Below are 54944 nucleotides of genomic sequence, written 5' to 3'. Positions count from 1 at the left end.
TTTCGGTGTGGGGAACGGGGCGTGGGGTTTCTGGGGGGGGGGTGGTGGGTTTTCCTCGCTCCGTCCTACCCCGGGGGCCTGGGGGGGCGACACTTGGGGTGGGCCGCGCGCCCCACTCCCGCCCCCGGTGCCCGTCCGCCCGGTGCCCGGCTCCTCAGTGCTTGGTGGCCGACTGCGCGCGCAGGGCGGCCTGCACGGCGGCCCCGTCCTGCCAGGCGTAGAGCTGGTTGCCGGTCAGGGTGACGTTGTACTGCCCGCACGAGCCGGTGATCTTCGAGGAGACGCCCTGCGGGAACCAGCCGGCCTTCAGCGCGGCCGGCACCGGGTGGACGGCCCTGCCCGGCTGGGCGGTGACGCAGCCGGCCGGCAGCCGCCCGTCGGGCAGGGTGGCGCGCAGCAGGCGGTCGTCGCCGGTGGTCGACATCAGGTACTGGACGGTGGAGGCGTTGTCGGGCAGCCAGGACGGTACCGACTGCCGGTCGGCCTTGGCCGCGCTGCCGGTGCTGTAGCTGGCCTGCTCCTGGTGGCGGCCGTCGTACCAGTCGGAGACCCGCGGGCCGACCGCCACGGTGGCGACGGCGACGGCCATGCCCGTGCCTGCGACTCCGAGCGCGACCTTGCTCACGATGCCGTTCATGCCCGCCCTGCCCTCTCCCTGTTCGGTCCCGTACCCGGGGCCCGGCGCTCCGCGTCGGTGCCCGGTCCACCGGGGTGTCTCCATCCTGACCCGCCGTGGGCTGCCGTGGCGTCACCACCAGGTCGCGACCGTCCCTCCGACCTTGGGGGTACCGTCTCCACCTTCAGGGGTACACGCGGCGCCGCCGTCTCGGGGTTCACCCCCGACAGGGCGGTGCGGGCGGGCCGTTCAGGGGGCCGCCGGGGGGCGGCTCCCCGCCGGCGCGGGCACGGCGACCGGGAACGGCCGGCCGTCCAGAGTCCAGTGCGGGTCGATCGGCCGGCCGAGGGAGGCGTACACCTGGGCGGCGACGTCCGGGTGCCGGATCTCCCCGGTGGGCGGGGCGGCGGGGATGCCGGGGCCGGCGCAGGCGACCCAGGCGGTGCGCTCCTCGGGGGTGCGGCCGCCGTGCCCGCCGGCGTCGACGTGGCCGTGGTCGGTGACGACGATGACCGTCCAGGCCTCCTCGGCGTGGCCGGGCCGGCCGCGCACCGCGTCGAGCAGCCGGCCGAGACGTCCGTCGGCGGTGCGCATCGAGGCCCGGTACTCCGCGCCGCAGCCGAGGAAGTGGGCGGTCTCGTCGACGGCGCCGAGGTAGACGAAGGAGGCCTCCGGGTCGGCGGTCGTCAGGACGTGCACGGCCTCCCGGGTGACCTCCTCGTCGACGGCCTCCCAGGCCTCGGGGGTGTCCTCGGCGGGGGCGACGTAGGAGAGCCGGCCGGGGGCGCGGAACAGCGGGCCGCCGGCCTCGTTGATCATCAGCGGGTCCCAGCCCGCGGCCACGAAGGTGCGGCGGCGGTCGCCGCGGGCGAGGCGGGTGGCGAAGTCGGGGAAGACGTCGAGCCGGTTGCCGCCCAGGTGGTTGCCCCAGACGCCGTGCTTGGCGGGCTCGACCCCGGTGACGATGGTGGCCCAGCAGGGGCCGGACATGGTGGGCGTGGACTCCGCCACCGTGACGGGTACCAGGAAGCCGGCCGAGGCCACCTCCGCCAGCCGGGGCATCGGGACCTCGTCCAGCAGGTCGTACCGGACGCCGTCGATCCCGACGACGAGGACCCGGGGCCGGGGCGGCGGAGCTGTGGGCATGCGGGGGCTTCCTCTCACGGTGCGTCCCGGTGGCGCGCGCGGGCGCCACCGGTCGCGTCATGCTGCACGGCCCGCCGGACCCGCCGGTGTCCCTCGGGGGAACGCCGGGTGTCCGCACCGTGGCGGGCCGCCCCTGCCGGGCGGCGGGGACCGGACCGCGGGACCGGACCGCGGGCCTCAGTCCGGCCCGGCGCTCGCCCGGACGAACCGCCGGTCGGCGGGCCGCAGCGCCGCGACCGGTCCGGCCGCCCGCAGCACCACGTCCAGCATCCGGGCCGGGTCGGCCGCGTAGGAGTGCGCGAACCACGGCATGTTCGCCTCGACGACGGCCCAGCGCTCGGCCGGGTCGTACGGGTCGAGCAGCGGGCCGACGTCCAGCGCCACCGCGCTGGGCAGGCCGTCCCCGGCAACGGCCAGCAGGCGGTGGGCGAAGCCGACGGCCTCCTCGGGCACCGGCCCCGGGTCCAGCCGGCCGAAGCGGGCGTAGCGGCTGCCGGCGACCACCTCGCCGTCCAGGACGAAGAGCCGGTACTCGGACCCGAACGTCACCGGGTCGCTGACCAGGACGGGCGTGTCCGGTCCGATCCGCTCGCCGTGCCGGGGCAGCCGGGAGCCGTCGGCGTAGACGGCCGGCGGGAGGGACTTGTCGGCGGGCGGCTTCACGAAGGCCGGGCCGCGCAGCGTCCAGGCCTCGGCGAGGGTGGTCAGCTCGATCCGCCGGCCGGTGAACTCCTCGGGCAGCCGGGCCAGCCAGTCGTCCGCCGGTTCCAGCAGGGCGAGGCCGAGCCGGTCGGCGATCCGGGCGCCGGCGAGCGGGCCGCCGAACCAGTGGACCGGGCACCCGGCGAGCCGGTCGAGGACGTCGGGACCGGTGAGCCGGACGGACGGCAGGCCGCGCGCGGCGGCGGCCTCGGCGAGCAGGACGGTCGTCCCGGTCTGCCGGGCCGGGGTGAGCAGCACGGGCGCGCCCGGTACGGCCGTCACGGCCGCGGCCGGAACTCGTGGACGACCTCGATGCGGCCGACGATGTGCCGGTTGAACTCCGCCAGCTCGTCGGCGGGCACCCAGAGTTCGAGGATGGTCCGGCCGCCGGCCTGCCGGACGGGGTAGCGGGCCAGGAAGGCGGTGTCGACCTCGAAGCGGGTGACGTAGCCGACGCCGGACGCGGGCACGTTCCAGTCCCGGGCGATCCGGATCGCGTAGTCCTCGTTCAGCACCGGGTAGAAGATCGGCTGGTCCGGCAGCCGGGGCGGCCAGGCCCGCCGGTCCGCCGCCTCGACCAGGGCCAGCTCCTCGGGGCCGGTGGGCCGCCAGAGGGTGGTGGTCGCGGGGGTGCGGGTCGGTCCGTTCATGGGAGCCGACGGTAGCCGGGCCGCCGCCGGCCCGGCCACCGGTTTCCGGGCGGCGGGCCGGGGCGGCGGCCCCTGGGCGGCCGTCAGCGGTACGCCGACTCCCCGGTGATGGCCTCGCCGAGGACCAGGGTGTGGATCTCGCTCGTCCCCTCGTAGGTGAGCACCGACTCCAGGTTGTTGGCGTGCCGCAGCACCGGGTACTCGGTGGTGATGCCGTTGGCGCCGAGGACCGTCCGGGCGCTGCGGGCGATCTCCAGCGCGGCGCGCACGTTGTTGAGCTTGCCGAAGCTGATGTGCGCCGGGCGGGCGGCCCCCTCGTCCTTGAGCCGGCCGATCCGCAGGGCGACCAGGTACGCCTTCTCCACCTCCAGCATCATCTCGACCAGCTTCTGCTGGGTGAGCTGGAAGCCGGCGATCGGGCGCTCGAACTGCACCCGGCTCCCGGCGTAGTCGAGGGCGGTGGTGTAGCAGTCGCGGGCGGCGCCGACGGTGCCCCAGAGGATCCCGTAGCGGGCCTCGCCCAGCGAGGAGAGCGGCCCGCGCAGTCCGGTGACGCCGGGCAGCACGGCGTCGGCGGGCAGCACGACCTCGTCGAAGACCAGCTCGCTGGTGACCGAGGCGCGCAGCGACAGCTTGCCGTGCACGTCGGTGGCGGTGAACCCGGGGGTGCCGGGCTCGACCAGGAAGCCCCGGACGCCGTCCTCGGTCTGCGCCCAGACCACCGCGACGTCCGAGACGCTGCCGTTGGTGATCCACATCTTGGAGCCGGAGAGCACCCAGTCGCCGCCCCTGCGGCGGGCCCGGGTGCGCATGTTGGCCGGGTCGGAGCCGAAGTCCGGTTCGGTGAGGCCGAAGCAGCCGATGAGTTCGCCGGCGGCCATGCCCGGCAGCCAGCGCCGCTTCTGCTCCTCGGAGCCGTAGGCGTGGATCGAGCGCATCGCGAGCGAGCCCTGGACGGAGACGAAGCTGCGCAGGCCGGAGTCGGCGGCCTCCAGCTCCATGCAGGCGACCCCGTAGGCGACGGCCGTGGAGCCGGTGCAGCCGTAGCCGTCGAGGTGCATGCCGAGCACGCCGAGGGCGCCCAGTTCGGGGGCGAGTTCGCGGGCCGGGAAGACCCCGCGCTCGAACCAGTCGCCGATGTGCGGGCGGATCCGCTCGTCGGCGAACTTCCGCACAGTGTCGCGGATCAGCCGCTCCTCGTCGGTCAGCAGGTCACCGACGGCGAGCAGGTCGGCCGGGTCGATCCGGGTCGGCTTCGCCATGGCAGCTCCTTGTAGTCTCGGCGGGCACCGGGCCGGGCCGGAGAAGGGGTGTCGGCCGCGGCGGGTACCGGCGAGTATTCCGTACGGAGCGGGCCTCCGGACGAGGGCGAGGGAGTGAGCATGTACACAATTGAACGGCTGACGGCGGACGCGCTGCTCGACTCGGCGGAGCAGCTGGCCGCACTGCTGGCGGACACCGTCGCGGACGGCTCCTCGCTGGGCTTCCTCGCTCCGCTCGACCCCGCCGAGGCGACCGCCTGGTGGCGGGCGCTGGCTCCCGAGGTCGAGGCCGGGCGACTGCTGCTCTGGGTGGCCCACGCCGACGCGGACGGCCGGATCGCCGGGACGGTCCAGCTGCGGCCGGCGGTCACCGCCAACGGCCGGCACCGCGGCGAGGTCGCCAAGTTGATGGTCCGCCGGGCGGACCGGGGGCAGCGGCTGGCCGGGCGGCTGCTGGCGGCGCTGGAGGCGGCGGGCACCGGGCACGGCCTGCGGCTGCTGGTGCTGGACACCGAGACGGGCAGCCCCGCCGAGCGGATGTACGGGGCGGCGGGCTGGACCAGGGTGGGGACCATTCCCGGCTACGCGACCGACCCGGCGGGTGAACTCCATCCGACCACCGTCTTCTTCAAGGCCCTCCCGGCCGCCGCCACCTGACGGGTCGTCCCCGTCCGGCGGCCTCCTCCGACCGCCACCCCTAGGATGATCGTTTCAGCGGGGCGGACGGGAATCCGAACGAGGGGTGGGGCATGACGCGCTGGGCACTGGTCGTCCAGGAGACCGAAGGGGTCGGCAACGACCGGATCTGGGGCACCAAGGTGCTGGCCGAGATCGAGGGCAGCCGCGAGGAGGCGCTCGCCGAACTCCGGCGGCTCGTCCCGTCGTACACCCCGCAGCACCCGTTCAACAGCCGCCGGCGCACCCTGCTCCGGGACGGTGACACCTATCTGCTGATCTCCCAGGGCAGCATGCGGGACTACCACTGCGTGTTCCGGGTGTGGGAGCTGCTCTGGGACAGCGAGCGGCCCGAGATCCAGCAGGAGCGCCTGGGCAACGCCGCGCAGGGCTGAGCCGGCCGGTCCGGACGCCCGTCTCAGGCGACTCCGCAGAGCCGCAGCAGCGCGGTGGTCGCGGCCCCCGCCACCACGACGAGCGGGAACGGCGCACGGCGCAGCGCGAGCAGCCCGGCCACCAGGACACCGGACGGCCGGGCCCAGCCGGCGAAGCCGTGGCCCTGGGTGAGGGCGCCGGTGGCGACCAGCGCGACCAGCAGGACGGCGGCGGCCACCGCGAGCAGGTGGCGCAGCCGGTCGGAGAGGATGAAGCGGTCGCCGAGAGCCGGGCCGGCGAGGCGGAACGCGTAGGTGCCGGCGGCGAGCAGGAGGACGGCGAGCAGTGACATCAGTGGACTCCCTCGGCGGCGGGTGCGGGGCGCGGCGCGGCGGGGCCCTGGGCAGCCGGCTGCGGAGCGTTCGGCCGGCCGGACCCCGGCCCGGCGAACAGCAGGCCGAGCAGGGCCAGCAGCACGGGCAGGCCGGCCGGCAGGTACGGGGTGGCGGCGACCGCGAGCACGGCTCCGGCCAGCGCGGCGGCCCGGGTCCGCCGGTCGGTGAGCGAGGGCAGCACCAGGGCGAGCAGGACGGCCGGGAAGGCGGCGTCGAGGCCGAGGGCGTCGGTGTCGCCGATGAGGCCGCCGGCCAGCGCGCCGACCACCACGGAGGCGTTCCAGACCACGAACAGCGCCACGCCGCAGACCCAGAACGCGGCGCGGCGCCGGCGCCGGTCGGACTGGAGCAGGGCGAAGGCCGCCGACTCGTCGGTGAGCAGCTGGGCGCCGAGCAGCCGCCGCCACCACGGGCCGTCGAGCACGTCGGAGACGGTGAAGCCGAAGGGCAGCAGTCGGGCGTTGAGCACCAGGCCGGTGGCGACGGCGGCGAGCGCGCCGCCGCCGGAGAGCACGACGCCGACGGCGGCGAACTGGGCACCGCCGGCGAAGACGAACACCGACATGGCGATCGGCAGCCAGAGCGGCAGGCCGCCGGAGACACTGATGGCACCGAAGGAGGCGCCGACCAGGGCGTCGGCGACGCAGACCAGGGCGATGTCCCGCAGCGTGGCACGGTCAAGTGTTCGGAGGAGCGAACGCATGTCCAGTAGAGTGAACCCGAAGGCTGTCGTTCGTCAAGGCGAACGCCCGTACGTGTGGAGCGAACGCGGATGAGTGCGAAGACCGGGTCCCGCGGCGCGGGCGACGGAGCCGGGGGGCCGGGCGCGGCCGGCTCGGAGCTGATCGGGCTGATCGCCGCGTCCATCCGGCGCGAACGCGAGCGGGCCGGTCTCTCCATGGCCGAGCTGGCCCGCCGGGCCGGGATCGCCAAGTCGACGCTCTCCCAGCTGGAGTCGGCTGCGGGCAATCCGAGCGTGGAGACGCTCTGGGCGCTCGGCGTCGCGCTGGACGTGCCGTTCAGCCGGCTGGTCGACCCGCCGCGACCGGTGGTGCGGGTGATCCGGGCCGGCGAGGGGCCGGTCACCCACTCCGAGCGGGCCGACTACGCCGCCACCCTGCTGGCCTCCTGCCCGCCCAACGCCCGCCGGGACGTCTATCGGATCGAGGCGCAGCCGGGCGAGGCCCGGGCCTCCGACCCGCACATGCCCGGCACGGTGGAGCACGTGGTGCTCAGCGCCGGGCGGGCCCTGGTCGGCCCGCCGGCGGAGCCGGTCGAACTCCACCCGGGCGACTACGTCAGCTACCCCGGGGACGCCCCGCACATCTTCCGCGCCCTCGCGCCGGACACCGTCGCGGTCATGGTCATGGAGCACGTGTAGGACCCGGCCGGCGGAGAACCGGGGCCCAGGCGTCAGACCGTCAGCAGGGTGTCCAGGAAAGCGTTCCCGAAGACCCGGTGCGGGTCGTGGCGGTCGAGTACGGCGACCGCCTCGTCCCAGCCGGGGCCGCCGCCGTCGCGCAGGCTGGCGGGGACGACCCGGCCGAGCACGTCCGGGTCGGCCCAGGCGGCGTCCTCGGTGTACGCCCAGCCCTTGGACCACTCGACCCGCAGACCGGCCCGGGTGCCGTCGAAGGTCCGGAGCAGGAACCGTTCGAGGTCGCGGGCGAAGCGGTGCAGGCCGGGGGTGCCGGGGAGGCTGAGGACGTCCAGCCAGACGGCGGTGTCCCAGTCGGGGCGGTCGGGGCGCGGGCGCAGGGCGGAGAGCAGCGGCGGCCGGGCGCCGGGGACGCCGCTGGCGGCCGGGTCGTCCAGGCCGGTGACCCGGATCTCCACCGCGCCGTTGACCGGGAACTCCCCGCGCGCCTGGTACTCGGCGAGCAACTGCCGGTAGTAGGCGGCGAACTCGGACACCACCCACTGGAGGTCGGCCCGCCGGGCGAGCACGGCGTAGCCGTTGGCGGTGACCCGCAGGGTGGTCGGGCGGACGTACTGCAGCAGGGTGCGGGAGGGGCCCCAGAGGTCGGAGCGCAGGCCGCCGGCGAGCAGGTGGGTGAGGAGTTCGCCGGAGAGCAGCTCACGGAGCACGCCGCCGGAGAGCAGCACGTCGGTGAGGTCCCCGGTGAGGGCGACCTTGGCGACCAGGTACTGGAGTTGGCCGAAGAGCGGGGCCGACCCCCAGGCGCCGGCGACGAGTTGGCCGGCGAGGCGGGCGACCGGCTCCGGGATGCTGTCGGAGAACGGGTAGTTGTAGGGCTCGTCGACGGTGCGGGAGCCGAGCGGGCGCTGCGGCGCGACGCTCCAGGTCTTCAGCCAGGGGCGCTCGGTGCAGGCGAACCAGATCACCTCGGCGCGCCCCTCGCGGTCGACGAAGTCGGCGAGGGTGCGCGGGCGGCCGAGGATGCCGCCCGGGGTGCCCGGGCGGGCGAACAGCTCGGTCGCCGGGATGTCCAGCCGGCTGACGCAGCGCAGCGGCACGTCCGGGCCGGCCCGGAGCACCACCTCGGTGACGAAGGCCCGGCCCAGGTGGACCAGGAACGCGGCGCTGTCGGCCTCGGAGCGCTCGAAGGTGCGCAGCGCGTAGCGGTCGGTGGCCGGGTCGTGGACGACGGCGGTGAGCCGGACGACCTGGTTGCTGACCGAGCCGTAGCCGTGGCCGTCCGGGCGGAGCTCGCCGGCGGCCGGGACGGCGGTGCCGTGACCGCCGATGGCGAGCACGCCGCCGACGGTGAGTTCGCCGGGCGCGGGGCAGTTGGCGACGCCGAGGCCGCGGCCGGCCAGGTGGGCGAGCAGGCTCTCCATGGTGGCGCCGGTCTGCGCCCGGACGGTGGTCGGCGAGTCGGCGGTGAGCGCGGTGAGGTGGCGGGTGGTGTCCAGCAGCAGGACGCGGGCGGAGCCGGGGGTGTCGTCGGCGACGGTGAGCGGCGCCCAGGTGTGCCGGTAGCCCTGGGCGCGCAGCCGCCAGCCGTGGGCGCGTGCCCAGTCGGCGAGCGGCGGGACCTCCTCGGGGGTCCGCGGGGCACAGGTCCAGAGCTGGTCGGTGCGGACCTCGCCGGACCAGTTCTGGTAGACCCGCTGGTACAGCTCGGTGCCGGCGGGCAGTTCGGGCGGCACCGGGACGGCGGCCCGCGCGCTGTCCGGCCCGATCGTGCCGCGCAGCAGCCAGCCGACCGTGCCGAGGGCCGCCGAGGCGCCGAGCAGCTCCCGCCTGCTCAGCCCGTCCCGGTCGCGCCGTGTTGCCGCCATGTCCGCCCCCTGCTCGGTGATCGTCTCCCCCGGTGCCTGCACGGGCGTGTGAAGCCGGTGCGTGCACGAGCGTACGAAGCGGACCGGTGCGCTCGGGCCGGCCGGTCGCGATCTTCACTCCTTCGAGTGAAGGCCGGCCGGTTCCCCCACCTGGCGCGGAAATACCGGGGGCCTCTGCGCGGCTGTCGTCTGCGCAGACCGCAGCCGGTCGGGGAGCAGACCCGGCCGGGGCCGACCAGGAGGTGCAGCGCGTCATGGGTGAGCAGCAGGAGTTCCGGACCGAGCACGACTCGATGGGCGAGGTCCGGGTGCCGGCCGCCGCCAAGTGGCAGGCGCAGACCCAGCGGGCGGTGGAGAACTTCCCGGTGTCGGGCCAGCGGCTGGAGCGGGCCCACATCGCCGCGCTGGCCCGGATCAAGGCCGCCGCGGCCCGGGTGAACGCCCGGCTCGGGGTGCTGGACGAGGAGACGGCGCAGGCCGTGGCGGCCGCCGCCGAGGAGGTCGCCCAGGGGCGCTGGGACGACGAGTTCCCGGTGGACGTCTTCCAGACCGGCTCGGGCACCTCCTCCAACATGAACGCCAACGAGGTGATCGCCACCCTGGCCGGCGAGCGGCTCGGCCGCCCCGTCCACCCGAACGACCACGTCAACGCCAGCCAGTCCTCCAACGACGTGTTCCCGTCCTCGATCCACATCGCGGCCACCGCGGCCGTCACCCACGACCTGATCCCGGCCCTGGAGCACCTGGCGGAGGCCCTGGAGCGGCGGGCCGCGGCGTTCTCCGAGGTGGTGAAGTCCGGCCGGACGCACCTGATGGACGCCACCCCGGTGACCCTCGGCCAGGAGTTCGCCGGGTACGCGGCGCAGGTCCGGCACGGGCGGGAGCGGCTGCTGGCGACGCTCCCCCGGGTCGCCGAACTGCCCCTCGGCGGGACGGCGGTGGGCACCGGCATCAACACCCCGCCCGGTTTCGCCGCCGCCGTGATCGAGGAGGTCGCCCGGGCCACCGACCTGCCGCTGACCGAGGCGCGGGACCACTTCGAGGCGCAGGGCGCGCGGGACGGCCTGGTCGAGCTGAGCGGTCAGCTCCGCACCGTCGCGGTCGGCTTCACCAAGATCGCCAATGATCTGCGGTGGATGGGCTCGGGCCCGCGCACCGGCCTCGGGGAGATCAACCTGCCGGACCTCCAGCCCGGTTCGTCGATCATGCCGGGCAAGGTCAACCCGGTACTGCCGGAAGTGGTGCTGATGGTCTCGGCCCAGGTGATCGGCAACGACACCACCGTCACGGTGGCCGGCGCGAGCGGCAACTTCGAGCTCAACGTGATGCTCCCGGTGATCGCCCGCAACGTGCTGGAGTCGGTGCGGCTGCTTGCCAACAGCGCCCGGCTGCTCGCCGACCGCACGGTCGACGGCATCACCGCCAACGTCGAACGGGCCCGCGAGTACGCCGAGTCCTCGCCCTCGGTGGTCACCCCGCTCAACCGCTACCTCGGCTACGAGGAGGCCGCCAAGGTCGCCAAGCAGGCGCTGGCCGAGCGCAAGACGATCCGACAGGTGGTGCTGGAGCGCGGCTACCTGGAGCAGGGCAAGCTCACCCGCGAGCAGCTGGACGAGGCCCTCGACGTGCTGCGGATGACCCGCCCGTGACCACGCGGCGGGGGCGCCCGTCCCTGACCGGCCCCCGGCCGTAGCGGTCGAACGGCGTGCGCCGGGGTGCGGGCGGCGGCCTCACCGCCCGCACCCCGGCTCCGGACTGCCGGGTGGCGTCAGCCCCCGGCCCGGCCGGCCCGGCCACGTCGCATCGACGCGCCGTTCGACGTGATGGTGGCCATCGAGATCGCCGCGAGACCCAGCAGGAACATCACGGCACCCGCGATCATGCAGGTCACGATGTTCTTCCCGCGGTCGACCGCTCCGGACACCACCCAGGGCGAGATGATCGTCCAGGCACCGAGCAGGGTCGCCGCCCAGGCCCGTGCGTGGGTGCGCTCGTACGCTGAGCCGTACCCGGCCATCAGCACGCAGTAGGCGAGACCCACGATCAGGCAGGTGACGGTCAGCGTGCTGAAGGCGGTGAAGCCGACGATCCATGGCGAGGCCGCCAGGAACAGACCGGCGAGGACAGCCAGGGCCTCGACGGCCTGGGCGCGCGGAGTCAGGGTGACCCGCTCGTAGTGTTCACGCAGTTCGACGATGTCCGGATGGTGCTCCATGCCCATCGGAATCTGGGTAGACACCGATACCACCTCCTAGGTCCGGTACACGGAGGGCGCAAGCCCAGTACCATTCTGGCGCCGATCTGCCGTTTTGCACCATTTCGCCCGAGAAGCTAATCTCACCGCCCACACCCGGCGCGCACCGCGGTGAGCTGCGTCTCACCCGGCCGGGACGCCCTTGCCTATGCAACTCGTTGCATAGCAGGATGCCGCCATGGCACTGGAGCACGCGATCCTCGTCTCGCTGCTGGAGCAGCCCGGCTCCGGCTACGAGCTGGCCCGGCGGTTCGACCGCTCCATCGGACGCTTCTGGACCGCCACCCACCAGCAGATCTACCGGGTGCTGCGGCGGATGGAGGCGGACGGCTGGATCTCCGCCGAGGAGGTCGCCCAGGACGGCCGCCCGGACAAGAAGGTCTACTCCGCGGCCGGTCCCGGCCGGGCGGCGCTGGCCGGCTGGCTGCGCGAACCGGTCGAACCGGAGACCGTCCGGCACGAGCTGGCGGTCAAGATCCGCGCGGCCGCCTTCGACGACCCGGCCGCCCTGCTCTCCGAGGTCGAGCGGCACCGCGAGAGCCATGCCGCCCTGCTCGCCCGCTACCTGCACGGCGAGCAGCGGGACTTCCCCGACCCGGCCGCCCTCGACGCCCGGCAGCAGCTGCAGCACGTGGTGCTGCGCGGCGGCATCGAGTACGAGCGGATGACCCTCGCCTGGCTGGACGACGTGCTCGCCACCCTGCACCGCCTCGCCGCCGACCGGACCGGGGCCTGAACCCCCGGCTCCGCCGACGGACGAGAACTCCCCGCCCCATCCGATCACCACCCTCGACCCCCGGGAGCCCGTGATGCTCTTCAACCCGCGTACGTACGACCCCGCGCAGTTCGACGAGCCGACCCGCCGACTGCTGCGCGCGACCGTGGACTGGTTCGAGTCCCGCGGCAAGAAGGCGCTGATCGACACCTACATCGACCGCAGCTGGTACGCCGACTTCCTCGAATTCGCGGCGAAGGAGGGCCTGTTCGCGGAGTTCCTGACGCCCTCCTCGGCCGACCCGGAGAAGCGCTGGGACACCGCCCGGATCGCCGAGCTGAACGAGATCCTCGGCTTCTACGGGTTGGGCTACTGGTACACCTGGCAGGTCACCGTGCTCGGCCTGGGGCCGGTCTGGCAGAGCGGGAACGAGGCCGTCCGGGCCCGCGCCGCCCAGCTCCTGGCGGAGGGTCACGTGATGGCGTTCGGGCTCTCCGAGCGCAGCCACGGCGCCGACATCTACTCCACCGACATGATCCTCACCCCGGACGGCGAGGGCGGCTTCACCGCCACCGGGTCCAAGTACTACATCGGCAACGGCAACGTCGCCGGCCTGGTCTCGGTCTTCGGCCGCCGCTCGGACGTCGACGGCCCGGAGGGCTACGTCTTCTTCGCCGCCGACAGCCGCCACGAGGCGTACCACCTGGTCAAGAACGTCGTGAACGCGCAGATGTACGTCAGCGAGTTCCGGCTGGAGGACTACCCGGTGCGCGCCGAGGACGTGCTGCACACCGGCAAGGCCGCCTTCGACGCCGCGCTGAACACCGTCAACGTCGGCAAGTTCAACCTCTGCACGGCCTCGGTCGGCATCTGCGAGCACGCGATGTACGAGGCCGTCACGCACGCCCAGAACCGGGTGCTGTACGGGAAGAAGGTCACCGACTTCCCGCACGTGCGGCGCGAGCTGACCGACGCGTACGCCCGCCTGGTGGCGATGAAGCTGTTCTCCGACCGTGCGGTGGACTACTTCCGCACCGCCTCGCCCGAGGACCGCCGCTACCTGCTCTTCAACCCGATGACCAAGATGAAGGTCACCACCGAGGGCGAGAAGGTCATCGACCTGATGTGGGACGTCATCGCGGCCAAGGGCTTCGAGGCGGACACCTACTTCGACAAGGCCGCGAAGGACATCCGCGGTCTGCCGAAGCTGGAGGGCACCGTCCACGTCAATCTGGCGCTGATCCTCAAGTTCATGGGCAACTACCTCTTCAACCCGGCCGACTACGCGCCGGTGCCCACCCGGCTGGACGCGGCCGACGACGAGTTCCTGTTCCGCCAGGGCCCGGCCCGCGGCCTCGGCGCGATCCGCTTCCACGACTGGCGCAAGGCCTACGACGCCTTCGCGCACCTGCCGAACGTGGCCCGCTTCCGCGAGCAGGCCGACGGGTTCTGCGACCTGCTGCTGACCGACGCGCCGAGCGAGGCGCAGCAGGCCGACCTGGACTTCCTGCTGGAGATCGGCCAGCTCTTCGCGCTGATCGTCTACGGCCAGCTGGTGCTGGAGCAGGCCGAGCTGACCGGGCTGGACGCCGGCCTGCTGGACCAGGTCTTCGACGCGCTGGTGCGGGACTTCTCGAAGCACGCCACCGAGCTGCACGGGAAGGCCTCGACCACCGAGGCGCAGGCGGCGTGGGCGCTGGCCAACGTCCGCCGCCCGGTCGCGGACGGCGAGCGGGCCGCCAAGGTGTGGTCCATGGTCGAGGCGCTGTCCGGCGCGTACGAGATGCAGCCGTAACCTGCGCCGGACGGGGGTGCCGGCGGCGGCCGGCACCCCCTTCGCGCGCCCACGTCCTCGCGCGTCTTCTTCCTCGCGCGCCTTCGTCAGAAGGTGAGCTTCCAGCTGTCGACGTAGCCGGTGTCCTGGCGCGCGATGTCCTGCACCTTGAGCTTCCAGGTGCCGTTGGCCGGCACCGCGGAGGCGTCGACGGTGTAGGTGGCCTGGACGTTGGCCGCGGAGTCGTTGCCGCTGGAGTTCTTCAACCGGAACGTCGTGCCGTTCGGCGCGACCAGGTCGACCACCAGGTCACCGCGGTAGGTGTGCTTGATGTCCACCGCGACCTGGAGCGCGGCGGGCGCGTTGCCGGTCCGGCCGGTGACGGCGAGGTCGGAGGTCACCGCGGCGCCGTAGTCCGGGATCTGAACGTCGGTGGTGGTCTCGAAGACGGTGCCGGTGGGCGGCGTGGTGGTACCGGCCGAGAGCGTCCAGACGGCGTACGCGATGGCGTCGGTCATCCGGTCCAGCGCGGTGTCGTTGATGTTGGCGCTGGTGTCGCAGGAGGAGTGGTAGCAGCGGTCGAAGGCCTGGCCGGCCGTCCCGCCCCACTTGGCCGCCTGGGCGGCGGTCTTGGTGTAGTCGGCGCCGCTGAACAGGCCGCCGACCCGGATGCCCGCGTCCTGGAACGGGGCGTGGTCGGAGCGGCCGTCGCCCTCGAAGTCCTGCTCGGTGCTGATCCCGATGCCCGCGAAGTAGTCGCGGAACAGCGCGTCCAGCGCGGAGTCGTAGCGGTAGGTGAAGTAGCCCGGGTTCGGCGAGCCGATCATGTCGAAGTTCAGATACGTGTCGATCTTCGAACGCTCGGCGGCCGGAAGGCTGTTGACGTAGTTCTTGGAGCCGACCATGCCGTACTCCTCGGCGCCCCACCAGCCGAACCGCAGGTGCTTGGTGGGCTGGAGGCCGGCCCGGGAGACGGCCAGCGCAGTCTCCAGGATGCCGGCCGAGCCGGAGCCGTTGTCGTTGATGCCCGGACCGCCGGTGACGGAGTCCAGGTGGGCGCCGGCCATCACGACGTGCGAGGTGTCGCCGCCCGGCCAGTCGGCGATGAGGTTGTAGCCGGTCGAGCCGTTGTAGGTGAAGGTCTTCAGCGCGGTGGTGAAGCCCGCCGCGTCCAACTTGCCCTTCACGTAGTCGATCGACGCCTTGTAGCCGGTACGGCCGTGGGCACGGTTGCCGCCGTTGGCGGTGGCTATCGACTGCAGCTGGGCCAGGTGCGCCTTGACGTTGGCGACCGGGATGTCGGGGGCGGCGGCGACGGCCCGGGGGGCCTCGGGTGCCACCGGGGCGGCGGGGGCCGCGACGGCGGCGGGGGCGAACAGGGCGGCGGCGAGTGTGACGACCGCCCCGGTCGACAGGGCGGATCGGCGCAGGCGGGATCGCCGCGAGGCGCGCTCGGTCAATGGAGGCTCCAGATTCTGATGGGGCAGAACGGAAGCGCACAGCCTCGCGGAGGGCCATCGGGTCGTAGGGGCGGCCGGGTTGGGGTCCGGCCGGGAACAGGGCTACCGGCCGGGACAGCCCGGTCGGGGAGCGGTGACAGCGGGGGCACAGCCGCGAAGTTGACGCGACCATGATGATTGGGCCAACCCCGGCTTCCGTCAAGGGGCCCGCTGCGGGCGGTCGGCTCCGTCCGTGGTCGGGGCCGTCGCTTCGGACACGACCGGCATCCGGGGCAGCACCGCCCGGACGAGGGCGCCACCGGGGTGGTTCACGGCCGTGAAGGCGCCGCCCAACTCCTCGGCGCGCTCGGCCATCGAGCGCAGCCCGAGCCCGGAGCCGGCCCGGTGGGCACCGCGGCGGCCGGCGCCGTCCTGCTCGGCGGCGCCGGGTTCGCCGCCGTCCGCGGGGGCCGCCGGGAAGCCCCGGCCGTCGTCCCGGGCCTCGACCACCACCTCGTGCGGGCGGACCCGCAGCGTCAACCGGGCCTCGGTGGCGCCCGCGTGGCGCAGCACGTTGTTCAGCGCCTCGCCGCCGATCCGCAGCACCGCCACCTCGACGGCGGCCGGCAGCACCGGCGGCGGGTCCGGGTCGAGCTCCAGGCTGAGCCGGACCCGCTCCCCGTCCAGTCCGGCGACCAGCCGCCGCAGCGCCTCCGCCAGGCCCTGGCCGGCCAGCGCGGCGGGCGCCAACCCCTCGGTGATCCGGCGCAGTTCGACGATCGCCTGGCCGATCCCGGCCGACACCGCGCGCAGCGAGCGGGCGGCCGGGGAGTCCTCGGGGACGGCGGCCCGCGCGGTGTCGATGCCGAGCCGCAGCCCGGACAGGGTCGGCCCGAGCCCGTCGTGCAGGTCGTGCCGCAGCCGGCGCCGCTCCTCCTCCCGGGCCAGCACGATCTGCCGCCGGCCGGACTGGACCTCCTCGTACATCCGCAGCGAGGCGATGGCGGGCGCGGCCTGGTCGGCGAGGAACCGCAGCACCTCGCGGTCCTGGGCGTCCAGCACGGGCTGCCCGGCGCGCGGCGGCGCGCAGAGGTCGCCGATCACCATGCCCTCGTAACTGAGCGGGAACACCTGGCTGTCGGGACCGACGGTGCCCACCGAGGCGAGTTCGTGCGGACCGCTGCTGGTGTGCAGGACCACCCGGGCCCCGGGCAGGCCGAGGGCACCGACCACGGTCTCGCAGAGCAGCGGCGGCGCGTCGGCGGGGCTGACGGCCCGGCTGAGCCGCTCGGCGAGCGCGCGCACCACCTGGTACGGGCGGGCCCGCTCGCCGTAGTAGAACCGGTCGACGGCGCGGACCACCCAGCGGGTGGTCGGGCCGATCAACCCCCCGATGGCGAGCGCCCCGGCCGCGAGGAGCTGGGCGCCGGCGGTACTGGCCTGCGGCAGCGCGCGGCGCAGCAGCAGCGCGATGCCGAGGTAGCCGGAGATCAGCACGGCGGTCAGGGCGAGGACGCTGAGCATCCGCCGGGTCGCCCGGTCCAGGTAGCGCGAGCGGTCCCGGGTGAAGCCGTACCCGACCGCGCCGAGCATCCACAGCGCCGAGCCGGTGAAGTAGGCGACCGCCGCGATGCTCTCGGAGTTCCCCAGCCTGAGCGCGATGTTGGTGGTGACCAGCCAGATCAGGTAGGGGACGAGCACCGCCGCGACCGCCCGGTGCGGCCGGTCCGAGCGGCGCCAGCGCACCGCGGCCACCGTCAGGCTGACCGCGACGAGCGCCCAGGAGACCGGCGTGACCCGCCATTCGTCCAGCGGCAGCCCCTCGCCCGGCGGCACCAGGACGTCGCCGAAGTAGGGCAGCGGCGCCCCGAGCCGGACCACGCAGGCGTGGCAGGCGCTCCAGAGCGCCACCACGACCACGAAGGCCCGGCCCGCGGGGCCGCCGGGCAGCCGCCCCTCCGGGAGCCAGAGCGGCAGGGCGATGGCCAGGAAGACGAACAGGGTGACGGAGGCGAGCAGCAGGGCCGCCCCGACGGCCTCCGCCACCGGGCCGGCCCCGGCCGCCCTGGCCGCGAACAGCACGAAGCGGGAGAGGCAGCCGCCGAAACCGGCGGCCAGCAGGACCACTCCGAGGCCGAGTCCGGGGGCAGCGGCGGCGGCCGGGGCGGTCCGGCCGGGGTCGGTGGGGCCGGGGTCGGTGGGGCCGGGACCGCCGACGGCGCCCGGCGGGGAGGCGTCCGGTCCGGCCCGGTGGGCCAGGACGAGCACCCCGGAGAGCGCGAAGCCGAAGCCGAGCAGCACCGTCTGGCCGTCGTGGAGCAGGAACGCGTCGGTCCACGGGGCGTCCTGGTGGACGAGGGCCAGCAGCACCCAGCCGAGGCCGGAGAGCAGCGTCGCGGCGCAGACCCAGTACGCCCGGGTCGGACCGGCCTGCCGGGCGCCGGTGGCCGGAACCGGTTCGCTCATGTGGGCCTCCTCCCCCGCATCCTCGGCTTCCTGGCGTCCCGGGCGCGCGGGGCGGCGGTCCGCTCCGTGCCCCGCCCCCGCGCCCGCCCCGGTGCCGGCCGCCTCAGCCGTCGCCGAGGCCCATGTCGCGTGCCCGGGCCACCGCCTCGGCCCGGGTGGCGACGTGCAGCTTCTCGAAGATGTGCGTCACGTGGTTGCGGACCGTCTTCTCCGCCACCACCAGCTCCCGGGCGATCCGCCGGTTGTCCAGCCCGCGCGCCACCAGGTCGAGCACCTCCGCCTCGCGCGCGGTGAGCGCGGGGAACAGCTGCCCCGCCTCGCGCAGCCGGGCGCCCGCCAGCAGCGCCGTGATCCGCCCGGCCACGTCCGCGCCGAACACCGCCCCGCCCGCCGCGACCGTCCGCACCGCGTGCAGCACCTCCTCCCGGCCGGCGCCCTTGACCAGGTAGCCGCGCGCGCCGGCCTGGAGCGCGGCGAGCAGGCTGCCGTCGTCGTCCGACATGGTCAGCATCAGCACCGGCGGGGACGGCTGCCGCTCGGCGAGCCGGCGCGCGGCCTCCAGCCCGGAGCCGTCCGGCAGCGAGAGGTCCATCACGACCACGTCCGGGCGGCTGCGGGCGACGGCGGCCGCGACCTCGCCGACCCGCTCCGCCTCGGCCACCACGGCGATCCCCTCGGCGCTCTCCAGCGCCGCCCTCAGGCCCTCCCGGAACAGCGGGTGGTCGTCGACGATCAGGACCCGGACGGAGGAGTCCTCCCGCTCCTCGCCCGAAGGCCCGGGGGTCTCCGGGACCTGCCCGCCGCCCGGGCCGGACGGCGCTCCCGGTGCGCCGGAGCCGTCGCCCGCGCCCGGCGGCGCGGCCCGGGGCCGATCGTCCGGCTGCGGGGCGGGCGGTTCGACGGGGTGCTGTTGGTCCACCTGGCCGACACTACCAGCGATGCGGGAGTGACTTTCTGTGACATGCGCGGATCGCCGTGCGGCGACGGACCACCGTGCCGAGGACGAGACCGCTGCCCCATGCGCCCGGGACGGCGGGCGGTCGAGACTGAGATGGTGCCCGGTGCGCGGCTGCCGCCGGACCTCTCCCGAGCCCGTTGCGAGGCGGTGCCATGATCACGGTGATCCCGACCCGGCCGCGGACTGCCACCGGGCCCTCCGCCCGCCGGACGCCCGCCCAACGGCAGCTCGCCGCCGCAGCGGCCTGCACGGCCCTCTGCCTGGCCGTCGCCACCCTCTGGACCTGCTACGTGCTCGTCCACCTCGGTACGCCCGGGGTCGACCGCCCCCGGGACCAACTCGCCATCCTGATCTACGCACTGCCCACCGCCGGTGCCGGGATGCTGCTGCACGCCCACCGCCCGGGCAGCCCGCTCGGCTGGGTGATGCTGGTCTACGCCCTGACCTCGATGCTGCCCAGCGCCGCCGGGGCACCCGTCTGGGTGGAACTCTCCGATCCGCGACTCGCGGGGGCGATGGCGGTGCTGCGGTCGGTCTGCAACACGATCAGCCAGACCCTGTTCTACGTCCTGCCGCTCTGGCTCCCGTACGGACGGCTCACCGACCGCCGCTGGTGGCTCTACATCGGTGCCGTCACGCTCTGGGAGATCCCGGACGGTCTGTCGTTCCTGAGCCACGCGACCTCGTACGGCCGGCCGAACCCGCTCGCCGACGGCGCGCCCGCCCGGTTCTTCGGCTCGATCGCCGACCACCTGGACAGCCTCTACGAACCGGCGAACTTCCTGTTCGTCGGCTTCGCCGCCGCCGTCCTGCTGGTCCGGCTGCTCCGCCCCTCCCCCCGTCCGGAGCGCGGCCGCGACGGCGCGCCCCGGCCGCAGCACCCGGCCCACCGGGCGCACGTGGCGGGCATGCTGGGCGCCTACCTGCTCTGGGCCGGGCTGGAGGACTACTACAACCGCAGCTTCCAGAACGACTACTGGCTCAGCTACGGGCTGTTCACCGCCGCCGGCGCGGTCTGGGCGGTCGCCGTCGCCCACCTGGTGATCCGGGACGGCGGCTGGCGGCTCGACCGGGCGGCCCGGTCGGTACTGACCGGACTGCTCCTGGCCACCGGGGTGACCACGCTGTTCGTGGTGGTGGCCGCCGTGCTCTCCGGCTGGCTGGTCCCGGGCCGGGGTGCGGCCGGGCTGACGCTGATCGCCCTGGTGTTCGGGCTCGGCGCCGCCCTGCCCCGGGCCGCCCGGTGGGCGGTCGGGGTGATCGACCGGCTCTACTACGGCGACCGCGCCCAGCCCTACCAGGTCCTGCGCACCCTGGCCGGACGGGTCCGGCAGGTGGTGGACCCCGAGCGGCTGCCGGCCGTCCTGTGCGGCACCGTCGCGGAGGAACTGCGGCTGCCCGGGGTCGCACTGAGCGTCACCACCCGGGCCGGCCGCCGCCCGCTGGCCGCCGTGGGCCGGACGGACGGACCGGACCAGGCCTTCGCCCTGGTCCACCACGGCACGACGATCGGGGAGTTGACGGTCGGGCTGCGGGAGGGCGAGGAGCGGCTGGAGGCCGGCGACATCGACATCCTGCGCTCGCTCGCCGACCAGGTCTCGCCCGCCGTCGCCTCGCTGCGGTTGCAGGAGGACCTCCAGGCGAGCCGGGCGCAGATCGTCGCGGCGCGGGAGGAGGAGCGGCGCTGGCTGCGCCGGGACATCCACGACGGGCTCGGCCCGGTGCTGGCCGGGCTCCGGCTGCGAGTGGACAACGTCGCCTCGGCGGCGGCCGCCGGGGCCTCCGGGGTCTCCGGGGTCGCCGCGGCCTCCGGGGAGGAGGCTCGGGCCGGGGACACCGGCGGGGAGATGGCGCGGACGCTGACCGGGATCTCGGGCGACCTCGCGCTGGCGATCAAGGAGGTCCGGCGGATCACCGACCGCCTCGGGCCCGCCCCACTGGGCGAGTTCGGGCTGGCCCGGGCCGTCCAGCACCTCGCACTCACCTTCAGCGGCGCCGGACTCGCCGTCGACGCCACCGTGACCCCCGATCCCCTGCCGCCCCTGCCGGCCGCCGTCGAGGTGGCCGTCTACCGGATCACCGCCGAGGCGCTGAACAACGTCCTGCGGCACGCCCGCGCCGAACGCGCCGAGGTGGTGGTCCGGGTGGACGACGAGACGCTGACGCTGACCGTGCAGGACGACGGGGTCGGCTACCGACGGGAGGCGGACGGCGACGCCGTGCCCGAGCCCGCGGGCGGCGAGGGGAGCGGGGTCGGGGTCCGGTCGATGGCCGACCGGGCCGCCGAGATCGGCGGCAGCTGCACGGTCGCACCGCTGCCTCGGGAACACGGGACCCGGGTGCGGGCCGTGCTCCCCCGCTTCCCGTCCAAGGGCGGCGCGGGCACGGCATGAGGGACGGCCGCCGCCCCCGGTGCGGGCTGCACCGGGGGCGGCGACGGGTTCAGGGGGACGGGGACGGACGGCGCCTCAGCCCTTGCAGTCCTTCTCCCCGGGCTTGCACCTGTTGGTGGTCCCACCGCGCTTGGGCGCCGGGCCGGGGGTGGTTGCCGCGCCGTCGACGACGTTCCGACACACGACGGCTGCCGCGGCCAGGCCGACGAGTACGGACGCGACGCAGAACGTCTTCGTTGCCGTGTTCGTTGCCATGGGGGATGCTCCAGATCCTTCGACTTCCGACCGGTTCGGGCCGGTCGGCCGTTCTTCCTCCACCCTGCGCGGGCCGCCGCCCCGGGCGCATGGGCCCGCCGTCCCGTTCCGGTCCCACTCCGGGGCTTCGGACGGGACTTCGGACGGGACGGCGGACAGGGCGGCGGCCCGCGCAGGGCCGGACGCGGCACGGCCCCGCGCACGTGGGGCGGCCCCGGCGCGGGTCGGGGAGGGGTGCACCTGCGGGTGTGGGGCCGGGGCAGCCGTCCGGCCCGGGCGCTCCGGAGCGGAGCACCCGGGCCGGGAGGGCCGGCGGGCTCGGGGCGGGTCAGGGGCGGGTACGCCACTCGGTGCGCCGCCGCGCCGGGGCCGGGCGGGCGGTGGCGCGGGGGGCCGCGGCCAGGGTGAGGCAGAGCAGTTCGGCACCCAGCGGTCCGGCCTCCAGCTGGAGCGGGGTGCCCGGGCGGGCCAGCAGGAGGTCGCCGTCGACCGCCAGGTGGTTCGGTTCGCCGGGCGTCTGCCCCACGAGGAGGGAGCCGCGCAGCACATGGAGGGCGACCTCGGTCCCGGCCTGCCCCGGCAGCGTGTGGCGGGCGCCGGGGCTCAGCCGCAGATGGTCGAAGGACTCGCAGGCACTGGCGAGCATGGAGCGACGGGCCAGGCAGCGGAGGCGGATCCGTTCGCCGTTCGGACCCAGGATGACGGCGGCGGAGCCTGCGGCGGTGGTGACGATCACCGTGACTCGCCTCCCTTCGGACGTTCGGGGTGCTCGGGATGTTCGGGGTGCTGTGCCTGTTCGGGGTGCTGTGGCTGCTCGGGGTGCTGTGGCTGCTCGGGGTGCTCCGGATCGGCGGACCGCCGGGGGCGCGGGGGCCGGTCCGGACGGGCTGTTCCCGGGCCGTCAGCTGCGTGGCGGTCCCCGGCATGGCCGTCGGCGCGCCGCCGTCCGCCGGACGGTCCGGGGGCCTCGGACCCGGCCGGGCGGCCGGCGACGGCCAGGACGGCCTGGAAGAACTCCAGCCCCGCCGTGCCGGCGGTGAGCACCGTCCGCCCGCCCAGCGGCAGGGTCAGCGCGGTGCCCTCGACCAGCGGGAACCCGGCGTCGGGCGCCTCCTCCGCGGCGTCGTCCGGGCCGGTGGCCGTCCCCGAACCGGCGGTGACGTAGAGGGCGTGCTCGACGCCCTCCGCGATGACCTCGGTCGTGCGGCCCGGGTCGAGCCACCGCAGTCCGACCGCGCGCAGCGGCCCGGTCAGCACGCGGCTGGGGTCGACGGCGCCGCGTCGGCGGAGGTCGGTGATGACGGTGCCCGTCATGGCGGTGACTCCTTCTGGTCGGCGGCGGCCCGGTCCGGTCCGCCCTGCCGTTCCACGGTGTGCCGCCCGTCGTCCCGGTCGCACGGTGACCGTGTCCCGTCCTGCTCCCGCCCGCTGCCCGGGCCCCGCCCGGTCCGGAGGTGCCGCGCACCGGGACCCCGCGCTCACCCGGTCACCGGCAGGAGCTCCGCGACCCGACCGGACGGCACCCCGACCGGACCCAGCCCCTCCACCGCCGCCCGCACCGGCGCGGCTCCCACCGGTGTGAGCAGCCGGCCGTCCACGCAGGACGGCCGCCCGAGACCGGCGAGCAGCAGCAGACCGGGCCCGGGAGCGAGGGCCGCGCCGAGCGCGTCGGCGAGGGCCGCCACGTCCGTACCACCGGGCAGGCCGGTCACCGAGCCGTTGCGGGCGACCAGTTCGCGGTGGGCCCAGGCTCCGGCCGCGTCCAGCAGGCCGAGCCGGACCGCGAGGCGGGCGGCGAGCAGGAGTCCCAGGGCCTCGGCGTCGCCGGGCGCGAAGGGGTGGCCGGCCAGGCGGCGAACCAGTGCGCCGAGGCGCCGCCCGTAGCCCAGGGCGAGGGCCGGGCCGGTCTCGAACGGGTCGAAGCAGACCAGGGCGGCCCGGGCGTCCGCGCAGACGGCGAGGAAGCCGGCGACGGTGCGCTCGGAGTAGCGCGCCTCGGGGTCGAGGGCCTCGGCGAGCGCCTCGTACTGCGCCGGGCAGACGGCGAGCACGTGCCGGATCACGCCCATCATGCCCGCCCTGGTCTCGGCGGCGGGCCGGTCGGCCAGCACATCGCCGCGGACCCAGACCAGCGCGGGCGCCGTCCGGTCGGGCAGCTCGCGGGCCTCCGGGGGCGGGCACCGCAGCGCGAGCGCGGGCCCGACGGCCGCCGCCAGGGTGGTCGGCAGCCGCAGGTCGGCCGCGACGGCGCAGGCCCGCTCACCGCCGAGGGCGATCACGACGGTGCGGCCACCGGTGCCCCCGTCCGGGGCAGGCCGGTCCGGCAGCGGCGCGGACCGCAGGTCGATGACGGTGCACGGCGCCTGCGCGGCGGCCATGGCGCGGACCCTGGCGAGGTCGTCGACGGGTGCCGCGCCGTCGGTCACGAGCAGGAACCGCTCGGCCCCGAACGCGGCCGTCCGCTCGGCGAGTTCGGCCCAGGAACCGTCGCCCCGGCGCACCGCCAGCGGGATGCCGGCCGGGCCGGCCTGGATCCGACGGTCGAATACGGTTGTGCCGCCCATCGCGATCCACCTCCCGCTCCTGCTGCGACTGCTCCGGCTTCCCGGGTTCTCCGATCTCGACGATGGCCCGCCCGACGCCCCGGGCGCCTGAGCCGCCCTGCCCGTCCCGGCCCGGTCGGCACACGGGACGGGCCGGGGCGGCACCGGGACAGGCCGGGGCGGCACCGGGACAGGCCGGGCGCGGGCAGGACCGGGAAGGGCCGGGACCGGGAGCGGGCCGGGCGCGGAACGGGCAGGTCAGGGCGCGCGGGCGCTGTGACCGCTCCCGGCTCCGGGCCGCAGGTAGGGGAGCAGGTAGTGCACCGGATCCCTGCCGAACGTCCCGTCCTTCGTGCCGGTCCCCCCGGGGATCCCGGCCGCCGGGGCGACGGCGTGCGGCGCGGGGCGCCCACCGGCCGCCGGAGGCGGGAACGGCCCGCCCCCGGCGCCACCCGCCGACGTACGGTGGAACCGGAGGCCGCGTCATGCACCGCACCCGGACCCACTTCACCGACCGCACCGACGCGGGCCGCCGGCTGGCCGCGCTGCTCGGCCACCTGCGCGGCCCCGGCACCGTCGTCGTCGCCCTCCCGCGCGGCGGGGTCCCGGTGGCCGCCGAGGTCGCGGCCGCGCTCGGCGCCCCGCTGGACATCTGCGTGATCCGCAAGCTCGGGGTGCCCCGCCAGCCCGAGCTGGGCATGGGCGCGATCGGCGAGGACGGCGTCCGGGTGCTCAACGACGAGGTGATCCGGCTGGTCGGCGTCACGCCCGGGCAGCTCGCCGACGTCGAGCTGCGCGAGCGCGCGGAGCTGGAGCGGCGGGCCCGCCGCTACCGGGGCGGACGCCCGCCCGAGGAACTGCGCGGCCGCACCGTGGTCGTGGTGGACGACGGCATCGCCACCGGCTCCACGGCCCGGGCCGCCTGCGTGATCGTCCGGGCCCGGGGGGCGGCCCGGGTGGTGCTGGCCGTTCCGGTGGCGCCCGACGACTGGACGGACCGGCTGGCCGGGATCGCGGACGAGCTGGTCTGCGTCGGCACGCCGTCGCCGTTCTTCGCGATCGGCGAGTTCTACGGCGACTTCTCGCAGACCGGTGACGAGGAGGTGCTGCGCCACCTCGCCGAGGCGCGGGCCGCGCCCGCCCAGGACGGCGCCGGGGCGGTCGGCAGCGGGGTGGACCGTGAGCTGGTCCTGCCGATCGCGGGTGTCCGGCTGGCCGGCCGGCTGACCGTCCCGGCGGACGCGGCCGGCGTGGTGGTGTTCGCCCACGGCAGCGGGAGCGGCCGGCACAGCCCGCGCAACCGCCGGGTGGCCGCCGCCCTGAACCGGGCCGGCCTGGCCACCCTGCTGTTCGACCTGCTCACCGAGGACGAGGAGCCGGACCGGCGGAAGGTGTTCGACGTCGAGCTGCTCGGGGCCCGGCTGACCGCCGTGGCCGGGCTCCTGCCCGAGCTGCCGGAGGGCCGGGAGCGGGCTCTCCCGCTCGGGCTGTTCGGAGCCAGCACCGGCGCGGCCGCCGCGCTCACGACGGCCGCCGCGCTGGGCGAGGGGGTGCGCGCCGTGGTGTCCCGGGGCGGGCGTCCCGACCTCACCGGTCCCGGCCGGCTGGCCGAGGTCACCGCGCCGACCCTGCTGGTGGTGGGCGGTCTGGACGGCCGGGTGATCGACCTGAACCGGCAGGCGCGGGCGCGGCTGCGCTGCGAGAGTGAACTGGCGGTGGTGCCGCAAGCGGGCCACCTCTTCGAGGAGCCGGGCACGCTCGACCGGGTCGCCGAGCTGGCCCGCGACTGGTTCCTGCGGTACCTGCCGGCCGGCCCGCCGGCCACCCCGTGAGCGACCCCACCGACCCGAACCGAACCCCCCGGAACAGCCCCGACCGGCCCGACCGGCCCCGATCGACCGCCGTACAGACCTCTCGCGAACCACCTCGGACGACCAGGCATTTTGTGCAGCCGGACCGGCCATTTCCTGACCAGCTTGTACACATTGAACAGTGAAATCCCGACCTGTTGCCCAACCACCCCGACAGGAGCAAGCTCTCCGCTCAGCCGCACCACCCACCCAGCGGTGCGGCCGCCTCAAGCGGATGCCTCAATGCCGAGGCCTCAATGTGGAGGAACGACCGATGACCCCGCAGTCCCACGCCCTTGAGCTGACCCCCGAGGAACGCGAGGCCGGTCTCGACGCCGAGCAGCTCCGCCGCCTCGTCGGCCTCGTCGAGCACGACCCCGCCACGGACCCGTTCCCTGTCACCGCGCAGGACGCCATCGTGTTCGTGGTGGGCAACGCCACCCAGACGGCCCACTTCTACCAGTCCGTCTTCGGCATGGAGCTGGTCGCCTACTCCGGCCCGGAGACCGGCCGCCGCGACCGCAAGGCCTTCGTGCTGCGCTCCGGCTCCTGCCGCTTCGTGATCAAGGGCGGTGTCGCCCCGGACAGCCCGCTGCTGGACCACCACCGCCGGCACGGCGACGGCGTCGTCGACCTGGCCCTGGAGGTGCCGGACGTCGACAAGTGCATCGCGCACGCCCGCGCCCAGGGCGCCACCGTGCTGGAGGAGCCGAACGACGTCTCCGACGAGAACGGCACCGTGCGCCGCGCCGCCATCGCCACCTACGGCGAGACCCGGCACACCCTGATCGACCGCTCCCGCTACCACGGCCCCTACCTGCCGGGCTTCGTGGCCGCCGAGACCAGGGTGGCCCGCACCGCCGGCCACCCGAAGCGGCTCTTCCAGGCCCTGGACCACGCGGTGGGCAACGTCGAGCTCGGCCGGATGGACGAGTGGGTCGGCTTCTACAACCGCGTCATGGGCTTCGTGAACATGGCCGAGTTCGTCGGCGACGACATCGCCACCGAGTACTCCGCGCTGATGTCCAAGGTCGTCGCCAGCGGCAACCACCGGGTGAAGTTCCCGCTCAACGAGCCGGCCATCGCCAAGAAGAAGTCGCAGATCGACGAGTACCTGGAGTTCTACGGCGGCCCCGGCTGCCAGCACCTGGCGCTCGCCACCAACGACATCCTCTCCACCGTCGACATCCTGCGCGCCAACGGCGTGGAGTTCCTCTCCACCCCCGACTCGTACTACGACGACCCGGAGCTGCGCGCCCGGATCGGCAAGGTCCGGGTCGAGGTCGAGGAGCTGAAGAAGCGCGGCATCCTGGTCGACCGCGACGAGGACGGCTACCTGCTGCAGATCTTCACCAAGCCGCAGGGCGACCGCCCGACCGTGTTCTTCGAGTTCATCGAGCGGCATGGCTCGCTCGGCTTCGGGAAGGGCAACTTCAAGGCGCTCTTCGAATCCCTGGAGCGCGAGCAGGACCGCCGCGGCAACCTCTGATCAGCACCCCCGATCGGAGCGGGAACGGCGAACGGGCCAGTCGGCGAACGGGCCAGGAGGAGCAGGACGATGGCGTACTACCGGCAGCTGGGCAGCATCCCGCCCAAGCGGCACACCCAGCACCGCACCCCCGAAGGCGGGCTGTACTACGAGGAGTTGATGGGCGAGGAGGGGTTCTCCTCGGACTCCTCGCTGCTCTACCACCGGGGCATCCCCTCGGCCGTCGTGGACGCCGTGCCGTGGGAGCTGCCGGACCAGTCGACGGTGCCCAACCACCCCCTGCTCCCCCGGCACCTCAAGCTGCACGAGCTGTTCGCGGGCCAGGAGTGGAAGTCCGCCGACGTGGTGGGCGGCCGCCGGCTCGTCCTCGGCAACGGCGACGTGCGGATCTCGTACGTCGCCGCCGGGGCCCCGAGCGAGCTGTACCGCAACGCGCTCGGCGACGAGTGCGTGTACGTGGAGTCCGGCAGCGGCACGGTCGAGACGGTCTTCGGCACGCTGGAGGTCGGCCAGGGCGACTACGTGGTCATCCCCCGGGCGACCACGCACCGCTGGGTGCCGGCCGGCGACGAGCCGCTGCGCGCCTACTGCATCGAGGCGAACAGCCACATCTCCCCCGTGAAGCGCTACCTCTCCAAGTACGGCCAGCTGCTGGAGCACGCGCCGTACTGCGAGCGGGACCTGCGCGGTCCGGCCGGCCCGCTGCTCGTCGAGGGCACGGACGTCGACGTGCTGGTCAAGCACCGCGGCCCGAACGGCGTCGCGGGCACCCGGTACACCGTGCCGCACCACCCGTTCGACGTGGTCGGCTGGGACGGCTGCCTGTACCCGTACGTCCTCAACGTCCGGGACTACGAGCCGATCACCGGCCGGATCCACCAGCCGCCGCCCGCGCACCAGGTGTTCGAGGGCAACGGCTTCGTGATCTGCAACTTCGTGCCCCGCAAGGTGGACTACCACCCGCTCTCGATCCCCGTCCCCTACTACCACTCCAACGTGGACAGCGACGAGGTGATGTTCTACTGCGGCGGCGACTACGCGGCCCGCAAGGGCTCGGGCATCGCCCAGGGCTCGATCTCGCTGCACCCCGGCGGCCACACCCACGGCCCGCAGCCGGGGGCGTACGAGCGCAGCATCGGCGCGGAGTTCTTCGACGAGCTCGCGGTGATGGTGGACACCTTCCGGCCACTGGAGCTGGGCGAGGGCGGCCGGGCCTCCGAGGACGGCAACTACGCGTGGACCTGGGCCGGTCGGGGGCCCGCGCGATGAGCGCGATCCCCGAGCTGTTCCGGGACCTCTTCGACGACGCGGCCGTGTTCCCGCCCGGGAACCTGCCGCTCGCCGACGCGGTGCCGGCCCACCGGGCGCACCGCAGCGCCTGGTACGCCGCCGCGGTCGGCCCGCTGCTCTGCGGGGCGGGCCGGCTCGGCGAGCTGGCGGCCGCCGCGGACCCGGCCCGGCACACCGGGCCGCTGCGGGTCGGGCTCGTACTGCCGGGGGGCAGTGCGGAGCTCGGCCCGGCCCTGGAGGCCGCCGCGCCGTTCGAGGTGGCCGGCGTCGAGCTGGCCACCCGGGACGCCGGCGAGGCGGTCGCCGCGCTGGACCTGCTGCTGCCGCCGGACGTCCCGGCCGCCGTGGAGCTGCCGCGCGAACTGCTGCGCGGCGACGCGCTGGGCGACGCCCTGGACGTCCTGGTCGACAGCCCGTACCGGGCGAAGTTCCGCACCGGCGGGGTGGTGGCCGGCGCCTTCCCCGACGAGGAGGAGCTGGCCCGCTTCCTCACCGGCTGCGCGCAGCGCGGCCTGCCGTACAAGTGCACCGCCGGGCTGCACCACGCCGTCCGGCACACCGATCCGGTCACCGGCTTCGAGCACCACGGCTTCCTGAACGTCCTGCTGGCCGCACAGGAGACCGACCGGTCGGCCGCCGCCGAGGTGCTGGCCGAGCGCTCCGGCGCCGTGCTGGCCAAGGCGGTCGGCGAACTGACCGACCGTCAGGTTACGGTGATCAGGAACTCGTTCACCGCGTTCGGCACCTGCAGCGTCGCCGAACCCCTGGACGACCTGGCCGGGCTCGGCCTGCTGTCGCCCAGTCCCATGCCCCAGGAGGACCGTTGAGCACCCCCCGCAGCTGGCTCGCCAGCGCCCAGGACTCGCCGTTCGGCGTGCACAACCTGCCGTACGGCGTCTTCACCGCCGCCGACCGGCCAGGCCGGCGGCGGATCGGCGTACGCGTCGGGGAGTTCGTCCTCGACGCCGGGGCCGCCGCCCGCGCGGCCGGGGAGCCGTCCGTCCTGCTGGACGCCGAGAGCCTCAATCCGCTGCTGGGCGCGGGGCGTCCGGTCTGGACCGAGGTGCGCGCGGCGCTGACCCGCTGGCTCACCGACGAGTCCCACCGGGCGGCGCTCTCGCCGCTGCTGCTGCCCCTGGCCGAGGTGGAGCTGCACCTGCCGTTCGAGGTCGCCGACTACGTCGACTTCTACGCCTCCGAACACCACGCCACCAATCTGGGCCGGATCTTCCGCCCCGGCTCGGAGCCGCTCACCCCCAACTGGAAGCACCTGCCGATCGGTTACCACGGCCGGGCCGGCACGGTGGTGGTCTCGGGGACGGAGGTGGTCCGCCCGCACGGGCAGCGCAAGGCCCCGGCCGACCCGGCGCCGTCCTTCGGACCGACCCGCCGGCTGGACATCGAGGCGGAGGTCGGCTTCGTGGTCGGCACGCCGTCCGCGCTCGGCACGCCCGTCCCGCTGGACGCCTTCCGCGAGCACGTGTTCGGCGTCTGCCTGGTCAACGACTGGTCCGCGCGCGACATCCAGGCCTGGGAGTACGTGCCGCTCGGCCCGTTCCTCGGCAAGTCCTTCGGCACCTCGGTCTCGCCGTGGATCGTGCCGCTGGACGCCCTGGAGCACGCCCGGGTCGCCCCGCCCGCCCGGGACGTCGAGCCGCTGCCCTACCTGGACGACCGCGGCGGCGAGCCGTGGGGCCTGGACCTCGCGATGGAGGTCCGGCTGAACGGGCACCCGGTCTCCCACCCGCCGTTCGCCTCGATGTACTGGACCGCCGCGCAGCAGCTCGCCCATCTGACGGCCAACGGCGCCTCGCTGCGCACCGGGGACTTCTTCGCCTCGGGCACCGTCAGCGGCCCCGAGCCGCGGACCCGGGGCGCCCTGATCGAGCTGACCTGGAACGGCGAGGAGCCGCTGAAGCTCCCGGACGGCACCGTCCGGACCTTCCTGGAGGACGGCGACGAGGTCGTCATCACCGCCACCGCCCCGGGCCGCGACGGCGCCGTGGTCGGCTTCGGCGAGGTGACCGGCCGGGTCGTGCCGTAGCCCCACCGCGGCCGGCACCACGGCCGCCGGAGCGCCCAGGAGGCGGCGCCGGACACCCGGCGCCGCCTCCGGCACGCAGCGTCGCGTCCCCGGCCGCCGGGGCGGCCACCCGCCGGGGGTACGGTGACGGCGGAGTTCTCCACGACGGACAGCGACGACGAACGGGAGCGGGCCCGATGAGCGCAGAGGTACAGGCCTACCGGGACGGCGGCGTCGGGCGGATCGTGCTCGACCGGCCGAGGGCGATCAACTCCCTGACCCACGACATGATCCGGGCCGTCCGGGCCGCCCTGGACGGCTGGGCGGCGGACGACGCGGTGCGCGCCGTGGTGCTGACCGGCGCCGGTGAGCGCGGCCTCTGCGCGGGGGCGGACATCCGGGCCCTGCACGACGACGCCAAGGCGGGCGGCGCCGGCGCCCGGGCGTTCTTCCGCGACGAGTACCGGCTGAACGCGCTGATCGCCCGCTACCCGAAGCCGTACCTGGCGGTGATGGACGGCATCACCATGGGCGGCGGGGTCGGCCTCTCCGCCCACGGCGCCGTGCGGATCGTCACCGAGCGGTCCGTCGTGGCGATGCCGGAGACCAGGATCGGCCTCGTCCCGGACGTCGGCGGCAGCCTGCTGCTGGCCCGCGCCCCGGGCGAGTCGGGCCTCCACCTCGGGCTCACCTCGGGCTCGATGGGCCCCGGCGACGCCCTGTACTGCGGCTTCGCCGACCACTTCGTGCCCACCGCGCGGATCCCCGCGCTGCTCGCCGCCCTGGCGGGCACCGCCGAGTTGACCGGCGCCGGCCTCACCGCCGCCGTGGCCGCCCACGCCGCCCCGGCACCGCCCGCCGCCCTGGCCGACCGGCGGCAGTGGATCGACGCCTGCTACGCGGCCGACACCGTCGAGGAGATCGTCGAGCGGCTGCTCGGCTGCGGCGTCCCGGAGGCCAAGGAGGCCGCCGAACAGCTGCTCGGCAACGCCCCCACCGCCGTCAAGGTCACCCTCGCCGCGCTGCGCCGGGCCCGCACGCTGCCCTCCCTGGAGGCGGTGCTCGACCAGGAGTACCGGATCTCCTGCCACGCGCTGACCACGCCGGACCTCGTCGAGGGCATCCGCGCCCAGGTGGTCGACAAGGACCGTGCCCCGCGCTGGTCCCCGGCCGAGCCGGCCGGGGTCACCGCGGCCGAGGTCGACCGCTTCTTCGCCCCGCGCGGGGGCGACGAACTCGGCCTGGCCTGACCGCCGTCGGACCGGCCGGGGCGGCGGACCGGCCCCGGCCGGAGCCGACCCGCCGGACGCCGGAGCCCGTGACCACCGTCTCGCATGGCAAGACTGGCGCGAGGCGGGGCCCGTCGTAGATCGTTGGGTGGTCAGGACGCACCCGGTGTGGTGCCGAGCAGCGGAATGGGAGTCAACGGCGATGACCGAGACCTACGAGACGATCCTGGTCGAGCGCAAGGGGCGGGTCGGGCTGATCACGCTCAACCGGCCGAAGGCGCTGAACGCGCTCAACACCCAGCTGATGAACGAGGTGGTCGCGGCCGCCACCGCGTTCGACCGGGACCCGGCGATCGGCGCCATGGTGATCACCGGCTCGGAGAAGGCCTTCGCGGCCGGCGCCGACATCAAGGAGATGCAGGGCAACGCGTTCCCCGACGTCTACCTGGACGACTGGCTGGGCCCGTGGGACCGGCTCGGCGAGCTGCGCAAGCCGGTCGTCGCGGCGGTGGCCGGCTTCGCCCTCGGCGGCGGCTGCGAGCTGGCGATGCTCTGTGACATCCTGCTGGCCGCCGACACCGCGAAGTTCGGCCAGCCGGAGATCAAGCTCGGGGTCATCCCGGGGATCGGCGGCTCGCAGCGGCTGACCCGCGCGGTCGGCAAGGCCAAGGCGATGGAACTCTGCCTGACCGGCCGGATGATGGGTGCCGAGGAGGCCGAGCGGGCCGGCCTGGTCTCCCGGATCGTCCCGGCCGGCGAGCTGCTCGCCGAGGCGCTGGCCACCGCGGAGACGGTCGCGCAGATGTCCACCCCCGCCGCGATCATGATGAAGGAGAGCGTCAACCGGGCGTTCGAGACCACCCTGGCCGAGGGCGTCCGCTTCGAGCGCCGGCTGTTCCACGCGACCTTCGCCACCGCGGACCAGAAGGAGGGCATGGCGGCCTTCGCCGAGAAGCGCCCGCCGGAGTTCACCCACCGCTGATCCGGCACGGGCGGGGGCGGCGGCCGTTCGGCGCCCGCCGCCCCCGCCCGTCCGTCAGCCCTCGGCCACCACCGGGGTGTTGAGCCGGGCGAGGCCGCTGCGGCTGGCGGCGACCACGATCCGGTCCCCCGCTTCGAGGCGGCGGGTGCGGTCGGCGTAGTTCCAGGTGTAGAGGTGCGGCCTGGCGGCGAGCCGGACGGCGACCACCCGGACGCCGCCCGGGTCCTCCAGGTCGTGCCGGTTCATGCCGATCAGCCCGCTGCCCTCCTCCGCCCGCAGCTCCGCGATCAGCAGGACGTGCCGGAACACCGAGAGGGTGCCCAGCACCTCACGCCCCATCAGGGCGGCCGCGAAGGCCGGGGCGGACAGGTAGGAGACCGAGCGGGACGCCGCGTTGTCCAGCGTCGCGTACACGTGCCGGGCGAAGTTGTCGTCGAAGAGCCGGACCACCACGCGGACGTCCGGCTTGCCGGCCCGCGCTTCCAGGGCCGCCTCCAGATTGGTGGCGTCGTCCCCGCTGACCGCGACCACGGCGCGGCTGTGCTTCAGCCGGGCCCGGCGCAGCTGCTCCTCCAGCGGGCCGTCGTCGACCACCACCGGTACGCCGAGGGCCCGGAGCGCGGAGATGCCGCGGGCCTGCGGGTCACGCTCCAGACCGACCACCGGTACGCCCAGGCCGTGCAGTTGGGCGACGACCCGGGTGCCCAGGTTGCCCAGCCCGGCCACGATGACGTGGTCCCGGGTGCCGGCGCCGGGGTTGCGGGGCTGCCCCCGGCGGCCGGAACCGAGCACCTCGACCATGATCGCGGTGGCGACCGGGGCGAAGGTGATCCCGCAGAAGGTGATCACCACCTGGGCCACCCGCTGCCAGGTGCCGCCGGTGCCCGTCCCCGCGGCCGCGTCGGCGTGCTGGTCGGGCTGGGCGGCCCCGGCCAGGTCGAGCAGCGAGACGTAGAGCGACCAGCCGAAGTCCCGGTTGAGGTACCAGAGCAGCCCGAAGGCCATCAGCACCGCCGCCAGCGCGGTGATCAGGACCAGCCGGAGCCGGGCGCTGGTGAAGAAGCGCAGCGTGTCGAGCAGCCGCCAGCGCAGCCGGCGCGACCAGCCGATCCGGATCGGCGGCTCGGTCGGCAGCGCCTGGAGGGCGGCCACCCCGCCGGGCTCCCCGGCCGGCGGTCCGACCGCGGGCTCCGCGCGCCCCGCCGGCTCCGCGCTCCCCGCCTCGGCCGGCCCGGTGCCGGGAGCGCCCTCGCGGCCGCGGCGCACCGGCCCGTCGTCGCCGAACGCGCTGGCCAGCCGGACGAACGGAGCCGAGTCCCCCTCCTGCTCGGGCAGCAGCCGGATCCGGCTGAGGTCCTGCCGGTCGATCCGGTCGGCGACGACGCAGATCCGGCCGGAGTCGATGTCGTCGTCGTAGGCGATGTGCAGGAAGCGGTCACCGACCTGGACGGAGTTGGGCCGGGACAGCGCGGCGGCGGCGAAGGCGGGCGCGGCGGTGGCCGAGCCGGAGAGCGCGGTGCCGTTCCGCAGCAGGCGTTCGATGTTGTCGCCGAGCCGCTGGTTGAACATCCGCAGCACGATGCGGATGCCGGGATTGCGGTCCTGGGCACTGAGCGCGGTGTGGATGTTCTCCTGGTCGCTCCCGTCGACCAGGGCGATCCCCCGCGCGGTCTCGACCCGGACGGCACGCAGCGCCTCCTCCGTGACGCTGCTGTACTCGACCACCGCGGCCACCCCCGGCAGCTGCTCGATCTGCGGCGCGTGGTCACGGGTGCGGTCCGGGACCAGCACCACCACCGGTACCTCGTAGTGTTCGACGAGCTCGACGGCCAGCCGGTGGGCGAGTGCGTTACCGCCGCACACGATGTAGTGCTGGCTGATCGGCTCGCCCGTAGGGGTCCCCCACCCTTCAGACGTCATACCGCCGGACCATATCGACGGCGAGTGATCGGGAGATGTCCGTCCGGTGTCCGGGAGGACCTCAGTTCCGTCCCCCGGACGGGCGAACCCGACGGGCGGTGCGCCGCCCCCGCGACGATCGTCAGGAGTGTCCTCCGCCCCTCCCAAGCCGCCAGGAGTACACCACCGTGGTCTCCCCGATCATCACCCCCGACGGTTCGCCGGTCCGGGGCCCGCTCGGAATGCTCGCCAAGGCCGCCTGGCAGGTGCTGCTGCTCGCCGGGCTCGTCTCGCTCGCCCTCGGGATCATCGTCTTCGCCTGGCCGAAGCAGACGCTGATGGTCGTGGGCGTGCTGTTCGGCCTCTACCTGCTGGTCATCGGCATCGTGCAGCTGGTCGCCGCCTTCGGCACCCATGTCACCACCGCGATGCGGGTGCTGGCCTTCATCAGCGGCGCGCTCTGCGTCCTGCTCGGCCTGCTGTGCTTCCGCAGCGCGGTGCAGTCGCTCCTGCTGCTGGCGCTCTGGATCGGCATCGGCTGGCTGTTCCGGGGCATCACCCAGCTCGTCGCCGCGATCTCGGACGCCGACATGCCGGCCCGCGGCTGGCAGGCCTTCGCCGGGGCGGCCAACACCGTGGCCGGCGTGCTGCTGATGGTCTGGCCGGTCGGCTCGATCACCGCCCTGACCGTGCTCGCCGGGTGCTGGCTGCTGTTCCTCGGCCTGATCGAGATCATCACCGCCTTCCAGGTCCGCAGCCGGGCCAAGGAGATCCCGTCCGGCGTCTGACGGCCGCGGCCCCGCGCCCCGGCGGGCGCCCGGCAGCGGGCGCTACGGCACGGGGGCGTAGCCGATCACGAACTCCGCCGCCCGCAGCCGCTCCGGGGTCAGCCGCAGCCCGGTGAGCTCCTCGCCGAGGGCGAAGGCCGCGGGCGTGGTCCGGTCGATGCCGCGCCCCTCGGCCGTGCTGAGGTCGAAGCCCACCGCCGTCAGCAGCTCCGCCACCGCGTCCGCGTCGGCGCCGTCGCGGTCCGCCGGGAAGAGCGGCTCGAAGTGCAGTCGGTGCCGCTCGCCCTCCTGCCAGTGGAAGTGGTCCACCGCGTTGACGTTCCGGAAGTGCGAGACCAGCCTGGTGCCCTCGGCGAGGCGGGGCAGCAGGCCCCAGCTGGTCCCGAGGTAGCCGTTGACCTCCAGGGCCACCGCCCAGCCGTCGAGTTCGGCGACGGCGACGAGCAGCAGCTCCTCGTCGCCGTCGAGCGCCTCGTCGCCGTGGCCGTCGCCGTCCTCGTCGCCGTCCTCGCCGGTGTCGCCGCCGTCCTCGTACCGGTCCCAGGCCGCCAGGACCTCCGGGGTACCGGTGACCCGCCGGCCGGGGGCGGCGCCGAAGCGGCGGAGCAGCTCGCCGGCGGACACCCCCTCGACCATGGTCAGGCAGTACGCCTCCGTGAGGGTGGCGAACTCCCCGGAGTCGAGCCAGGCGTAGTCGCTCGCGTGCGCGGTCATACCGGGATCCTGCCACCCACCGCCGACAGCTCCCCGGCGGCGGCCGCCCGTCAGCTCCAGGCCGGCGCGTCCGTGCCCCAGCGGCCCGGCGGGCGGGACCAGTCGGCGGGGCCGCCCTGGTAGCCGATCGGCGGGAGCGCGTACCGCAGCCGCCCGTACGGGGAGTCCGCCTCGGTCAGCCACCGCTGCGGGTCGTAGGGCTCCGCGGCCGCCGGGCCGGGGGCGGCGGGCCCGATGCCGTGCTGCAGCCAGGAGGCGGTACCGGCCAGCGAGAAGCGCAAGTGGCGGCCGCCGGGGCGGCCGGTGCGCTGCTCGGTGAGGGCGCGCAGGACGCCGGCGGCGATCAGGTAGCCCGTCCCGTGGTCGAGCGCCTGGGCGGGCAGCGCGCCGGGGCGGCCGTCGGCGCCGGCCTCCGTGACGGCGATGCCGACACCGGCCTGGACCAGGCTGTCGAAGCCGCGGCGCCCGGCCCAGGGGCCGGTCCGGCCCCAGGCGTGGAGCTGGGCGACGACCAGGCCGGGGCGCCGTTCGAGCAGGGCGTCGGGCGCCAGGCCGAAGGCGTCCAGGGCGCCGGGGCGGTAGCCGGTGACGACGACGTCGGCGGTGGCCAGCAGCTCCTCGAAGACCGCGCGGTCGCCGGGGGCGGCGAGGTCCAGCCGGGTGGAGCGCTTGCCGGAGCCGGTGTCGGCGTGGGCGTCCTCGGCCTCGGGCAGCCGGGGCGAGTCGACCCGCAGGACGTCGGCGCCCAGCAGGGCGAGCGTGCGGGTGGCGACGGGGCCGGCGATCACCCGGGTGAGGTCAAGCACGCGGACGCCCTCGGCGGGCAGACCGGCGGGGCCGAGCGGGCGGGCGGCGGCCCCGTCCGTCACCCGGGTCTCGACCAGCGGGAGCGCGGGGCCGCCGGCCGGCGCGACGGCCACCGCGAGCGCTCCCGCCCGGTAGGCGCGCTCCTGGATCCACTCGGCCGGGTGCTCGCGCAGCGTCGCGGCCAGCGGTTCGGGGCCGGTGTCGGCGGGCAGTCCGAGCGCGGTGAGCAGCCGGGCCCGGTGGTGCGGGTAGTTGGCGTGGGTGCGGACCCAGCCGTCGGCGGTCTGCCAGAAGCCGGAGAGCGGGGCGAAGCTGACGGGGGCGCGGCCGTCGATCCGCAGGTGGCGTTCGCTGACGAAGGCGGTGGCCACCGCACCCTGGTCGATCCGGACCGCCGGCACCGGGCCGCCCGACCGCAGCGCGGACAGCTCCCCGGCGGCCAGCGAGCAGGCGGCGACGGTGGCCCGGGCCAGCTGCCGGACCGGCAGCCGGGCGGGCAGCACGCCCTCGGGCCCGTGGAAGGAGACCCGCTCCAGCAGGTCGGCGGGCCCGCCCAGGGCGGCCCAGGCGTGCGCGGTGGGGCCGTCGGGGGCGGCGGCGGGCGGGGTGGCGGGTAGCGGACGCTCTGTCATGCCCGCATTCTGCTCCGGTTCTCAGGCGCTCGCCGTGACGCCCGCCACCAGCATCAGCAGCACCGCGGAGACCATCGTCATCCGCCGGGCGGCCTGCGGGGTGGCGCCGAACCGGCCGCCCAGCCGGCCACTGGCGTGCGCGACCAGGGCGTAGACGACCGCGCAGGCCAGCACGTTGAGCGAGCCGAGCGCGAGCACCTGGCCGCCGACCGGCAGCGCGGCGGCCGGGTCGACGAACTGCGGCACCAGGGAGAGGTAGAGCAGCAGGCCCTTGGGGTTGAGCAGGGCGGTGAGCATGCTCTGGCGCAGCACGGTGGCGGTGGGCTGCGGCGGTGCCTGCGCGAAGGCGGTGGCCCCGCCCCGACGCAACGCGAGGAGCATGCCGGCCGCCAGCACCAGCAGGTACCCGGCGCCGACCAGCCGGAGCACGGGCAGGGCGGCGGGCACCGCCCGCAGCGCGGCGGCGAGGCCGGCGCTGGAGAGCAGGGTGTGCACGGCGTATCCGGCGCAGACGCCGGCGACGGCGACCAGTGCGGCGCGGCGGCCCTGGCCGAGGCCGCGGGCGGCGATGTAGAGCCAGTCGGGGCCGGGGGTGCAGACCAGGAGCAGGTCGACCCCCAGGAAGAGGAGGAGGGCGTGCGTGTCCATGGTCGTGACCTGTCGTGTTCGTTCCGGCGCTACGGTCACTGAAGGTAGCCGGAACGGCTCGGCACACGATGGCCACTTCCTGCCCGTTCGGTCCGCGATTTGGCAGAATATTGCGCTATGGACCGTATCGACCGCAGAATCCTCCGAGAGCTCCAGCAGGAGGGCCGCCTCACCAACGCCGAACTGGCCGCCCGGGTGGACCTCACCCCCTCGCCGTGCCTGCGCCGGGTCCGGCAGCTGGAGCAGGACGGCGTGATCCGCGGCTACCGGGCGCTGCTGGACGGCGCGGCGGTGGGTCGCGGCTTCCAGCCCTTCGTGACGATCACCATGCGGCACGAGGACCGGGCGACGGTGGCCGAGTTCGAACACCGGGTGGCGGAGCTGCCCGAGGTGGTGGAGGCGCACCGGCTCTTCGGCGAACCGGACTACCTGCTGCGGATCGCGGTGGCGGACATCGCGGCCTACGAGCGGTTCATCACCGACGTGCTCTCCGGGCTGCCCGGGATCGCCCAGGTGAACTCGCACCTGACCATGAAGCAGGTGAAGGCCGACCGCGGCATCCCGACCGGCGGGTAGCCGCCCACGGGGGGCGGGGCCGCGTCAGAACGTGAAGCGCAGCGCCCGCACCCGGTGGTCGAAGTTGGACGGGACCAGTTCCGGCTCGCCCACCGAGCGGGCCTGCGGCAGGCGGGTGAAGAGCTCCCGGTAGAGCACCTTCATCTCCTGCCGGGCGAGGTGCGCGCCCAGGCAGTAGTGCGGCCCGCCACCGCCGAAGCCGAGGTGGGGGTTGGGGGTGCGGGTGATGTCGAAGGCGTCCGGGTCGGTGAAGACGCTCTCGTCGCGGTTGGCGGAGCCGAAGAAGAGCACCGCCTTCTCCCCCGCCCGCAGCAGGGGGCCCTCGGGGCCGCCCAGCCGGTGGTCGACGGCCAGCGTGCGGCGGAACTGGATGATCGGCGTCGCGTGGCGGACGATCTCGTCCACCGCGCCGCCGAGGTGGCGGTCCGGGTCGGCGAGCAGCAGGGCCCGCTGCTCGGGGTGGACGGTGAGCAGGTGCAGGCCGTGGGCCAGTGCGTTGCGGGTGGTCTCGACACCGGCGACCAGCAGCAGGGAGAAGAACGCGCCGAGCTCCCGGCCGGTCAGCCGGCGGCCGTCGACGTCGGCGGTGACCAGGGCGGAGATCAGGTCGTCGGTGGGCCGGCGGCGCCGCTCCCGGCCGAGTTCGGCGACCATGCCCTGCATCCGGGCGAGCGCCCGCAGGCCCCGCCCGGGCACCCGGATCCGGCTGCGCAGCGGCCGGGCCACCCCGGTGTTCTCGGAGGCGTGGTTGACCTGGTCGAGGATCGCGCGGCGGGGCTCCTCCGGGATGCCCATCATGTTGCAGATGACCTGGAAGGGGAGCTCGGCGGCGACCGAGGTGACGAAGTCCTCGGGCCGGTCCCGTGCCACCCGGTCGATCAGGCGGGCGGCGACCAGGCGGATGTCGTCCTCGACCCGGGCGATCAGCCGCGGCGTGAACGCCCGGGAGACGATCCGGCGCAGCTGGGCGTGGCGGGGGTCGTCCAGGTTGACCATCGAGTCGCCGAACAGCGCCCGGACCCAGCGGGCGGGTTCGGGGGTGGTGACCCCGGGACCGCTGAGGAACACGGCGGGGGTGCGGCTGGCCTCGACCACGTCGGCGTGCCGGACCAGCGCGTGGTAGCCCTTGGCGCCCTTGGCACTCCTGCCGGTCCTGCCGCCCTTGGCGCCGCCGGCCCGCTCCCCGGCCCGTTCGCCGACGAAGACCGGGCCGGGGAGTCGGCGCAGCTCGGCGAAGGCGGCGGCCCGGGCCGGCGCGGGCAGCTGCCAGAAGCCGGGGTCGGCGAGGTCGACGGCGGCGGTGTCCGTCGCGGCCACTGTGCCCATGCCGGGCCTCCTGTCCTGTCGGTGCCCACATTTAGTCAGCACCGACCGGCAGGGTGTCAAACCGCAACTACCATGCGATGAAACGACATTCAGACGCGCGCATGCGAGGTGATGTCCGCGCCGAACTCCTCGATCATCGCCGGGGTGACGGTCGGCCGGGCCCGGGCGATGGCCGCCAGGTAGTCCTCGGTGCTCGCCCCGTCGGCGGCGTCCGGCCCCGTCGCGTCGGGGTCCGGCCCCGTCACGGCGGCTCCGAGGGGGTCCGCTCCGGCGAGGTCCGCTCCGGCGAGGTCCCGTTCGAAGGCCGCCTGGGCGGCGACCCGGGCGGCGTGCTCGATGTCCGCCGGGGTGAACAGCTCGCTCGCCCCCACCAGCGCGTCGAGGTCCACGTCCGCCCGGCCGGCCGCGTACCGGGACCAGATGGCGGAGCGCGCGGCCGGGTCCGGAGTGCCGATCGGGATCAGGTAGTCGAAGCGGCCCGGACGCAGGAACGCCGGGTCCAGCGAGCGGATCGAGTTGGTCGCGCAGACCAGCAGCCGTTCCTCGCCCTCCCGGAACCCCGGGATGAGCTTGAGCAGCTCGTTGGTGACGCCGTGCATGCCGCCCTGGACGCCCTCGGTGCGCAGCGGCGCGATCTCCTCCACCTCGTCGATGAAGACCAGCGCGCGCTCCAGCCGGCCGATCCGGGCGAAGGCGTCGCGCAGCGCGGCCGCCAGGTTGCCCTCGTCGGCCAGCCGGGACGGCAGCAGTTCGACGAACGGCCAGCCGAGCCGGGAGGCGATCGCCCGGGCGAAGGTGGTCTTGCCGGTACCGGGCGGTCCGAACAGGGCGATCGCGCGCGGCGGGCGCACACCGTGCCGGGCGGCCCGCTCGGGCTCGGCGAGCGGTGCCACCACCCGGCGCTCGATCAGGTTCTTCTCGGTCTCCATGCCGGCCACCTTGGCCCAGAGGTCGCCCGGCAGCAGCCGGCCGCCGAGTTCCTCCAGGAGTCCGCTCGCCGCGCCCGCCTGCGGCTCGTCCTTCTCGAAGTAGGCGGCCGCGGGGCGGCGGGTGTAGCCGGCGTTGTGCAGGCCCTCGCCGAGCAGTTCCTCCTCGGGCAGCACGTAGGCGATGCGGCGCACCCGGCAGGCCACCAGCCGGCGCTCCAGCTCGCGCAGCAGCGAACTCGCCAGGCCCCGGCCGCGCCAGGCCGGCGCGATCGCGATCCGCATCACCCAGGCGCGCTCGCCCGCCACGCAGGCGAGCGCGGCACCGATCGGCGCCCCCTGGTGCACGGCGACCACGGCCGGCTGGCGCGAGGTCAGCGCGCTGATGCACTCCGCCAGGGAGAACACCGACTCCTGGCCGAGCTCCGCCGTGGTGTCGATCAAGTGGACCACCGCCGCGAGGTCGTCCTCGCGATAGTCGTGAACCAGCCAGTACATCGGCCCGCCCGCCTCTCCGTGCTCACCGGCCCGTGCCGTCGTCGAACCGGCGGCGCGGCGCCGCGCGGTGCCCAGACGGTACGGGCGGGCGCGGGCGGCGGTCCCGTGCCGGAACGGACAAGCCGGGGCCGGGCAACCGTACGAACCGCCTCTGGCGCGTCGCCCTCGGGGGCCGGCGACGGCCGGGCGGTGGCGGTCCGCCGACCACGGTCGACTGCCCCTCCGATCGCCCGTCCGATCGCTTGGCCGATTGCCCGTCCGGGCAGCCGGGACCGGGCGGCCGGGCATGCTCTCACGGGGCCGAACCGGCCAATACCCGAGGGCGCGGTCCTGGCCCGCCGGGGCGAATGCGACGATGAGTGTCATCGTGATGACCGACCGAATCCGCGCACTGCGCGCCGTGGTCTTCGCCGCGCTCTGCGTGGCGCTGGCCGCCGCGGCGCACGTCACCATGGCCGGCGCCGGGGTCTCCCCGCCGGTCCTGGCGGGCGCCTTCGGTCTCACCCTCGGCTTCGGCTGGCTGCTGGCCGGCAAGCGGCGGGGGCTCGGTCCGATCAGTGTCTGGATGGTGGCCGCGCAGAGCGCGCTGCACCTGATGTTCGAACAGGCCGGGGCCCTGGCCGCCGACCGCGGCGGGTTCGGCCGCATCGCCACGACGGACTGGGCCGGCCTGCTGCTCTGCAATCCGGACCAGACGCCCACCGGGCTCTCCCCCGCCGACCTGGCCCGGATGGCCGGGATCGACCCCGACGTGCCGCCCGCCACGGGCGTCCGCGTCCTGGCCGGGGCGCACCACCACGGCACCGCGGCCGCGGTGGGCCCGCCTCCGGCCACGGCCGCCGCGGACCACGGGCTGGCGGGCCTGACCGGCGGGTCCGGCCTGTCCGGCGACCCGGCCGGGCTGTCCGGAGCCTCGGGGATGCCGGGGATGTCCGGCCACGACATGGCGGCCCACTCCATGTCGGCCGGGATGCTCACCGCCCACCTGCTCGCCGCACTCGCCTGCGCGCTGCTGCTCCGGCGCGGCGAGACCGCGCTGACCCGGCTGTTCGAACTGCTCGGAGCACTCGGCACCGTGCTGGCCGGGGTCCTGCTGCTCCCGGTGCTCGCCCTGCTCACCCGACCGCGCGGCTTCGAGCCGCCGGTCCCGCCCCGGCCCGCCGCCCGTCGGGCCCGCCCGCCCCGACCGGTCCTGCTCTCGCACGCCCTCGTCCGGCGCGGGCCGCCGTCCTTCGCTGCCGCCTGCTGACGCGCCCGCCGCCCGACGCCGTTCCGGTGTCCGCGCCGCGGTGGGCAGGTCGCCCCGCGCCGTGGCCGTAGGCCGCGCCGCCGGGGCCCGGGCCCGCACGCCCCGCCGCCCCCTGCCGGGACACGGCGATCCGTGCGCGTCCACCGACGCCGAGCGCGCCGCCCGCAGCGGCCGCCGCTCCCGAGCACTCTCCTCAGGACCTCTTCATGCCTGACTACGACGGCGCACCGGCCTCGCCCGGCGCCACCGTCCTACCGCTCCGGCCCCGACCCGCCGTCCCCCTGCCCGGGGCCGCCCGTCACGCCGGGACCGCCCGCACCCGACCCGCGCCCGCCCAGGCTCGCGAGCAGGTTCGCCGACCATGCCGCCGAGGGGCCGTCCGGGTCGATCCCCGTCGTGCGACCGCGCAGCCGTTCCGCCTGCTCCTGCCAGCCGCGGCAGGCCTCGCAGCGCGCGAGGTGCTTGTCCAGCCGCCGGTCCGGCAGACCGGTCGGCTCACCGTCGAGACGGGCGGACAGAGCAGTACGGAACTGGGCGCATCTCATGTGACCATCGTCCCGCACCGGGCCCCGGGCCGGACCGACCGGGTGGGGGTGCGGCATGGATGACGAGCAGCTGACCGCGCTGGCCCTCGCCGCCCGCGCGGGCCGGCCGGCCGACGTCGAGGCCTTCGTCATGGCCACCCAGCGGGACGTGTGGCGGTTCGTCGCCCATCTGACCGACGTGCAGTCCGCCGACGACCTCGCCCAGGAGACCTTCCTGCGCGCGCTGCGGAGCCTGCCCGGTTTCGCCGGCCGCTCCTCCGCCCGCACCTGGCTGCTGTCGATCGCCCGGCGGACCGTCATCGACCGCTACCGCACCGCCGCCGCCCGCCCGCGCTGCGCCGCCCTGCCGGACTGGGAGGAGGCCGCCGAACGGCAGAGCGCCCCGCCCGCCGCCGGCTTCGAGGACGGCGTCGCGCTCGGCGACCTGCTCGACCGGGTGCCCGCGCAGCGCCGGGAGGCCTTCGTGCTCACCCAGGTGGTCGGCCTGAGCTACGCCGAGGCCGCCGCGGTGGCCGGCTGCCCGGTCGGCACCGTCCGCTCCCGGGTCGCCCGGGCCCGCGAGGAACTGATCGCCCGCCTGCGGGCGGCCGAGACCGGCGACCCGGCGTCCCCGGGACCGGCCACCCCGCTGGCCGCCGCCTGCTGACGCCGCGCCACCGGCCCGGTCGGCGCGTCCCGGCCCGGTTCCTCCCTCATCGGGGAAAGGAACCGGGCGGGCGCGCCGACCGGGCCCGGGCCCGGCGCGTCGGGCCTGGTGCGTCAGGCCTGGCGCGTCAGGCCTGGGCGCGGAAGGCGGCGGGGCGCTCGGGCGAGGCCTCGGCCAGCGCCTTGACGACCGCGTCCACGCCGGCCCGCAGACCGTAGACGGGGGTGTCGGGCTGCTGGCGCCAGGAGTCGTCCAGACCGCCCGCGTCCACGCTGTCGAAGCCCAGCTCGTCGATCAGGGCCCGGACGACGCGCTTGGCGGCCTCGTCGTCACCGGCCACCGGGAGCGCCAGCCGGTCCGGGTCGCCCTGCGGGCGCGGCCGCTCCAGCAGGTCCTCGGCGTAGGTGCCGTTGAAGGCCTTCACCACCGGGTGCCCGAGGTGGCCCTCCGTCCACCGGCTCTCGGTCTGCCCCTCCTCGATGGCCGCGATCCGGCCGTCCCGCTGCTGCGGGTAGTAGTTGCCGGTGTCGATCACGACGAAGCCCTCGGCTGCGCCGTCGAACAGGCCGGACGGCAGGTCCGGCACGTTCTTCAGCGGCACCGTCACCACCACGATCTCGGCGCCGCGCGCCGCCTCCGTCGCGGCGACCGGCGTGGCGCCGGTCTCCTCGGCCAGCGCGGCCAGGGTCTGCGGGCCGCGCGAGTTGGCCACGGACACCTCGTGCCCGAGGGCGGTGAGCCGCCGGGTGAGGTTGCCGCCGATGTTGCCCGCGCCGATGATGCCGATCTTCATGATGATCCTTCCGGTCCTGCCGCGATCATGCGTCGTGCCTGGCTGCAACCCCGGAACGGACCGGGCTATTTCCCCGTGCCGCCATCGGAGCGACCCCCGTGCCGCCGTCCGACCGACTCGCCTCCCTGCCGGACCGGCACCGGGCCGACGGGGTCGATCGTGCCGGGAGAACCGGGGCCGAACCAGGGCCGAACCGGCGCTGAACCGAGGGCTTCCTAGATCACTAGTGGTCTAGACCAGCCATCCGGTCGCCCCATTCCGGCCAACCGGGAAATTCCCTCAGGTGTTCGGAACCGGAGCTCCCCCGCCCCCGACTGCTGTACCGGACGCCGCCGACGAGGCGGTGTCGCACGGCACGGCAAGCGGAGGAGGACCCATGGCAGCGCGACAGGCGCCGGCCACCGGCGGACCGGGTGACGGTCCGGCAGAGCCGCCGGACCGGTGGATCCTGGTCGTGGCGGCCGGGCTGCTCTCGTTCGTGGCGATGCTCGACATGAACGTCGTCAACCTGGCGCTCACCGACATAGCCGCCGGACTGCACGTCTCGCCGACCACCGCCCAGTGGGCCGTCCTCGGCTACCAGCTCCCGCTGGTGGCGCTGCTGCTGCCGGCCGGGCGCTGGCTCGGCCAGGTCGGCGCCCGGTCCGCCCTGCTCCTGGCCGTCAGCTGCTTCGCGCTCTGCAGCGTGCTCGCCGCCGTCGCCCCGTGGGCGGGCTGGCTGATCGCGGCGCGGCTCGCCCAGGGCGCCTTCGGCGCGGTGCTGTTCGTGCTGATGCCGGTGCTGGCCGCCACCGCCGTCCGGCCCCAGCTGCGCGGCCGGGCGATGAGCGTCCCCGCCACCCTCGGCCCGCTCGGCGCCGTCACCGGGCCGGTGCTCGGCGGCCTGCTGCTCGACCACGTCGGCTGGCGGGCCATCTTCCTGGTCAAGCTGCCGGTCTGTCTGGTCGCCCTGGCGATCGCCTACCGGCACGCCCCGCGGGGCGGCCGGCTGCGCCTGCCCGACCGGGGCTCCCTCGGCGACGCCGCGCTGATCGGCTCGGCCGTGGCCGCCGTCATGCTCGGGCTCACCCTCGCCCCCGACCGGCCCGGCCTGCTGCTGCTCGCCCTGCCCGCCGCCCCGCTGGTGGCGCTCTGGCTGCGCCGGCCCGGCGGGCGGCCGGTCACCGCCGTGCTGCGCGCCTCCGGCACCGCCGGCGTGAACGGCTCGGTGCTGGCCCTGGCCGCCGGCTTCGCCGCCACCCACTACCTGCTCGCCCAGCACCTGCGCCGGGACGACGGGATCAGCGCCACCACCACCGCCCTGACCATGCTGGCGTTCCCGCTGGGCATGGTGCTCGCCGGCCGCTTCGGCGGGCGGCTGGCCGACCGCTGGGGCGCCCGGCCCACCGCGCTGACCGGCGCCGTCGTCACCGCCACCGGTCTGCTGCTGCTCGTCCCGCTGGACTCCGGTTGGACGCCGGCCGACATCTCCTGGCGGCTCGCGCTCGCCGGGGCCGGCATGGGCCTCAACGGCGGCCCGGTGCAGGCCCTGGTGATGAGCGCCGCCCGCGCCGGGCAACTGGCCACCGCCGGCTCCGTCGTCCAGCTCTCCCGCAGCCTCGGGTTCGCCCTCGGCCCGGCCCTCGGCACCTCCGCCGCCCTGGTCGGCGGCAGCGGCCCCACGGCCGGCCGCGCCGGACTCGTCCTCGCCACGCTGGCCGCCACCACGGCCGTGGCCCTCCTCGCCCTGCACCACCGCGCCCACCGCGCCGCCCGCGCCGCCCGCGCCGCCCGCGCCGCCCGCGCCGCCCGCGCCGCGCTCCCCCCGCTCCCCGAGCAGGCCGGGAGCACCGACGGGGCGAGCGGGGCCGACAGCACGACGCGCTCCAGATCCTGACGAAGCGCCCTCGCGCGCACCACCGATCCCGACCGGAGGACCCCGCATGACCGACACCGTCCACGACCCGACCGCCGCCGACGCCGGCCCGGCGGACGCCCCGCGCTGCCCGTTCGGTTACGACGAACTCCCGGACCCGGTACCGCTGTACGGGCCCGCGTACAAGAGCGACCCCTATCCGCTCTACCGGCGGATGCGGGAGGCCGGGCCGGTCCACCGCGTCCGGTTCCCCAGCGGGATCGCCGCCTGGCTGGTGACCGGCTACCGGGCCGCCCACGAGACCCTCAACGACCCGCGACTCGGCAAGAACCACGCCCTGGGCAACGAGGGCTGGCGCCGGCTCGCCTCGATCATGCCCGAGCCGCAGCACTCCCAGCTCCAGGTCCACCTGCTGCACCAGGACCCGCCGAAGCACACGCAGATGCGCCGGCTCGTCCTGGACGCCTTCGCGCCGCGCCGGGTGGAGTCCCTGCGGCCGCGCGTCCAGGAGCTCGCCGACGCCCTGGTCGACGAGCTGCCCGGGACCGGCGGCGCCGACCTGGTGGCCGGCTTCGCGGCCCACTACCCCTTCCGGGTGCTCGCCGAAGTCATCGGACTCCCGCCGGAGTTGGCCGCCCGCTTCGACCGGGACTGGGGCAAGGTCGTCCAGCCGGTCGGCCCGCAGGACCCGGGCCGGCCGGCCTACGAGGGCCGGCTGCGCGGCCTCCAGGGGTACATCGCCGACGTGGTGGCCCACAAGCGCGCCCACCACGACCCCGCCGGGCCCGACACGGACCTGCTCGGCCGGCTCGTCGCCGCCTGTGACGCGGGCGAGTTGACCCCCGAGGAGCGCGACTCGATCGTGTTCCAGCTGCTGGTGGCCGGCCAGGAGCCCGTCACCAACCAGATCACCACCATGCTGATCACCCTGCTGCGCCACCCCGAGCAGCTCGCCCGGCTGCGCGACGGCATCGCCGCCGACCCGGGCCTGCTCACCCGCGCGGTGGAGGAACTGCTGCGCCACGACGCCGCGTTCGAGCTCACCACCTGGCGCTTCTTCGCCGAGGACAGCGACCTGTACGGCACGACCGTCCCCGCCGGCGACTCCGTGATCGTCTCGCTCTGCGCCGCCAACCGCGACGACGAGCAGTTCCCCGAGGCCGACGTCCTCGACTTCGACCGCACCCCCAACGCCCACCTGGCCTTCGGCCACGGCATCCACTACTGCCCCGGCGCGGCCCTGGCCCGGCTCGAACTCCAGATCGCCCTCGCCACCCTGCTCACCCGGCTGCCCGGACTGCGGCCGTCCACCGAGGACGGCGCGGGCATCGACGCGCTCACCTGGGTGCCCGCCGTGCTCGCCCGGGGCGTGAACCGCCTCCCGGTCGCCTACGACCGGCGGGTCTGACCGCCCCGAAGCCCCCGCGCTCCCTCCCGTCGTCCCGGCGGCCACCGCCGGGCGTGGCTCCCGCCTGCCCCGAAGCCCGCACACCGCTCGTCCCGTGGAGGACCACCATGCCACCTACCGGCGTCGCGACCGACTCCCCGACCGACACCCGTTCCCCGGCCGCCACCGCGGCCGGTACCACCGCCCGACCCGCCGAACACGGGCCCACCGACCACCGAACCGCCGAGCCCCGGCCGGGCGCCGCCCCGCCCGGCGCCGCCCGCCGCCCCGGCGCCCCGGCGCCGGAGTCCGTGCCGCGGATCTGCGCCGCGATCCTGGAGCTGCTGCTCCCGCACCGCCGGGCCTCCGACCCCGAGGTCGACGCCACGACCGCCGACTTCCCGCTCCAGCTGGAGCAGTTGGCCGACTTCGTCGCCGCCGGCGACCCGATCGTGTTCACCCTGCCCGGCTTCCCCTGCAAGTCGCCCAACTCCGCCAAGGTCCTCGGCCACCTGCCCGACGAGGGCGAACGCCTCTCGCTCACCTTCCTCGACCGGCTCTGCGAGGAGATCGGCACGCTCTACGAGCCCGGCGCGCAGATCCTCATCTGCTCCGACGGCCACATCTTCGGCGACCTCATCCACGTCCCCGACGACCACATCGACGAGTACTCCGACGCGCTCTCCGCGATGATCGCGCGGGAGGGCCTGAGCCACCTCGCCACCTTCGACCTGCGGGCCGTCCTCGGCGACCTGCCGTTCGACGAGAAGCGGGCCCGGGTGCACGCCCAGTACGCGCCCAGCAAGGAGGAGTTGCGCGAGCAGGTGCTCACCGACGAGGAGACCCTGCGCCTCTACCGCGGCATCACCCGGTTCCTCACCGAGGACACCGCCGGCTTCACCGGTACCAGGTCCGCCCTGCAGCGCGACTGCCGGCAGCGCGCGTACGGCGTCATCCAGCGCAGCCGCGCCTGGGGCGACCTGATCGCCGAGCAGCACCCCCGGTCCTTCCGGCTCTCCATCCACCCCCAGCGGGTCGGCGTGGCGAAGTTCGGCATCCGACTGCTGGAGGCCGCCGACGTCTGGATGACGCCGTGGCACTCCGCGGTGCTCCACCGCCCCGACGGGCGCTGGGAGTTGCTACGCAGCGAGGAGGCCGGGCGGATCGGCCGGCTGGTGGAGCGCGACGGCCGCCCGAGCCACTACGAGACCTCCTGACGCTTCGGCGATCCCGCCATCGAGGCGGGCGTGCGGTGGTCGAACGCGATCAACGGATCACCCGTGAGCGGGTGTTCGACCACCGCCGCCCGCACCCCGAAGACCTTGGCCAACAGCTCGGGGGTCAGCACCTCGCGCGGCGGCCCGGACGCCACCAGGGCGCCTTCGTGCAGAACGTGCAGGCGGTCGCAGACCGAGGCCGCCGCGTTGAGGTCGTGCAGCGCGATCAGCGTGGTGCGGCGCTGTTCGCGCAGCAGCCCGAGCAGCTCGACCTGGTGCCGGACGTCCAGGTGGTTGGTCGGCTCGTCCAGCACCAGGACGTCCGGCTGCTGGGCCAGCGCCCTGGCCAGCAGCACGCGCTGGCGTTCACCGCCGGACAGCTGGGCGAACCGGCGGTCCGCCGCGCCGGCCATCTCGACCCGCTCCAGGGCGTCCGCGACCAGCCGGTGGTCCTCCGCGTCGTCCGCCGCGAAGGCCCGCTTGTACGGGGTGCGGCCCATCGCCACCACCTCGCGGACGGTCAACTCGAAGTCCCCGCCGCGCTCCTGGGGCAGCGCGGCGATGTGCCGCGCGGACTGCGCGGCGGTCAGCCCGGCCAGCTCCCGGCCGGCCAGCAGAACCCGCCCGGCACTCGGCCGCAGATGCCGGTAGACGGTGCGCAGCAGGCTGGACTTGCCGCTGCCGTTCGGACCGACCAGCCCGGCGATCTCCCCCTCCTCGGCGACCAGGTGGACGCCGGCCACCACCGTCCGTCCGGACAGGGTGACACTCAGATCCTCGACCGCGATCCTCAATTCCGCTCCAGTCGTCGGTCCAGCAGGAAGAGCAGGGTGGGCGCGCCGAGCAGCGCGGTGACCACCCCGATGGGCAGCTCCTGGGTGTCCAGGGCGGTCCGGGCGAGGGTGTCGACCACCACCAGCAGCACCGCCCCGGTGAGCGCGGACAGCGGCAGCAGCCGGCGGTGGTCGCCGCCGACCAGCAGCCGGCAGACGTGCGGCACCATCAGCCCGACGAAGCCGATCGCGCCCGAGACGGCGACCAGCACCCCGGTCAGGACGCTGGTGACGACGAAGATCTCGCGGCGCAGCCGGGTGACGTCCACCCCGAGCCCGGCCGCCGTCTCGTCGCCCATCAGCAGCGCGTTCAGGCTCCGCGCGCGGGCCTGGAGCAGCGCCAGCCCGAGGGCCACCGCGACAGCGGGGATGGCCAGTTGACCCCAGACCGCGCCGCTGAGGCTGCCCATCAGCCAGAACAGCACGCCCCTGGTCTGCTGTTCGTCGCTGGTCTGCAGGACGAGGTAGCTGGTGAAGCCGGCGAGGAACTGGCCGATGCCGATGCCGGCCAGCACGAGCCGCAGCGGCGAGAACCCGCCGCCGCGCCGGGCCAGCAGCCAGACCAGGGAGAACGCCGCCAGCGCGCCGAGGAAGGCGGCCAGCGAGATGGTCAGTCCGATCGCGCTGCCGAAGGCCAGCTCCAGGCCGAGGCCGCCGCCGAGGACGATCACCGCGACCGCGCCGAGCGAGGCTCCGGAGGAGATCCCGAGCAGGTAGGGGTCGGCGAGCGGGTTGCGGACCAGTGCCTGGACGGCGGTGCCGACCAGGCCGAGCCCGGCCCCGACCATCGCCGCCAGCAGGGCGCGCGGGACGCGCAGTTGCCAGACGATGAGGTCCCGGGTGCCGGGCTCGGGAGCGCGGCCGGTGAGCCGGTGGGCGACCACCGACCAGACCTCGCCCGGGGCGATGTCCACCGAGCCGAGCGAGACGGCGGCGGTCAGCGCGGCGACCAGGGCGAGGGCGAGCACGACGGCCAGCGGCCCGGCGCGCAGCGTCCCCGTCCGGCTCCGCCTGGCGGTGACGGCGGCCGATGCCACCGGCCTACCGGCCCTTCTCGACGAGCGCCGGGTACACGGTGGCGGCGATCTGCCCCACCGTGTCGGCGTTGCGCACCCCGGCGATGGTGGTGACCTCGGAGCCGATCCGCAGGAAGTGGCCCTCCTGGACGGCCTTCAGGCCCTGGGTCGCGGGGAAGCCGCGCAGGAAGGCCTCGGCGTCCTCGAACGCCTTGCGGTTCTCCTCCTCGGTGCCCCGGTTGCGCACGGCGAGCTGGATCCAGTCCGGGTTCTTGGCGACCACGTCCTCCCAGGACGCCGGCTTGAAGTCGGCGTCGCAGTCGGCGAACACGTTGCGGGCGCCCGCCAGGGTGATGACCGCGTTGGCGACCTGCCGGCCGCAGACCGATATCGGCTGCTTGGTCCCGGCGTCGAAGTCGAACAGGAAGTAGCTCGGCCGCTGGTCGGCGGGCACCGCGGCGGTCGCCGTGCGGACCTCGGCGATCTGCCGCTCCATCCCGGTGACCAGTTCCTCGGCCCTGGCCGCCGTACCGGTCACCGCGCCGAGCCGGCGGATGTCCTCCTCCACCTGGGAGAGGTCGGTGCGCGGCGCGGGGGCGGCCTTCGGCGTACCGGCGCAGGCGGTGGAGAGCAGCATGACGTGCTGGATCCCCGCGGCCGCGAACTCCTGCTCGCTCGGCACCGCGCCCGCCCCGCCCATCATCGGCATCGAGCCGAAGGTGTCCACGTAGAGGTCGGCGCCCGAGCCGAGCAGCTTCTCCTTGGCGATCACCTTGGCGCCCAGGACGGGCACCTTCGCGCCCTGCTCGGCCAGCGCCGCCGGCAGGCTGCCCTTGCCCGGCGGGAACCCGGTGCCGACGACCCGGTCGCCCGCGCCGAGCTGGAGCAGCATCTCCAGAGCGGCGGCGTTGCTGGTGACGATCCGCTTCGGGGCCTGCTGGACGGTGGTCTCCTTGCCCTGGCAGTCCGCCACCCTCACCGGGAACCCGGAAGCGGGGGACTGCCCCGCCCCACCCGTCCCGTCACCGCCGGCGCTGCTCCCCCCACCGCCGCTCCCGCAGGCCGTGGCGAACAGGGCGATGGCGGCCGCGATGCCGCAGAACACGCGAGGGCGCATGGAACTCTCCTGGTCAATGATCGTGCTCGGGCCCTTCCTGGGAGCCCGGACCAGGTAGTCGGCCGCCGCACCCGCCCGGTTCCCACGACTTTCCCCCGCCGGACGGGCCCGTTCGGCCTAGGGTTTGCCGCATGGCCTCCCACCTCGCCCAGCCGCCCGAGCCGCCCGGGCCGCCGTCCGACCCGCCGTCAGGGTCCGGTCCGCGAGCGGGGTCCCGGCCGGGCGGGCCCGGCGGGGTGACCGTCGGCGGGCCGCAGCTCCGGGTGGACGACCTCGGGCTGCGGGTGCCGGTCGGGCCCGGCCCGGTCCGGCGGATCGTGTCGCTGGTCCCCTCGCTGACCGAGGCCGTCGCCGCCACCGCTCCCGGCCTGCTGGTCGGCGCCACCGACTGGTGCAGCCACCCCGCCGACCTCGCCGTGGCCAGGATCGGCGGCACCAAGAACCCCGACGTCCGCCGGATCGCGGCCCTCGCGCCGGACCTCGTGCTCGCCAACGACGAGGAGAACCGCCGCCCCGACCTCGACGCGCTGCGCGCCGCCGGCCTGGCCGTCTGGGTCACCGACATCCGCACCCTGGAGCAGGCCTTCGACTCCCTCCACCGCCTGCTCACCCTCGGCTGCGGACTCCCCCGCCCCGCCTGGCTGGACGCCGCCGAGGCCGCCTGGGCGGACGTCGCCCCGCCCGGGCCGGTGCTCCGGCGGGCCGTCGTCCCGGTCTGGCGCCGGCCATGGATGGTGCTCGGCCGCGACACCTTCGCCGGCGACCTGCTCCGGCGCCTCGGCGTCCGGGTGACGCTGCACGCCGGCCACCCGGACCGCTACCCCGCCGTCCCCCTGCCCGACCTCCTCGCGAGCGGGCCCGAGGTGGTCGTCCTCCCGGACGAGCCGTACCGCTTCACCGCCGAGGACGGCCCCGAGGCGTTCCCCGGCATCCCGGCGGCCCTGCTCAGCGGACGCCATCTGACCTGGTACGGACCGTCGTTGGCGCAGGCGCCCCGGGTACTCGCCGCGCAGCTGGCCCGCGCCCGGCCGGGAGCGGCGCCGGACTGACCGGGCCGCCCCGAGCCGGACCGCCACGCGGCCGCCGGGACGCCGGAGCCGCGTACCGAACGTCACCCCGGGGCCCGCGTCGGTAGGACGATCACACCGTCGTAGGATGACCGCCTCTCGCCGGGACGGCCGGCGAAAACGGGGGGCGGAAATCCATGAAGGTGCGTGCTTCACGGCAGGCGCTGGTTCTCGTGTCGGCGGCGGCCGTGTCGACGGCGCTGCTGACGGGCTGCGGCAGCAAGAAGGCGGACGGCAGCACCGACGCCGCGGCGGGCCCGGCGGTGGCCGCCACCGCCGGGGTGTCGCCCTCCGGGACCCCGACGGCCGACGCCCCGGCGACGGCGAGCCCTTCGCCCGGCACGAGCACCTCGCCCGGCCCCAGCGCCTCGCCGAGCGCGACGGCGGGCAAGTCGGCCAAGCCGAGCCCGACCGCGTCGGCGAGCACGGCCAGGCCCGGCACCACCAAGCCCGCGGACCCGGCCGCCAAGGCCACCAGCGCGCCCCCGGCGGCCCAGGCGGCCCCGGCCCCGGCCCCGGCAGCCGTCGCCGCGGCGCCCGCACCGACCGCGAAGCCCGGCCCGGTCGCGCCCCCGCCGCCGCCCGCGCCCGCCACCCCGCACGTCCCGCCGCTGCAGAGCGGCTGCACCCCGACCAAGCTCCAGCCCGACGAGCCGAAGGAGGCCGTCGCGGCGGCGCTCGGCTCGGCCGCCGGGCAGTCCCGGACGCTGTTCCTCAGCAACGGCGGCACGGACCGGCTCCCGGCGCTGCCGGTCAACCTGGTCAAGGCGATCGCCTGGCAGGAGAGCGGCTGGCAGTCCGGCATCCTCGCCTGCGACGGCGGCATCGGCACCATGCAGATCATGCCCGCCACCGTCAGCTGGATGAACAGCAAGTTCGGCACCACCTCCGACCCGAAGACGCTGGCCGGCAACGTCCAGCTCGGCACCCAGCTGCTCGACTGGCTGGTCGCCTACTTCGGCGACTCCTCCTTCGGCGGGAAGTACGACCTCTCCCCCGACCCGGCCACCGGCCGGACACCGCTGCTCGACCTGGTGATCGCCGCCTACAACGCGGGCGCGGGCAACGTGCACTACAACACCGTCACCGACCCCGTCACGGGCGCGACCGGCGGGAGCGTGGCCATCCCGAACCCGGGCTACGTCGCCAACGTCAAGGCGCTGATGGCCGGCGCCCCCTGGAACAAGGCCGGCTGACCACGGCGAAGGGCCCGGTGCGGGAGGCGTACCTCCCGCACCGGGCCCTTCGGCGTCGCTTCGGGTCAGCCGCGCGCGGCCGTCACGGCGGCGCCCAGCGCCTCCTTGATGCGCGGGCCGAGGCGACCGAAGCCCAGCTCCTTCATCGCCGCCCGCAGCAGCTCCTCGTCGCTGCGGTCGACACCGTCACCGTCCACCCAGCGCACGACGGCGAGCAGCTCGTCGGCCGAGTAGGCGGTCACCGGACGCCCCGGCGTGAAGTCCGGCTTCCCGGGCCCGGCGGCAGGGGCGGCCTCGGGGGCCTTGGCAGCCTTGGGGGTTTTGAGGGCGGGCTCGGGCTTGACGGCCGGCTCCGCCTCGGCGAACCCGGCCTCGGCGACCTCGGCGACCTCGGCAACCGGCACGGCTTCGGTCTCGGGCTCCACGACCACGACGACCTCGGCAGTCGCCTCGGTGACCTCCGGCTCGACCTCAGCAGTCGG

Annotated in this window: 50 protein-coding genes and 1 pseudogene; 23 read left to right on the top strand and 28 right to left on the bottom strand. The window is 75.3% G+C overall.

What is annotated here, in order from left to right:
• Positions 1–154: 154 nt before the first annotated feature.
• The 5 genes from ACZ4UX_RS16115 to ACZ4UX_RS16095 all read right to left on the bottom strand — a co-directional run bounded on the left by ACZ4UX_RS16115 (position 155) and on the right by ACZ4UX_RS16095 (position 4376).
• A complete protein-coding gene (locus ACZ4UX_RS16115) occupies positions 155–637 on the bottom strand; it encodes a hypothetical protein (protein WP_465707099.1) in 483 nt (160 codons plus the stop codon).
• 228 nt (positions 638–865) lie between these two features.
• On the bottom strand, positions 866–1762 hold the full coding sequence (locus ACZ4UX_RS16110) for an alkaline phosphatase family protein (RefSeq protein ID WP_465707098.1): 897 nt from the start codon (positions 1760–1762) through the stop codon (positions 866–868).
• Positions 1763–1939: 177 nt separating this feature from the next.
• Positions 1940–2746: an ATP-grasp domain-containing protein gene (locus ACZ4UX_RS16105; protein ID WP_465707097.1), complete on the bottom strand. Its 807-nt coding sequence runs from the start codon at positions 2744–2746 to the stop codon at positions 1940–1942.
• A complete protein-coding gene (locus tag ACZ4UX_RS16100) occupies positions 2743–3114 on the bottom strand; it encodes an ADP-ribosylation/crystallin J1 (RefSeq protein WP_329490464.1) in 372 nt (123 codons plus the stop codon). Before ACZ4UX_RS16100 ends, ACZ4UX_RS16105 begins: the two co-directional genes overlap by 4 nt.
• Before the next feature lie 83 nt (positions 3115–3197).
• Positions 3198–4376, bottom strand: a complete 1179-nt coding sequence (locus tag ACZ4UX_RS16095) for an acyl-CoA dehydrogenase family protein (RefSeq protein WP_352287304.1) — start codon at positions 4374–4376, stop codon at positions 3198–3200.
• 120 nt (positions 4377–4496) lie between these two features.
• Here ACZ4UX_RS16095 and ACZ4UX_RS16090 point away from each other — a divergent pair, with 120 nt between their 5' ends.
• Both ACZ4UX_RS16090 and ACZ4UX_RS16085 read left to right on the top strand, forming a co-directional pair.
• A complete protein-coding gene (locus ACZ4UX_RS16090; RefSeq protein ID WP_465707096.1) occupies positions 4497–5033 on the top strand; it encodes a GNAT family N-acetyltransferase in 537 nt (178 codons plus the stop codon).
• A gap of 92 nt (positions 5034–5125) precedes the next feature.
• Complete coding sequence (locus ACZ4UX_RS16085) at positions 5126–5446, top strand: hypothetical protein (RefSeq protein WP_359804215.1); 321 nt, start codon at positions 5126–5128, stop codon at positions 5444–5446.
• Positions 5447–5469: 23 nt separating this feature from the next.
• On the opposite strand, the gene ACZ4UX_RS16080 is transcribed toward ACZ4UX_RS16085, so the two are convergent.
• Both ACZ4UX_RS16080 and ACZ4UX_RS16075 read right to left on the bottom strand, forming a co-directional pair.
• Positions 5470–5778 carry an AzlD domain-containing protein gene (locus ACZ4UX_RS16080; protein ID WP_465707095.1) on the bottom strand — a complete coding sequence of 103 codons (309 nt, stop codon included), beginning with the start codon at positions 5776–5778 and terminating at the stop codon, positions 5470–5472.
• Complete coding sequence (locus tag ACZ4UX_RS16075; RefSeq protein ID WP_465707094.1) at positions 5778–6524, bottom strand: AzlC family ABC transporter permease; 747 nt, start codon at positions 6522–6524, stop codon at positions 5778–5780. The genes ACZ4UX_RS16080 and ACZ4UX_RS16075 overlap by 1 nt, the downstream gene beginning before the upstream one ends.
• A gap of 69 nt (positions 6525–6593) precedes the next feature.
• Between ACZ4UX_RS16075 and ACZ4UX_RS16070 the strand changes: the two genes are divergently transcribed.
• Entirely contained in the window at positions 6594–7202 is a 609-nt protein-coding gene (locus ACZ4UX_RS16070) for a helix-turn-helix domain-containing protein (RefSeq protein WP_465707093.1), read from the top strand.
• A gap of 32 nt (positions 7203–7234) precedes the next feature.
• On the opposite strand, the gene ACZ4UX_RS16065 is transcribed toward ACZ4UX_RS16070, so the two are convergent.
• Positions 7235–9067: a cholesterol oxidase substrate-binding domain-containing protein gene (locus tag ACZ4UX_RS16065; protein WP_465707092.1), complete on the bottom strand. Its 1833-nt coding sequence runs from the start codon at positions 9065–9067 to the stop codon at positions 7235–7237.
• A 254-nt stretch (positions 9068–9321) separates the two neighbouring features.
• On the opposite strand from ACZ4UX_RS16065, the gene ACZ4UX_RS16060 reads away from it, so the two are divergent.
• Positions 9322–10716: a class II fumarate hydratase gene (locus ACZ4UX_RS16060; RefSeq protein WP_329490456.1), complete on the top strand. Its 1395-nt coding sequence runs from the start codon at positions 9322–9324 to the stop codon at positions 10714–10716.
• 119 nt (positions 10717–10835) lie between these two features.
• Here the strand turns inward: ACZ4UX_RS16060 and ACZ4UX_RS16055 are convergent, their stop codons facing one another.
• Positions 10836–11306, bottom strand: a complete 471-nt coding sequence (locus ACZ4UX_RS16055) for an SPW repeat protein (protein ID WP_329490455.1) — start codon at positions 11304–11306, stop codon at positions 10836–10838.
• Between the two features lie 193 nt (positions 11307–11499).
• Here ACZ4UX_RS16055 and ACZ4UX_RS16050 point away from each other — a divergent pair, with 193 nt between their 5' ends.
• Both ACZ4UX_RS16050 and ACZ4UX_RS16045 read left to right on the top strand, forming a co-directional pair.
• Positions 11500–12057 carry a PadR family transcriptional regulator gene (locus tag ACZ4UX_RS16050; RefSeq protein ID WP_329490454.1) on the top strand — a complete coding sequence of 186 codons (558 nt, stop codon included), beginning with the start codon at positions 11500–11502 and terminating at the stop codon, positions 12055–12057.
• A gap of 73 nt (positions 12058–12130) precedes the next feature.
• Entirely contained in the window at positions 12131–13831 is a 1701-nt protein-coding gene (locus ACZ4UX_RS16045; protein ID WP_352287320.1) for an acyl-CoA dehydrogenase family protein, read from the top strand.
• A gap of 86 nt (positions 13832–13917) precedes the next feature.
• Here ACZ4UX_RS16045 and ACZ4UX_RS16040 read toward each other — a convergent pair whose 3' ends face one another.
• The 3 genes from ACZ4UX_RS16040 to ACZ4UX_RS16030 form a co-directional block, all read right to left on the bottom strand.
• Entirely contained in the window at positions 13918–15225 is a 1308-nt protein-coding gene (locus ACZ4UX_RS16040; RefSeq protein ID WP_396488188.1) for a M28 family metallopeptidase, read from the bottom strand.
• Positions 15226–15468: 243 nt separating this feature from the next.
• The gene (locus tag ACZ4UX_RS16035) at positions 15469–17715 is read right to left on the bottom strand and encodes a GAF domain-containing sensor histidine kinase (RefSeq protein ID WP_465707091.1); all 2247 of its coding nucleotides are present in this window, start codon (positions 17713–17715) and stop codon (positions 15469–15471) included.
• Positions 17716–17818: 103 nt separating this feature from the next.
• Positions 17819–18451 carry a response regulator transcription factor gene (locus ACZ4UX_RS16030; protein WP_329492323.1) on the bottom strand — a complete coding sequence of 211 codons (633 nt, stop codon included), beginning with the start codon at positions 18449–18451 and terminating at the stop codon, positions 17819–17821.
• A 374-nt stretch (positions 18452–18825) separates the two neighbouring features.
• On the opposite strand from ACZ4UX_RS16030, the gene ACZ4UX_RS16025 reads away from it, so the two are divergent.
• On the top strand, positions 18826–21066 hold the full coding sequence (locus ACZ4UX_RS16025) for a sensor histidine kinase (RefSeq protein ID WP_465707090.1): 2241 nt from the start codon (positions 18826–18828) through the stop codon (positions 21064–21066).
• Positions 21067–21141: 75 nt separating this feature from the next.
• Here the strand turns inward: ACZ4UX_RS16025 and ACZ4UX_RS16020 are convergent, their stop codons facing one another.
• The 4 genes from ACZ4UX_RS16020 to ACZ4UX_RS16005 all read right to left on the bottom strand — a co-directional run bounded on the left by ACZ4UX_RS16020 (position 21142) and on the right by ACZ4UX_RS16005 (position 23885).
• Entirely contained in the window at positions 21142–21321 is a 180-nt protein-coding gene (locus ACZ4UX_RS16020; protein WP_465707089.1) for a hypothetical protein, read from the bottom strand.
• A gap of 328 nt (positions 21322–21649) precedes the next feature.
• A complete protein-coding gene (locus tag ACZ4UX_RS16015) occupies positions 21650–22057 on the bottom strand; it encodes a hypothetical protein (RefSeq protein ID WP_465707088.1) in 408 nt (135 codons plus the stop codon).
• Positions 22054–22635, bottom strand: a complete 582-nt coding sequence (locus tag ACZ4UX_RS16010; RefSeq protein WP_465707087.1) for a hypothetical protein — start codon at positions 22633–22635, stop codon at positions 22054–22056. The genes ACZ4UX_RS16015 and ACZ4UX_RS16010 overlap by 4 nt, the downstream gene beginning before the upstream one ends.
• Before the next feature lie 164 nt (positions 22636–22799).
• A complete protein-coding gene (locus ACZ4UX_RS16005) occupies positions 22800–23885 on the bottom strand; it encodes a 3-dehydroquinate synthase family protein (RefSeq protein WP_465707086.1) in 1086 nt (361 codons plus the stop codon).
• A 464-nt stretch (positions 23886–24349) separates the two neighbouring features.
• On the opposite strand from ACZ4UX_RS16005, the gene ACZ4UX_RS16000 reads away from it, so the two are divergent.
• The 7 genes from ACZ4UX_RS16000 to ACZ4UX_RS15970 all read left to right on the top strand — a co-directional run bounded on the left by ACZ4UX_RS16000 (position 24350) and on the right by ACZ4UX_RS15970 (position 32727).
• On the top strand, positions 24350–25696 hold the full coding sequence (locus ACZ4UX_RS16000) for a phosphoribosyltransferase family protein (protein ID WP_465707085.1): 1347 nt from the start codon (positions 24350–24352) through the stop codon (positions 25694–25696).
• Positions 25697–25988: 292 nt separating this feature from the next.
• Entirely contained in the window at positions 25989–27203 is a 1215-nt protein-coding gene (gene hppD / locus ACZ4UX_RS15995; protein WP_329490446.1) for a 4-hydroxyphenylpyruvate dioxygenase, read from the top strand.
• Between the two features lie 69 nt (positions 27204–27272).
• Positions 27273–28472: a homogentisate 1,2-dioxygenase gene (locus ACZ4UX_RS15990; protein WP_329490445.1), complete on the top strand. Its 1200-nt coding sequence runs from the start codon at positions 27273–27275 to the stop codon at positions 28470–28472.
• The gene (locus ACZ4UX_RS15985; RefSeq protein ID WP_352287341.1) at positions 28469–29320 is read left to right on the top strand and encodes a hypothetical protein; all 852 of its coding nucleotides are present in this window, start codon (positions 28469–28471) and stop codon (positions 29318–29320) included. The genes ACZ4UX_RS15990 and ACZ4UX_RS15985 overlap by 4 nt, the downstream gene beginning before the upstream one ends.
• A complete protein-coding gene (gene fahA / locus ACZ4UX_RS15980) occupies positions 29317–30537 on the top strand; it encodes a fumarylacetoacetase (protein WP_359804200.1) in 1221 nt (406 codons plus the stop codon). Before ACZ4UX_RS15985 ends, fahA begins: the two co-directional genes overlap by 4 nt.
• Positions 30538–30713: 176 nt before the next feature.
• The gene (locus ACZ4UX_RS15975) at positions 30714–31766 is read left to right on the top strand and encodes an enoyl-CoA hydratase/isomerase family protein (protein WP_465707084.1); all 1053 of its coding nucleotides are present in this window, start codon (positions 30714–30716) and stop codon (positions 31764–31766) included.
• A gap of 181 nt (positions 31767–31947) precedes the next feature.
• Entirely contained in the window at positions 31948–32727 is a 780-nt protein-coding gene (locus tag ACZ4UX_RS15970; protein ID WP_465707083.1) for an enoyl-CoA hydratase, read from the top strand.
• Positions 32728–32781: 54 nt separating this feature from the next.
• Here ACZ4UX_RS15970 and ACZ4UX_RS15965 read toward each other — a convergent pair whose 3' ends face one another.
• Positions 32782–34647, bottom strand: a complete 1866-nt coding sequence (locus tag ACZ4UX_RS15965) for an NAD-binding protein (RefSeq protein ID WP_465707082.1) — start codon at positions 34645–34647, stop codon at positions 32782–32784.
• 167 nt (positions 34648–34814) lie between these two features.
• On the opposite strand from ACZ4UX_RS15965, the gene ACZ4UX_RS15960 reads away from it, so the two are divergent.
• Positions 34815–35414 carry an HdeD family acid-resistance protein gene (locus ACZ4UX_RS15960; RefSeq protein ID WP_329490438.1) on the top strand — a complete coding sequence of 200 codons (600 nt, stop codon included), beginning with the start codon at positions 34815–34817 and terminating at the stop codon, positions 35412–35414.
• Positions 35415–35456: 42 nt separating this feature from the next.
• On the opposite strand, the gene ACZ4UX_RS15955 is transcribed toward ACZ4UX_RS15960, so the two are convergent.
• From ACZ4UX_RS15955 to ACZ4UX_RS15945, 3 genes are read right to left on the bottom strand one after another with little or no spacing between them, the layout of a single operon-like run.
• Complete coding sequence (locus ACZ4UX_RS15955; RefSeq protein ID WP_465707081.1) at positions 35457–36128, bottom strand: DUF6461 domain-containing protein; 672 nt, start codon at positions 36126–36128, stop codon at positions 35457–35459.
• A gap of 50 nt (positions 36129–36178) precedes the next feature.
• Positions 36179–37567 carry a CoA transferase gene (locus ACZ4UX_RS15950; protein ID WP_465707080.1) on the bottom strand — a complete coding sequence of 463 codons (1389 nt, stop codon included), beginning with the start codon at positions 37565–37567 and terminating at the stop codon, positions 36179–36181.
• Between the two features lie 21 nt (positions 37568–37588).
• Positions 37589–38215: a LysE family translocator gene (locus ACZ4UX_RS15945; RefSeq protein ID WP_329490435.1), complete on the bottom strand. Its 627-nt coding sequence runs from the start codon at positions 38213–38215 to the stop codon at positions 37589–37591.
• A 117-nt stretch (positions 38216–38332) separates the two neighbouring features.
• Here ACZ4UX_RS15945 and ACZ4UX_RS15940 point away from each other — a divergent pair, with 117 nt between their 5' ends.
• Positions 38333–38791 carry an Lrp/AsnC family transcriptional regulator gene (locus ACZ4UX_RS15940; protein WP_329490434.1) on the top strand — a complete coding sequence of 153 codons (459 nt, stop codon included), beginning with the start codon at positions 38333–38335 and terminating at the stop codon, positions 38789–38791.
• A gap of 24 nt (positions 38792–38815) precedes the next feature.
• On the opposite strand, the gene ACZ4UX_RS15935 is transcribed toward ACZ4UX_RS15940, so the two are convergent.
• Together ACZ4UX_RS15935 and ACZ4UX_RS15930 are read right to left on the bottom strand one after the other, a co-directional pair.
• Entirely contained in the window at positions 38816–40117 is a 1302-nt protein-coding gene (locus ACZ4UX_RS15935; RefSeq protein WP_465707079.1) for a cytochrome P450, read from the bottom strand.
• Positions 40118–40206: 89 nt separating this feature from the next.
• On the bottom strand, positions 40207–41541 hold the full coding sequence (locus ACZ4UX_RS15930; RefSeq protein WP_465707078.1) for an ATP-binding protein: 1335 nt from the start codon (positions 41539–41541) through the stop codon (positions 40207–40209).
• Between the two features lie 370 nt (positions 41542–41911).
• Between ACZ4UX_RS15930 and ACZ4UX_RS15925 the strand changes: the two genes are divergently transcribed.
• The gene (locus ACZ4UX_RS15925) at positions 41912–42790 is read left to right on the top strand and encodes a hypothetical protein (protein ID WP_465707077.1); all 879 of its coding nucleotides are present in this window, start codon (positions 41912–41914) and stop codon (positions 42788–42790) included.
• A 251-nt stretch (positions 42791–43041) separates the two neighbouring features.
• On the opposite strand, the gene ACZ4UX_RS15920 is transcribed toward ACZ4UX_RS15925, so the two are convergent.
• Positions 43042–43335 carry a zf-HC2 domain-containing protein gene (locus ACZ4UX_RS15920; RefSeq protein WP_465707076.1) on the bottom strand — a complete coding sequence of 98 codons (294 nt, stop codon included), beginning with the start codon at positions 43333–43335 and terminating at the stop codon, positions 43042–43044.
• A 55-nt stretch (positions 43336–43390) separates the two neighbouring features.
• Between ACZ4UX_RS15920 and ACZ4UX_RS15915 the strand changes: the two genes are divergently transcribed.
• On the top strand, positions 43391–43981 hold the full coding sequence (locus ACZ4UX_RS15915; RefSeq protein WP_352287374.1) for a sigma-70 family RNA polymerase sigma factor: 591 nt from the start codon (positions 43391–43393) through the stop codon (positions 43979–43981).
• A 127-nt stretch (positions 43982–44108) separates the two neighbouring features.
• On the opposite strand, the gene ACZ4UX_RS15910 is transcribed toward ACZ4UX_RS15915, so the two are convergent.
• Positions 44109–44774, bottom strand: a complete 666-nt coding sequence (locus ACZ4UX_RS15910; protein ID WP_359804192.1) for an NADPH-dependent F420 reductase — start codon at positions 44772–44774, stop codon at positions 44109–44111.
• Positions 44775–45150: 376 nt separating this feature from the next.
• Between ACZ4UX_RS15910 and ACZ4UX_RS15905 the strand changes: the two genes are divergently transcribed.
• The 3 genes from ACZ4UX_RS15905 to ACZ4UX_RS15895 all read left to right on the top strand — a co-directional run bounded on the left by ACZ4UX_RS15905 (position 45151) and on the right by ACZ4UX_RS15895 (position 49233).
• Complete coding sequence (locus tag ACZ4UX_RS15905) at positions 45151–46650, top strand: MFS transporter (protein ID WP_465707075.1); 1500 nt, start codon at positions 45151–45153, stop codon at positions 46648–46650.
• 46 nt (positions 46651–46696) lie between these two features.
• Entirely contained in the window at positions 46697–48037 is a 1341-nt protein-coding gene (locus ACZ4UX_RS15900) for a cytochrome P450 family protein (protein WP_465707074.1), read from the top strand.
• Between the two features lie 107 nt (positions 48038–48144).
• On the top strand, positions 48145–49233 hold the full coding sequence (locus tag ACZ4UX_RS15895; RefSeq protein ID WP_465707073.1) for an L-tyrosine/L-tryptophan isonitrile synthase family protein: 1089 nt from the start codon (positions 48145–48147) through the stop codon (positions 49231–49233).
• Here the strand turns inward: ACZ4UX_RS15895 and ACZ4UX_RS15890 are convergent.
• Genes ACZ4UX_RS15890 through ACZ4UX_RS15880 form a run of 3 tightly spaced genes read right to left on the bottom strand, consistent with a single transcriptional unit; the run spans position 49218 to position 52199 of the window.
• Positions 49218–50027: an ABC transporter ATP-binding protein gene (locus tag ACZ4UX_RS15890; protein WP_465707072.1), complete on the bottom strand. Its 810-nt coding sequence runs from the start codon at positions 50025–50027 to the stop codon at positions 49218–49220. The two genes, ACZ4UX_RS15895 and ACZ4UX_RS15890, sit on opposite strands and share 16 nt — an antisense overlap.
• Positions 50024–51103, bottom strand: a complete 1080-nt coding sequence (locus tag ACZ4UX_RS15885; protein ID WP_465707071.1) for a FecCD family ABC transporter permease — start codon at positions 51101–51103, stop codon at positions 50024–50026. Before ACZ4UX_RS15885 ends, ACZ4UX_RS15890 begins: the two co-directional genes overlap by 4 nt.
• A 4-nt stretch (positions 51104–51107) precedes the next feature.
• Positions 51108–52199, bottom strand: coding sequence for an ABC transporter substrate-binding protein (locus ACZ4UX_RS15880; RefSeq protein WP_465707070.1), 1092 nt, complete (start codon positions 52197–52199; stop codon positions 51108–51110).
• 131 nt (positions 52200–52330) lie between these two features.
• Here ACZ4UX_RS15880 and ACZ4UX_RS15875 point away from each other — a divergent pair, with 131 nt between their 5' ends.
• A complete protein-coding gene (locus ACZ4UX_RS15875) occupies positions 52331–53248 on the top strand; it encodes a helical backbone metal receptor (RefSeq protein WP_465707069.1) in 918 nt (305 codons plus the stop codon).
• Positions 53249–53409: 161 nt separating this feature from the next.
• Complete coding sequence (locus ACZ4UX_RS15870) at positions 53410–54462, top strand: transglycosylase SLT domain-containing protein (RefSeq protein ID WP_465707068.1); 1053 nt, start codon at positions 53410–53412, stop codon at positions 54460–54462.
• Between the two features lie 65 nt (positions 54463–54527).
• Here ACZ4UX_RS15870 and ACZ4UX_RS15865 read toward each other — a convergent pair.
• Positions 54528–54944: pseudogene (locus ACZ4UX_RS15865) on the bottom strand (hypothetical protein); the annotation flags it as partial.

This window comes from Kitasatospora sp. NPDC028961 (genome assembly GCF_055564815.1).
Note: the sequence above shows the minus strand (reverse complement) of the source record. Positions and strands in the feature narration are given on the sequence as shown.

What these genes read in the sequence shown, in the direction of transcription:
- ACZ4UX_RS16115 (WP_465707099.1), bottom strand. Translation starts at nt 637, where the DNA reads ATGAACGGCATCGTGAGCAAGGTCGCGCTCGGAGTCGCAGGCACGGGC.
- ACZ4UX_RS16110 (WP_465707098.1), bottom strand. Translation starts at nt 1,762, where the DNA reads ATGCCCACAGCTCCGCCGCCCCGGCCCCGGGTCCTCGTCGTCGGGATC.
- ACZ4UX_RS16100 (WP_329490464.1), bottom strand. Translation starts at nt 3,114, where the DNA reads ATGAACGGACCGACCCGCACCCCCGCGACCACCACCCTCTGGCGGCCC.
- ACZ4UX_RS16095 (WP_352287304.1), bottom strand. Translation starts at nt 4,376, where the DNA reads ATGGCGAAGCCGACCCGGATCGACCCGGCCGACCTGCTCGCCGTCGGT.
- ACZ4UX_RS16090 (WP_465707096.1), top strand. Translation starts at nt 4,497, where the DNA reads ATGTACACAATTGAACGGCTGACGGCGGACGCGCTGCTCGACTCGGCG.
- ACZ4UX_RS16085 (WP_359804215.1), top strand. Translation starts at nt 5,126, where the DNA reads ATGACGCGCTGGGCACTGGTCGTCCAGGAGACCGAAGGGGTCGGCAAC.
- ACZ4UX_RS16080 (WP_465707095.1), bottom strand. Translation starts at nt 5,778, where the DNA reads ATGTCACTGCTCGCCGTCCTCCTGCTCGCCGCCGGCACCTACGCGTTC.
- ACZ4UX_RS16075 (WP_465707094.1), bottom strand. Translation starts at nt 6,524, where the DNA reads ATGCGTTCGCTCCTCCGAACACTTGACCGTGCCACGCTGCGGGACATC.
- ACZ4UX_RS16070 (WP_465707093.1), top strand. Translation starts at nt 6,594, where the DNA reads ATGAGTGCGAAGACCGGGTCCCGCGGCGCGGGCGACGGAGCCGGGGGG.
- ACZ4UX_RS16065 (WP_465707092.1), bottom strand. Translation starts at nt 9,067, where the DNA reads ATGGCGGCAACACGGCGCGACCGGGACGGGCTGAGCAGGCGGGAGCTG.
- ACZ4UX_RS16060 (WP_329490456.1), top strand. Translation starts at nt 9,322, where the DNA reads ATGGGTGAGCAGCAGGAGTTCCGGACCGAGCACGACTCGATGGGCGAG.
- ACZ4UX_RS16050 (WP_329490454.1), top strand. Translation starts at nt 11,500, where the DNA reads ATGGCACTGGAGCACGCGATCCTCGTCTCGCTGCTGGAGCAGCCCGGC.
- ACZ4UX_RS16045 (WP_352287320.1), top strand. Translation starts at nt 12,131, where the DNA reads ATGCTCTTCAACCCGCGTACGTACGACCCCGCGCAGTTCGACGAGCCG.
- ACZ4UX_RS16035 (WP_465707091.1), bottom strand. Translation starts at nt 17,715, where the DNA reads ATGAGCGAACCGGTTCCGGCCACCGGCGCCCGGCAGGCCGGTCCGACC.
- ACZ4UX_RS16025 (WP_465707090.1), top strand. Translation starts at nt 18,826, where the DNA reads ATGATCACGGTGATCCCGACCCGGCCGCGGACTGCCACCGGGCCCTCC.
- ACZ4UX_RS16020 (WP_465707089.1), bottom strand. Translation starts at nt 21,321, where the DNA reads ATGGCAACGAACACGGCAACGAAGACGTTCTGCGTCGCGTCCGTACTC.
- ACZ4UX_RS16010 (WP_465707087.1), bottom strand. Translation starts at nt 22,635, where the DNA reads ATGACGGGCACCGTCATCACCGACCTCCGCCGACGCGGCGCCGTCGAC.
- ACZ4UX_RS16005 (WP_465707086.1), bottom strand. Translation starts at nt 23,885, where the DNA reads ATGGGCGGCACAACCGTATTCGACCGTCGGATCCAGGCCGGCCCGGCC.
- ACZ4UX_RS16000 (WP_465707085.1), top strand. Translation starts at nt 24,350, where the DNA reads ATGCACCGCACCCGGACCCACTTCACCGACCGCACCGACGCGGGCCGC.
- hppD (WP_329490446.1), top strand. Translation starts at nt 25,989, where the DNA reads ATGACCCCGCAGTCCCACGCCCTTGAGCTGACCCCCGAGGAACGCGAG.
- ACZ4UX_RS15990 (WP_329490445.1), top strand. Translation starts at nt 27,273, where the DNA reads ATGGCGTACTACCGGCAGCTGGGCAGCATCCCGCCCAAGCGGCACACC.
- ACZ4UX_RS15985 (WP_352287341.1), top strand. Translation starts at nt 28,469, where the DNA reads ATGAGCGCGATCCCCGAGCTGTTCCGGGACCTCTTCGACGACGCGGCC.
- ACZ4UX_RS15975 (WP_465707084.1), top strand. Translation starts at nt 30,714, where the DNA reads ATGAGCGCAGAGGTACAGGCCTACCGGGACGGCGGCGTCGGGCGGATC.
- ACZ4UX_RS15970 (WP_465707083.1), top strand. Translation starts at nt 31,948, where the DNA reads ATGACCGAGACCTACGAGACGATCCTGGTCGAGCGCAAGGGGCGGGTC.
- ACZ4UX_RS15965 (WP_465707082.1), bottom strand. Translation starts at nt 34,647, where the DNA reads ATGACGTCTGAAGGGTGGGGGACCCCTACGGGCGAGCCGATCAGCCAG.
- ACZ4UX_RS15955 (WP_465707081.1), bottom strand. Translation starts at nt 36,128, where the DNA reads ATGACCGCGCACGCGAGCGACTACGCCTGGCTCGACTCCGGGGAGTTC.
- ACZ4UX_RS15950 (WP_465707080.1), bottom strand. Translation starts at nt 37,567, where the DNA reads ATGACAGAGCGTCCGCTACCCGCCACCCCGCCCGCCGCCGCCCCCGAC.
- ACZ4UX_RS15945 (WP_329490435.1), bottom strand. Translation starts at nt 38,215, where the DNA reads ATGGACACGCACGCCCTCCTCCTCTTCCTGGGGGTCGACCTGCTCCTG.
- ACZ4UX_RS15940 (WP_329490434.1), top strand. Translation starts at nt 38,333, where the DNA reads ATGGACCGTATCGACCGCAGAATCCTCCGAGAGCTCCAGCAGGAGGGC.
- ACZ4UX_RS15935 (WP_465707079.1), bottom strand. Translation starts at nt 40,117, where the DNA reads ATGGGCACAGTGGCCGCGACGGACACCGCCGCCGTCGACCTCGCCGAC.
- ACZ4UX_RS15930 (WP_465707078.1), bottom strand. Translation starts at nt 41,541, where the DNA reads ATGTACTGGCTGGTTCACGACTATCGCGAGGACGACCTCGCGGCGGTG.
- ACZ4UX_RS15925 (WP_465707077.1), top strand. Translation starts at nt 41,912, where the DNA reads ATGACCGACCGAATCCGCGCACTGCGCGCCGTGGTCTTCGCCGCGCTC.
- ACZ4UX_RS15920 (WP_465707076.1), bottom strand. Translation starts at nt 43,335, where the DNA reads ATGAGATGCGCCCAGTTCCGTACTGCTCTGTCCGCCCGTCTCGACGGT.
- ACZ4UX_RS15915 (WP_352287374.1), top strand. Translation starts at nt 43,391, where the DNA reads ATGGATGACGAGCAGCTGACCGCGCTGGCCCTCGCCGCCCGCGCGGGC.
- ACZ4UX_RS15910 (WP_359804192.1), bottom strand. Translation starts at nt 44,774, where the DNA reads ATGAAGATCGGCATCATCGGCGCGGGCAACATCGGCGGCAACCTCACC.
- ACZ4UX_RS15905 (WP_465707075.1), top strand. Translation starts at nt 45,151, where the DNA reads ATGGCAGCGCGACAGGCGCCGGCCACCGGCGGACCGGGTGACGGTCCG.
- ACZ4UX_RS15900 (WP_465707074.1), top strand. Translation starts at nt 46,697, where the DNA reads ATGACCGACACCGTCCACGACCCGACCGCCGCCGACGCCGGCCCGGCG.
- ACZ4UX_RS15895 (WP_465707073.1), top strand. Translation starts at nt 48,145, where the DNA reads ATGCCACCTACCGGCGTCGCGACCGACTCCCCGACCGACACCCGTTCC.
- ACZ4UX_RS15880 (WP_465707070.1), bottom strand. Translation starts at nt 52,199, where the DNA reads ATGCGCCCTCGCGTGTTCTGCGGCATCGCGGCCGCCATCGCCCTGTTC.
- ACZ4UX_RS15875 (WP_465707069.1), top strand. Translation starts at nt 52,331, where the DNA reads ATGGCCTCCCACCTCGCCCAGCCGCCCGAGCCGCCCGGGCCGCCGTCC.